The sequence below is a fragment of the Flagellimonas aurea genome (assembly GCF_017313785.1).
Lineage (GTDB): Bacteria > Bacteroidota > Bacteroidia > Flavobacteriales > Flavobacteriaceae > Flagellimonas > Flagellimonas aurea.
Map to the genome: position 1 here is coordinate 57,672 of NZ_JAFLNL010000013.1, position 56,885 is coordinate 114,556.

A 56,885-nucleotide genomic window follows, 5' to 3' on the forward strand; every position below is an offset into this window, starting at 1 on the left:
CTTTGTTCTGTGAACCAAAATTGGAGCTCTTGGAGAGTTCCTCTATTTTCTTGTCCAACTGTTTACGCCATTGATGGGTATCGTCCAGAAAAAGGATCTGGTTGATGATATGGTTTTCCCCCAATTCCAGTCCGAGACCGTCCAAGAAACCCTTGTGAAAATTGAATCCGTCCGAACTGAATTTCCCATTGGGCACACTGCTTTGCACGGTTTCACCAAAACAACCTTCATTATTCATGGCCATCACATCGAAATAATGGTCCCCAATTTCTATGGGGCCTTTTCCAAACTGGATATCCGTATCAAAACCTTGATTGTATCCATTGAAATAATCCTGGGTATGCTCCAATATTGCTTCAGGTTCCATGGGAACCATGGACACGCTTTTGGAGTTGTTGACATAGGATACCGCATCGTTCACCGAAGTAATAAATTCCGCTACCTGCACATCCAGTTTACGGTGAAGACCATTCTCCACTTTTCGAAAGGGATTGACATATTTGGTGGCATTAATGGCCTTGTCAAGCGGAAGTACAAAGAAGAGATAACTCTGATGGTCCAAATGCTCCCTACCTACAAAATAATCATGGGTAGCCTTTGCCAGAAAGGTATCCCTTGGAAGGTTCCTAGCATCATAACCTTTCTTTTGATACCTATCCTGCTTATGGATAATAGCACCCACGGGCAAGGATTTAAAGGCTTGGAACCACATCCCGTGCAGTTCCTCAAAATTCGTTTCAGAAAGAGAGTATATAAACAGTGACCATCGGAACGGTTTTATGCCGTCCCTTGTCCGAGAAAATAGTGCGAGCTTAACTTTCGGGAATATTGGTAAGAAAATAAAAGTTATAAGGCAAAATTCAAGCGTTGGTACCTGATGTGATTTATAATGGTTTCAAAAGCGCTCCTTGGGAACCCAATGGTTGCCCTTACCATGCATATAGACAAGTTTAAGAATTTTGGCCCAAGAGCACACTGTTCATTAATTTGTTTATAACACACCGTCGACAAAGCCCCTACCCCATTGACTTTCTTCCTGGAAAAAACTAACTTCACTACATGGTAAACATCGGTGTTCACAATTCACTTGAAATATCAAAATAGCTCATGAACACCGATGTTTACCATGTGGAAAATTTGCCTAGTGCTGTTGGTCAAGACCAACAGCACTAGGTTTACACCCTCCATCTTTTGTGATTTTCACTCTTGTCTCCCCAAAAATTTATTCGTCACATTTTTTTACTAAATTTGTGACGGAAAATAAGTGACAAAATGCCCATACCCACTGAAAAACTTATAAAAAATTCAATTTCGAACCATAAGCGTGGAAAAATTTTTTTCCCGAAAAACTTTTCCAAATTCGGTACATCTGAAGCGATAAGGCAAGCATTGAAAAGGTTAGAGGACAAAGGTTTTTTGATCCGATTGGCCCAAGGCATTTATCTATATCCCAAAGAACACAAGCTACTTGGGACGTTATATCCGTCTTTGGAAGAAATTGCCAAAGCAATCTCTAAAAGGGATAAGGCCAGAATTATTCCCACTGGGATTCAGGCACTCAACCAACTGGGGCTTTCCACACAGGTACCTTTGAATTTAGTTTACTTAACGGACGGAACTTCCCGTACCATATCCGTTGGGGAAAATACAATAAAGTTTAAAAAGGCTTCCCCTAAAATTCTAGCCGTCAAGAGTGAGACCAATATCCTTATCATGCAAGCCCTGCGCCAATTGGGCAAACACAATATAGATGACAAAACCTTGGAAAAAATAAATATGATACTCCAAAAGGTTGACAGAGAATCAATAGTTCATGATATGAAACTAGCTCCTGTTTGGATTTCTGAAATTATGCAAAATTCACTATCAAAAAGGGAACCGACATGAAGGAATGGTTTGATTTATCCGAACAGGACAGAAGAGAAGTGATTGTTCAAACAAGTATTTTAAAAGGCCTTTCACAGGCGGCCATAGAAAAGGATTGGTGGGTGGTCGCTGTCCTTCGCACCCTATTCGAAACCAAATATTCAAACCACCTGGTTTTCAAAGGAGGTACATCCTTGAGCAAAGCATGGAGACTTATTGAGCGCTTTTCGGAGGACATAGATCTGGGTATGGATAAATCCTTTTTTGAATTTGAGGGAGATCTTTCCCGAAAACAGGTTAAAAAACTTAGAAAGGCATCATGCAAGTTTGTGAGCGAGATACTGCCGCAAGATTTAGAGGATAAGCTTCATGAAATGGGCATCAAGGATTTTACCATCCATGTCCGCGATTTTGAAGAATCAGATACTGATCCCTTGGCCATTGAAATCCGCTATAAGTCATTGGTCGACAAGGTTCCCTATTTAGAACCAAGAATACTGGTTGAAATAAGCTCCAGGTCACTTCGGGGACCCTTTGAAAATAGAGAAGTTATATCGTTTATTGGGGAAATGTACAGAGGCCTATCCTTTGCTGATAAAGCCGTTAATATACCCACAGTTTTGCCTCAACGCACATTTTTGGAAAAACTGTTCCTATTGCATGAGGAATTTCAGAAACCAAAAGAACGGGGACCAATAAGAGGTCATCGAATGACAAGGCATTTATATGATGTATCCAGAATGATGGATACAGGATTTGGGGAATCGGCAATAAAGGACAAAGCATTGTACGACAAAATTGTGGCACACCGAGAAGTATATGCACGAATATCTTGGATCGATTATTCAAAGCATGGTTATGAAACTTTGAATTTCATTCCACCTGAAGAAGTTATGGCGGAATGGGAAGAAGATTATGCGGAGATGAAAGAGAGCATGTTCTATGGTAAAACGGAAAGCTTTAAAGATTTAATCAACAAGCTGACCGGCTTGAGAGATAGGTTTAATTCAGCCTAGTTCATTTTGATTCCAATTGTTCTCAAATAGCCCAGAAACAGGACTCAAATGTTAAAGTAGCGTTGAAGTAGAGTCCCTTTCCGCGACAGCTGACTTTTGACCCCTTGAAACTAAGTGTCCTGTCTTATATGTTGAAGTCGAACTGCATTCGATATTGCGCATAAAACAACCCGAAAATCAGCAAAAACTGCTTTCCTAAAAAGGTATTCTAAATAGAAATAACAATACCCCTACAGCTCTACCGTACAATTCTCAAATTGGGAACCCCACTGTTATCTTGAATTTTATGGCTGCTCTCATCCAATATGTTTTTCAATTGGGCCATGTCCTTACTGATTTTCTTTTCCACCACCCTTGCATACTTTTGGGTCGTGGAAAGCTTGGTATGCCCCAAGAGCTTGGAAACGGTCTCTATGGGTACGTCGTTCATAAGGGTGATTGTTGTTGCAAAGGTATGTCTGGCCACATGGAACGTTAGGTGCTTATCAATATTTGCCCTTTGTGCAATGATCTTTAGGTATTGGTTCACCTTTTGATTTGAGTACACAGGAAGAACAATATCTTCATTTTTGGGAAAATCCGCATACTTCTCCAAGATTTTCTTGGCTTTGGTCAATAGGGGGACCTTGACTTCGGTCTTGGTCTTTTGGCGCTTTACATCGATCCATAGTTCCCCATCGATGCCGGATACGATACCGTTGGGTTTGAGAAGTTTGATCTCAATGTAGCTCAGTCCAGTATAGCATGCAAAAAGGAAAATATCGCGGACCAGTTCCATCCCCTTTTCCTCGAATTTCAATTGGCCCAGTGCCAAGATTTCCTCCTCTTCCAGAAAAGCACTGTCATAATCCTCCATTTTCACTTTATAGAGGTTGAAGGGATTCTTGGGGATGCAATCAAATTTATAGGCCATGGTCACCAATTTCTTGAACCGTAGCATATGTTTCATGATGCCATTGTTGTTCAATGTTTGGAACGACTTGATGGGTTCGCAGTTCCGCAGGAAGTTTTCAAATTCAATCAAAAAGGCATAGTTAATGGAGGCCAACCCAATATCGGGCACCCGATATTTTTTGGCAATGAAACGTTTCAGGTAGGTCTCTGTAGAAGAATAGTTCTTGACTGTCCCTTTGGCCAGTTTGGGCAACTCATAGGTTCGGTTATACTCCAAAAGGTCCAATAGGGTGAGCATCACCTTGTCCTTCCCCAGATATCTAAGCTTGATGGATTGTGCCGTTATAAAGTTGCTCTCCGCACAGAGTTGTCGATGGCATTCCAGTAATTTTGCCCGGACGTCGTCCAAATATTTGTTGACAACAACGGATTCACTGGCCCTATGGTCCATTTTTCCCAAAATAGGACACCATCGTTCTTCAAAAGTTGATCGATGGACACTGAGATCTGCATTTTTTCCTTTACATCTGATTCGGACATAAATTGGAAAACGTCCATCTTTTTTTCTTCCTGATTTTTTCAGCCAAAAACTGATACTGAAGGCGTTAGAGGTATTCATGTGTTCTCGCTTTAAGTTAAACTTTGGATTAAGCGAAAGTCAAATCACACGAAAAATCAATTACGGAAGTACAATTTAGGGAATTTTTCCCGACAAAAATAGGACACTCTATAGGACATCCTCATCGATGGTTTCAGATGGAAATAAAAAAAACCAGAAAAAATTAATTTTCTGGTTTTCAATTAATTAAGGTTTTACTTAGTGTCATAAAACCATGGTTCGTCGGGATGACTGAATCATCAACGAAATCTTATATTGTTGAAAATCATTGTTTTAACACTGCTATTCCAAAGCGAATCCCGTTAAGAACACGGTAAGCAAAAAACAACTTTTGAACACAAATTTTATGTGTTTAATTATCATCAAAAATAAACATAAAATCCGTAGACCTGACAATAGTCACCGATTTTGTCTAAAATCTTTGAGCCAAATCCAGCAAGCACAAAAACAGCAGAATTGCTAGAGCAATCTTTATCAAAGCTTCACTTTTATTCATTTTTGTCTTTAACGTTATCCAAAATATCATCATCAATTTCACTTATCAACTCAAATTCATTTGAAATATGAGTATCAAAAAAGTCGTCTTGTAACCTTGATAAATACGAATCACTAATAATATCTTGTTCTAAGTAGTCTTCAAAATCAGGACGCTTTTCAAGAATTGGCTCGTTATCAATTTTCAACTTTGAACGAATCACCTTAAAAAACTTGATTTCGCTGTATTCGACTTTTTCGTCTGCTTTGATGGTGTCTATTGCAACTTCAATCAATTTCAATTCATTTTCTTCTGATAATTCAGTAGCCGTAAGTTCATTGAAATAACCTTTTAAAAATTGATGACCGTCTTTATTGATCGCAAGTAACAAAGTGTCCAATTCGGCATTGATGTCTATTTCTCCGAAGGTTTTACGTTCCTTTTGCAGTTGCTTAATAAGTTTGACCTCACGTTTGTCAATATCGCCATCACAAGCCATACAAGAAAATGCAGTCCTGAGCAATAGTTTATTGAAATGTAATGTTTCCATATCTAATTGTTTTTAAAACCGATTCTAGGTCGGTCGTTAGTATTATCTGATAACCCTTCCATTTTCGCTCTTATAGCGATATAACTTTGCAATTCTTTAAGGTTTATTGAAGGCTTATTCTTCCTAATGGTTTCAAGTAAAATTTCCTTTGAAATCCTTGATTTCATTTTCAAAGCTCTTCTTGAAGCTTCATCACATATAAATTTGATGTCGCTTGAAACATAGTTTTCAGTTGCTTTTGCAAGTTCAGCGTAATCTAAACCTACTTCTCTAGGTCGTTTTTCCAAGTACAGTTTAAGCATTAACTCTCGAGCTTCAAGGTCAGGTGGTGGTAGATAAGCTACTTTATCTAAACGACCTGCTCTCAAAATCGCTGGGTCGATTGAATTAGGTCTGTTTGTTGCTCCGATAATAAAAATGCCATCATCTCCACAATTATTCATCTGGGCTAAAAATTCATTTACTGCACTTGTATTCATATGATTTACATTCGAGTTATCACGATTCGGAACAACTGCATCCAACTCGTCAATGAAAATTATACTTGGTGCGTTTTCACGAGCTTCATCAAATAGGGTTTTGATTTTTTCCTGCGATTCGTTTACATACTTACTCTGAATATCAGATGGCTTTAACTGGTAGAAGTTAAACCCGATTTCTTCTGCCATTCTTTCAGCAAAGAAGGTTTTACCACAACCTGGTGGACCGTAAAGCAACATGCCATTAGGAATAGTTATCCCATATTCTGCATAACGTTCTTTTTCATTTAAAGCATCAATGACATCTAATTGAATGGTGTTTTTTAATTCTTGCATTCCTGCAATTGCAGAAAATCCTTTTCCTTTTTTTATTTCCTTTAGTTTGGGTTTAGAAGTTTCTTGTGGTGTTGAAAGTTGTTTTACTTCTAATTCTCCATTCATTGCCTTAATAAACTCCTTGACACTTTTAAAACGGTTTTCGGCATTTGGTTGTAATGCTTTACTAATTATACTTTGGACCTGTTTGTCTGAAATGTTGGAGAATTTTAGAGGTTTTTTCCTTTCTCCAATAACAGCATCTTCCAACTTTAGGGAATCTGCTTTGTATTTTGAAATTTCAACGAACCAAGGAGGTAACCCTTCTAACAAGTGATAATATAATGCGCCAACCGAAAACACATCACTTTGAACTGAAAATACTTTATTGAAGGATTCATTCGCTTGATAAAATAGATTTAAACCTTCCTTTAAAAAGTCCTTGTTTGATTGGCTTAAAAATCGAGAATATCCAAAGTCAATGATTCTAGGAATCGCAACATTCCCTGATAAATCCAACATCACATTCAAGTTTGTGATGTCGTTGTGTATAATTGGATTTTGAAGAGAATGCAAATAGTTCAATCCATTTAAAACACCTGAAATAATCTCTTTAGCTTCATACGGGTTAATGGTTTGTTCCCTTTTTATTTTGTCCGCCAAGGTTTCCCCACTGATGAAATCAAGAATGGCATAAGCATATTTTTGACCATCCAAAATTAGTTCGCCACCATCACAGTATTTAACTAAATTTGGATGCTTGATTTTCCTTAAAACCTGAATCTCTAAAACATCACCCTTTTCATCAAATTGAGTTCGGTCTAATTTAGAGTAAACAAATAGCTTCAATAATTTGGTTTTTCCTTCTTGGTCTTTTACACGATACGTTTCAGCATAACTTCCTTTTTTAAGAAAAAAAGTCACCCTGTATTTGGAATCAATTGATTGACCTTTGGATAGTATGTGACTATGATTATTCATTTAAAACGCTTCATCTGGGTTACTAGGTCGAGTACTGAAGTTTCCATTTTCTTGTAAAATCAGCTCATACTCAAGAATATTATTGCTCAAAAATTGAGGGTCATCCTTTCCAAAACTTTCGTTGGTAATAAAGCCACCTTTCATTTCACCACCTTTCATTTCTTTTGCGGGGTTCCAACCTTTACCGTAGTAAAAAAATGTTTGGTAGGTTCCATTTGGAAATGAGAACGTAAAACTGCTACCTGAATTAATGTAGGCGTGTCTAACAACTTTATCATTCTTTTTTATCGTAACTATCACATCTGAGTTACTCGTTCTTACTTTTATTTGTGAGCAGCCATAATCATTACAAGTTGAATTGGCACCATAGTAGCGGGAATATGGCGTAGCTCCTGTGCTCAATGAATTGTTGAAATACTTATCATAGATGGCTTGTTCTTTTCTTTCTTTTTCAAGACGTTCTTCTCTGGCAATACGCTCTTGATCTATTTGAAATGCACGTTCAGCTTCTTCTGCTTTTCGCTTTTCTTCCAATTCAATTCTTTGCTGTTCTTCTTTTGCTAAACGCTGTTTTCTTTCTGCATCACTCTCACAGGAAGAAATAATTATAGCTAAAGAAAAGAGCGGTATAAGAAATTTAGTTCTTGATCTCATATTCTAATTTTTATCCAACCAATACATCTCTATCATCACTTGGCTTTTCATCTTCTGGCAATAAATCAATTAATGAGATAACCACAGGATGCAATTCATCTGCATCTGGATTTTCGCCAATAATTTGCAAACCTTTATTTAAAAGTGTTCGTGCTCTACCACTGTCTTTCCAATGGAATGAACCGAAATTATCATTGTGATGCCTGATAAATGCGATTAGCTGATAAACTCGAGTCAATTGGAAAAAGAAGCTTCCGATTTCTTCCAACAAAACATTTCCGAGTTTTACATCTTTTGCCCGAATAACTTCATCCAATTGCGAACGGAACTGATTGACAACTTGCGTAGTTTTTTCATTCCCTAAATCGCTATTTACTTTTTCTAGGCGATAAAACTCTTCTTTTAAAGTTTCTTCCAATTTTGGCCACTCGGTGGTGTCGTTCAGTTCATCAATTGTTTTTAATGACTTTCTCAAATTGGTTAAAACTTCTTGTTTGCCGTCAACATCATTTTTGTTATTCTCAAACGCCTTTTCAATTTTATCTAACTCGGCTTCAATCTTTTGTAATTGACCGTTATCAGAGTTACCATCTTGTTTTAATTCAGCAATACTTCCTTTTGCTTTTCTGATTTCATTTGCTAACCAAGACGTTTCGATTGATGTTTTAGTGCTGTCAACTTCGATATCGGTTGAATAATCCAAATATGGAAAGTATGCTGTAACTGTTATTTTTTCTGACCTATCAATATTAATTGTCAAATCCACATCACTGTTTTCAGGAAGAAGAGAAGGTAAATCTGCTCCGCTTATTTTAATATCAGTAACGTGTTCATTGTAGATTGCTCTTGTTCCTTCAGAAGCGTGTTCGCCTTCGTAAACTGGGATTTTGATGAAATCAGAATCCATCCCTGGACGAATTTGCTTTTGGGTCTTTAATCCGTTTCTAGTTCCAACTGCTGGTATAGACTGGTTCTTTTCTAAACCTTTGATTGTTTTGAATCGAACTTTGCCTGTGGTTTTATCTTTTAGCTCAATACCGACATTGTAGGGTAATGTTGCACTTCCAATTTTAGAGCCTTGAATGACACTGAAACTTGATGGCTCACTTTCTAAAATATTTCCTTTGTCGTCAAACAGAACCACTTCAAAAACATTGGTTTTTCCTTCATTGAGATGAATTTCTACAACTTCACCAATCGTATTAATTTCAACTTTTCCGCTTGACCAAGCTTTGTCGCCTCTGGTAACTTCTGCAAATACTTTTTCAGGAATCTCTCCTTCTGTTTTGTCAGCTAAAATCTTGATAGGGACAAATTCTTCGGTTTCCACTGTTGATGATTCATTGGCTATTTCCAATTGAATCTTTGTTTTGTCTCTGGTTTGCTCTCTTACTTCTTCTGAAACATCCACCGTTGATGCATATAAGGCTGCACCTTTTGAAACGACCGTCATTGGATCGGCACTTGTGTCAGGTTTGCAGATTTGTTCTTCCAACATTTTTCTCAAAACTGGTGAAAACGTTGGGCCACCAACAAGAATTAAAGAATCTAAAGAAGAACCTTTAAGATTGTTTCTTTCCAACAGACTTAAACTAACATCAATTGCTTTTTGGAAAACTGGCGAAACCGCTTTGGCAATGTCATTTTGGGTTACGGTAATGTCCAATTCAAACTCTTCGCCTTCATCATCTTCTCCGGGAATATCTCCTAAATCAGACAAGATATTATGTGTATCGTTGAATGAAAGCTTAATTTTAGTTTCTTCTGCATAAAATTTCATTGCATTACGCAGAATTTGCTTTTTTGTATCATCCGCCAAAATGGAATCAATCATGAAGTTTTCTTGGATGAAGGGTAAGTGGAAACGCCGGACATAGTATACCACATTCGCCGGGCCAAAGTGAGCATAGCTGGCCGGTGAAAGTGAGCCACCTGCGCCGGACGAAAGTGAGCCACTTTTGGACCTGATCTGTCTGTAATGTGCCAAAGGTCTTTTTTTGTGAAAAAGGACCATGGCGAACAAGCAGATAGACATGCGAAAAATAAAACGGATATTCAAGCTCCACACCTCGGGTGTGAGCAAACGGCGGATAAGCCAGCAGTTGGGCATCTCCCGCAACACGGTGACCAAGTACATCGATTTCTTCAAACGTTACCGCCTGACGCCCTATGAGGTGGAGAAGATGACCCTGGAGGAACTGCACGGCCTCTTCAAGGCCGACCAAAGGCCAAAGAGCCCAAAACTGGTGGAGCTACAGCGATACTTTCCCTACTTTGACAAGGAAATAAGAAAGACCGGGGTCACCCGACAGTTGCTCTGGGAGGAGTATTATGCCAAACATCCCGACGGGTTCAGGCTCTCACAGTTCAAGTATTGGTACGCGGAATGGCAAAAGGAGGCCTCCCCCGTGATGCGGATGGAGCACAAGGCCGGCGACAAGCTTTTCATCGATTTTACGGGCAAGAAGCTCACCATTGTCGACAGAGACACCGGTGAGCTAAAGGAACTGGAAGTGTTCGTCTGCATATTGGGCAGCAGCCAGTATACCTACGTGGAGGCCTGTGCCAGCCAGAAGCTCGAGGACTTCATCCGCTGCACCGAGAACGCACTGTGGTTCTACGGCGGAGTGCCTAGGGCACTGGTGCCCGACAACCTTAAGTCGGCCGTTACCAAGAGCAGTCGCTATGAACCAAAGGTCAACGAGGTGTTCGCCGACTTTGCCGAGCATTACGAAACGGCTGTCCTTCCCACGCGCACCTACAGGCCAAGGGACAAGGCCATAGTGGAGAACGCCGTGCGCATCATTTACACAAGGGTGTTCGCGCCCTTACGGAACGAGACCTTCCACAGTGTGGCCGATATCAATACCGCGATCCGGGAACTGTTGGAAAAGCACAACGACATTTCCTTCAGGGGAAGGGAATACTTCCGACGTTCACTGTTCCTCGAGGTAGAAAGCCGGGAACTGATGCCCCTGCCCGAAAAACGCTATGAGATAAAACGGTACGCCCAGGCCACCGTGCACAAGAACAGCCATATCTATCTTGGCAGGGACAAGCATTATTACAGCGTACACTACAGGCATATCGGCAAACAGGTAAAGCTCGTCTATACCGACAGTATGGTCGAGGTCTACCATAAACATGAAAGGCTGGCCGTGCACCAAAGGAACAGGAAGCGTTACGGCTATACCACCCTGGCCGGGCACATGCCCTCCCACCACCGCTTCGTCAGCGAATGGAGCAGCGAAAGGTTCATCGCTTGGGCCGGCAACATAGGGGAAAGCTGCCAAGGCTACATCATTGCCATATTGGACAAGAAACAGCATCCGGAACAATCCTATAAATCCTGTCTTGGCGTACTTCACCTTGCTAAGAAATATGGCAGGACCGTCTTGACAACGCCTGTAGAAGGGCAACGGAATATGGTGCATATAATTACAATATGGTCGAGCGCATCCTAAAAAAGGGCTGGGACAAGCTTGATGAGGACACCGATGACAATCTGGAAATGCCCGAGCACCAGAACATAAGGGGCGGAAAATATTATGAATGAGAACACTTAAATACCACATATGAACGAAAGGACAATACAACAGATGAAGGAGCTCAGGCTCCATGGCATGCACAGGGCATTTGAAACGACCTTGGGGCCCAACGGTATGGGCACCGACTATACCAATGACGAGATCATTGCATACCTCGTGCAATGCGAGTGGGACGACCGCCACAACCGCAGGATAGAGCGACTGACCAGATCGGCGCGCTTTAGGTACACAGCCGTTATGGAGGCGGTGGACTACAGGCCTTCCAGACAATTGGACAAGAACCAGGTACAACGGATCGGCAACTGCGGTTTTATCAAAAAGAAGGAGAATGTCCTCATTACCGGGAGCACCGGGGTCGGCAAGAGCTATCTGGCCTCCGCCATCGGCCACCAGGCCTGTTCCATGGGAAAAAAGGTCATGTACTTCAACACCGCCAAGCTCTTTACCATGCTCAAGACCTCAAAAGCGGACGGTTCCTATCCAAAACAGATAGGCAAGCTTGAAAAACAGGACCTACTGATACTTGATGACTTCGGGCTAAAGCCACTGGACAACATCAACAGGCATGCGCTCATGGAAATCATCGAGGATCGTCACGGACAGAGATCGACCATAATTGCATCACAATTGCCCGTATCAAAATGGCACGACATCATCGGGGAGAGAACACTGGCCGACGCCATACTCGACCGTTTGGTGCATACAGCACACAGAATCGACATAAAAGGTGAATCAATGAGAAGAAAATTGAAAAATAAAAACTAAGTTTAACCCACGGACAGGTCAAATCCAAGCAGTTGATTTACACTGCTCACTTTAATCCGGCGCGGGTGGCTCAGTTTACCCGGCTCATCCACCCACAGAATAAAACAGTGCAATTGGAGCATCAAATTTTTGAAGTTAATAATGGCCTCGAATGTTTGGTGGTAGATATAGATAACGAGCTTGTGGGCTATACCACATTTATGAAACAGTACAGTACCTGGGATGCCAGCTATTATGTTTATATGGACTGTTTGTTTTTGCAGCAAGACTTCCGTGGTTCTGGCATTGGAAAGCTATTGATGAGCGAAGTACGAAAATATGCTGAACAAAATAATTGTCGGCAGATTCAGTGGCAGACTCCCGATATTAACATGGGCGCCATAAAGTTCTACAAACGGTTAAAATCAATAGAATGGATACACAAGGTAAGGTTTAGTTGGACACCATGGTAATATCCTTTTTTAGCATTATCAAACAATAAGCTTCAGCCGATAACTAGAAGTACATTTTTTCAAAAAAAATTCGGATAGCCTGATGTTTTATTTTTATCAACTGGTTTGGCGGAGTTGTCTTCGGCAAACCAGTTTAAAGGCACCCGACACATAAAAACAAAACCTTTTTGGACCGGCGTTTGCACTTGGATTGGTAACAATTGCTAAAGCAATCTGTATTCTCCTTCATGGCTATCCACTACAAACCTTTACCACATTATAAAAAGGACAAATCGTTACACACTTAAAAGACACGATAGTCCTTCTCCCCTATTGATTAATTTTTTATTTTTTGTTCGACTCACTGAACAAGAAAATGGTTCATTTAGAGCTGTAAAAACCAAAGCCTTCAATCACATAAAGATGAAAACAAAAAGTCTTTGAACGATAACATTTTTAAATCAAATAATCCTCGAATATATCCATATGGTAGGTCATAAGTTAATTTTAAGCAGGTTGCAATTTAGGTTTGTTCATGCTTCCATGGTATAAGAACTTCTCCTGTTTCGTAATTGATATTCCTGGCTAAGCCCGCCGTCCCTCCTTTTTTGGGTGGCAAAACAACAACATCCCTTCCTGTAGCCGGCATAAAGCCAGACCCCTCCCCTCGGAGGGGTTTCTTTTTTATACGGCTTCCACAGCAAGGGATATTGTATCCCATGTAGCATCAAAAAAAGGTGACAGCGATGGCGCTACTGGAAGTAAATCAAATACCACAAAACATGAAATCGTACACATCCCATTTATCGGAAGCAGCACAAAACCATCAAAAAAAGGAAGACGCTCCAGATACCATAAGTAAATCAGTTGCCTGCGCCCTTTCTTTTAATGCTGCTGGGAATGTGGTTGGGTCTGTCAATCTAGAGTTCAATTATTTTCTAACCGCCCGATTTGGGCATAAATCCTTTCAATCATGAGCAATTTCAGAAATCATGTACAGTTAATCGGAAATGTGGGGGAAGACCCCAAGATCACCCTCCTCGATGGAGGACGTAAAGTGGCACGTTTTCCCATGGCCACCAATGAGTACTACACCAACAACCAAGGGGAAAAAATCCAGAACACCGACTGGCACCAGGTCGTGGCCTGGGGCAAGACCGCCGATATCCTCGAAAAGTATACCGCCAAGGGCAGTGAGATCGGCGTGCAAGGGAAAATCAAGACCCGTTCCTATACCACGGAGGACGGCAACCAGCGCTATGTGACAGAAATCGTGGCCGATGAAGTGCTGCTATTGGGCTCCAAAACTGCCCAAGAGGACAGCGAACCAAAGACCCCTAGGTCCAAGACCGCCAAAAAGGATGCCTAGCACCCAAGGGGTGCCCCTAGGGCATCCCTTCTTTTCTTTTTTGTTCAATTCAAATTCAATTCCCATGGAAACAAACATCCAACACCTCAAAGAACAGCTAAGCCAGTTTTGCGGCTCTCAGCAGATTTTCACACTTCCCCTCTGCCGAACACGGTACACCGAGGGTATGCGATTCCTCGCCCAGACCGCCAATGCCTTTTGGCTGCTGACGGACGCTTCCGTGATGGGCAAGAGCCTTAGGAACAAAAGCCGATTTATCACCATCGACTTTAAACGATATTCCCCAACAGAAGTGGAGACCCACGGCCATGATGCCGTGATCACCTATACCGATGGCAATGGTATCGCACTTGCCAAACAGCAATACCATTTCACGGATTTTCCCTTGGAACAGATCCGCCTTTTTTTTGTGGACAATACCCTGCTATTGCCCTCCGAATACTAAAATGGTCGAGGGGATGCACCAATAACCCTTAGCACATCCCCTCTATCATTTTTCGAAACACTTAAAATCCAGAAAAATGACATTCAAAGTTAACGAAATAAAAATCAGTTACCGGGAACATACCAAAATGGCCGATACGCCACAATTGACCTCTTCACGGGATGTGGCCGCACTGTTGCACGCCAATTGGGATGCCGATACCCTAGCCCTCAAAGAATCCTTCAAGATCCTTTTGCTCAACAATTCCAATCGGGTCAAGGGTACCTATCAGGTATCCGATGGGGGTATCACAGGTACCGTGGTAGATCTGCGCATCCTCTTTGCCGTAGTGCTCAAGACCTTGAGCGTGGCCATCATCCTTGCCCATAACCACCCCTCGGGAAACCTCAAACCCAGCCAGCCCGATAAACAACTGACCCAAAAGATCAAACGTGCAGCTCAACTATTCGATATCAAAGTGCTCGATCATCTGATCATTGTGCCCAATGGGGACTACTTCAGTTTTGCGGACAATGGATTAATCTGATGAAAAAGGATTCTTAGCCTAACTTCCACCCCTTAAAAGAAAAAGCCACCCTAAGGGGTGGCTAAAATTCTTTAAAAGTCAACGAATCATTAAAAGGATGATATCAGTACTCTTTGTATAAAGTCATTCGCATTAATGAATGCAAATTTATTTCTAAATTTTTCAACAGAGATTCGCTCTATCAACTTTCCGAAATACTCATTGGCAAATGAATTGGTTATTACGTTAACGCCCTCAAAATCGAAAATAATCTTATCGATTTGGTCAATGTCCAATAAAACGTCGTCACGCAGTCTGGCCGCCAAATCTCTGGTGCCCAAACTGGAGCCGATTTCTGAAAATCTGATTGTCTTTGTGTTTTCGGTTACCATTTCCACAATGCAAATGTAAGGTGTTTTGTTTAATTAAAACATTTAGTACAAGTTACTAAATTATTCTTTGTCCGAGAACATCTTCTCAAATAGATGCTCTTTATAATCATAATGCTCTCCTGTGAATTGCTTGTAATCCACTTCAATGTTCGTATTTATTCTTAAATAGACACAAGTTCCTTGCCAAAATGGTATTTGGGTTACTTCCGTACTGTGCTCATTCACGTCCAACTTTGAGTTTCCACTGAAAATACTCATCCAACCCTGGTTCAATTCGATAAAACGTGAAGTGGCGTATAGCCCATGTCCTTGGCCCTTTCCACTGGTTACACCCTTTTCCACACATTTTATCAAAGCCTGTTCCTCCGTAAAGTCATATACCTCGTTCAAAGATGCACATATGCCCATTCCGTAATCACATACAATTAACCGTAAAGCGTTCATATTTGGAAAATATTGCCCTACAACCCATCCTTGGCCAACATTCGAATGTAATAGCACGTTGTCCAATATCTCATTAAAGCAATAGTCCAAACTGGCAAAAACGTTGTCATCAATTGGGACATTGGCCTTGACTACTCCCATCAATTCCTCCAGTACTTCAATTTGGTTCTCACTGGTATATTGCTGAATAGAAACGAAACTATTGGGTTTTTTATTCCTTAGACTATGGGGAATATTTACTTCCAGATGTTTAAAAAAACCCATTTGACTTAAATACTCCAACCCTCCTGAATTTTTTGAAAACCGAATTCTCCCAGTAACAGTAATCCCTAAACTCTCAAGATACTTCATGGCACAAAGTACGAGTAACGAATAATCAGGGTATATAAAATTCAACCCCCTAAAATCAATTAAAATCTTAGCGCCTGGATTTGATTTAAAATATTCTACCATCGCAGTACATCGCTCCAAAACCGCTTCATGACTGCTAAGGTCATTGTCTATCCTTAAAACAAAATCATCCATGCCAGCGAAATTATAAAAATTGTGAAACAAAATAAGTCAGACTCATTTGATTCAATGCAACCATCGGAAATAACAGCCGATTGTAAACATAACCCACGAAGGTAAACACACAATTTCCAACACTGAAAGAAATCCATTTCTCCTGAACAATCCCTGCAAATTCCATAATTCCGTACCCCTCAACTTCTTAAAATTTTGTCCTCTTTTCGTTCAATTGCGAACACAAAATACCTTGATCAAACGATGGATTTTGTGCTGCGCACAGAAAGGAAGAGCAAGAGGGCAACACGGCCAGCCGGTGTTGCATGCATTAACCTTCAAATAACCCACTGTTTTACAGTGGTTTATTATTCAAAAAGCTTTTAAACAAAGGTCTTTGGAGGCTCCGATTTGCGGCAAATGCCCCCGAAACCCCTATAAACAGGCACGGATTTGCGGCAAATTCAAATCAAAAACAACCATGGGAACTGAAAGTTTTAGTAACATACGCTTCAAAAAGGACACCGCAAAACGGTTCCAGTCCTTCTCGCGCATGTACTATAAAACCCATACCCTGGCACTGGCCGGGATGCTCGATTTCTTCAAATACAATGAAATCTCCCCTCACGAAAATCTGGGCAAGCGCATGGGGCTGATTATGGACTTCCTCCAAAAGTTCCGTGACTTTACCGCCAAACGCAACAACGCCACCATAGCCATCATCAAGGACCTCGAAAAGCATGGTATCATGCCCACCAAGGCGATGATGGAACTGCTCTTTGAAGGAGGGCCAACCTCCTCGTCTCAAAAGTCTGGTGATATTCCTGAGGCTGAATTAATCATTCCCGAGATCCAAGGCCTGGACCTTGATACCGAATTTGCCCTGCTCGAAGAACGCAAACAACGCCAACTATTGGAGCAAGAGCTGGCCCAGCTTAAAACCCTGATCAACGAGCAGCTCCTTAATCGGGTCAAGGTTATACGACCAGCACTCGGTTCGCCCCGCCTTCAATTGGAGATGACCCTTTCCGAATGGAAAGCCGTTGAACAACAATTTAAAACACCATAGCTATGTACATCACCATCACACGACAACATCTCGGCGAGACCTTTTCCCAAAGTGCAGCAGACTTTGTGGACTATCTGGAAAAGGAAAACAAGGCACTTGCCCCCGAACAACAGGAACCTTTTTTTAACCAGCAACAAGACCACATCGATCCCAAGACTGTGGTCCAGGAAATCGATGCAAATACCGACCGCCTCAAACAAAGCGAGCCCAAGTTCTACTCTCTGACCATCAATCCTAGTCAGCGGGAACTCGCCGCCATCCAAAATGACCCCGAAAAGCTTAAAGCCTATGTCCGGGAAGTCATGAAGGATTATGCAGCTTCCTTCTACCGCAAGGAGCCCGTTCAAGTGGAGCAGTTGAAGTATTTTGCCAAAATCGAAAAGGAACGGACCTATTCCGGACGGGACCGTGAAATCCGGGAAAACCGCCCCTACAAAGCACAAATCGCAAAACTCCAAAACGACCTAGCCAAGGTCAAACGTGGCGCCCTGCAAGGGAATCCCAAGCACATCCAACAGGATATCAATCGGCTCTACAAACAGATGCCACATAAATTGGATGGAAAGCCCATCACAGAGGGGATGCAAAAACCGGGTTCCCAAACGCACGTACACATCGTGATGAGCCGCAAGGATGTCACCAACACCTACAGTTTGTCCCCCGGAAGCAGTTATCGGGAATCCGAGGCCAAGCTCCATGGACAGACCGTGAAACGGGGATTCCGAAGGGATGAGTTTTTCGAGAAGGCTGAAAAGACCTTTGACCGGATGTTCAAATACAACCGGAACTATGTGGAATCCTACAATGCCCGAAAGACCTTGGACAAAGACCCCAAGGCCTATTTTTCTAAAATCATGGGGTTACCCGCCTCCAAAAGGGCTGTTGCCTTCAAATTACTGTCCAAGACCGGGGCCAAAATACCCTTGCCCAACATTCCGACCAGTAAGGTGGCCATCGCCCGAAAGACCCTGGCCCGCCTGCAAAAGGCCGCTGCCCTAGTCCGAAAGGCCAGTTCCATTGAAATCTGACCCCTATGTCTTTGGAATTACTTAATCATCTAGATGCATTTTTTACCAGCTATTGGTGGCTGCTTTTCCTTCCTTTGGGATTGGGCATGCTACTCTTTCAATATGTCCACCGATGTGGTGTTCTGATGGTATTAGGGCTGTTTCTATTGGAAGGGGCCTTATTTGTTTATTTCTTGGGATGGGGCATTATAGTACCCTTACTGTTGTACGCACTACTTCCTTCCCTCTTCCTGAACATGCTTATCGGGCTTTTGCTGCATTTACGGGAAGAGGAAGATGCGATACCCCCGAAATACCAAGCCAGGCTGCCACTGCGCAGCGGCTCCCTCACCCTTAAAAACATACGGCGGGGGATTTCCATTATTGGTTCTGCAGGAAGTGGGAAAACGGAATCCGTGGTCTATGGCTTGTTAATGCACTTTCAGAAACATAGCTTTTGCGGGGTCATCCATGACTACAAACACTTTGAGATCACCGAACTGGCCTATCCCCTCTTCCATGACCAAGGCATTCCTTTTCATATCGTGTCCTTCGATACCATCCACAAACGGGTGAATCCCATTGCGCCCCGTTACCTGCCCGATGAGGAAAGTGTGAACGAGGTCTCCCGGGTCCTACTGGAAAACCTTCTTGAACAACGAGAGTCGGTGGCCCAGGGTTCCTCCAAGTTCTTCAACGATGCTGTCGAGGGACTGCTGGGAGGATTGGTCTGGATGCTTCGCACCCATCATCCCAAATACTGTACTCTCCCCCATCTTATCGCGGTATACCAACTATTGGAGCCTGAACATCTCATCCAATGGCTGAGCCAAGATCTCGTGGCCAAAGCCATGGCCGATGCCTTTATCGCAGGCAAAGACTCCGAACGCCAGACCGCAGGGGTACTTTCCACGCTGGCCAATGCCCTCAAGAAAATATCGACCCAACGGATATTCATGGCCCTCTCTGCGGATGAAGTGGACTTGGATATCAATAATCCCAAAAACCCTGCCGTCCTATCCATCGTCAACCATCCCAAATTTGAAACGGCCTATTCCCCCATCATCGCCACCATTCTGCATACCGTTATCAAACAGATGAGCCTTCGGGGGCAACGTTCGTCCTTTGTTTTGATGGAAGAGGCCCCGACCATTCGGTTGCTCAATATGCACCGTATTCCGGCCACCCTCCGCAGCTATGACATCACCACCGTCTATGTGATGCAGGACAAGGCCCAGAACGATATGATGTATGGCGATAAGGCCAGTAGGGCCATACTCTCCAACCTGTCCTATCAGTTTTTTGGGAAGGCCAATGATCCTGACACCGCCTACTATTATGAACGCTTTTTCGAATTGGTTAAAAAACCCATACGGAGCGTGAGCAAGAAAGCGGATTTTATGGCGTCCGATACCCGCATCACCAATATTGAACGGGAAGTGGGTAAGGTCCGATCTGAGGAGTTCTTTCGGTTGAAACAAGGAGAGTTCATCGCCTTTTCCGATGGGAAGGACAGAAAGGTACGGTTTCCGCTGCCAAGGGCAGCACGCGATTTGCCAAAGCCCAATCACCCTTCAAACAGCCCTGAAATTGCCGCCAATTTTCAGCGGATACATTTGGAGGTGAAGGGGTTGTTTCAAAAGCAATGATAAAATACTAAATCCCCTAAAACACCATATTTTGCTCTGTTTTTATCGAATTAGGGAGTTGCACACCGGTGACAAGATGGATAAGCATTAAGGGTTTCGTTAGTTACTCAAACCGTTTTGCATTCAATTAAGGCTCTTCCTTCCTGAAATTTGGCAGTTATAAATCGGCTACTGCGCATTCACAGGTCCGTTACTAAAAGTTTAAATGAACAATTGACTATCTTTTTTTCGATTTAGTACCTTTAGACAAAAACTAAATGGAAAGGGGAAATATTATATTGTACGATGATAAGCCTAATATAGAAATACGGTTGGACAATGACACCATTTGGTTGAATCAGAGACAAATGGCAGACCTTTTTGATAAGGACAGTGATACTATAGGTCTGCACCTAAAAAACATATTCGCGACCAAGGAACTGGATAAAAAAGCAACTACCGAGAAATACTCGGTAGTTCAAAAAGAAGGTAAAAGACGGGTAAGGCGCAATGTGCTCTTTTACAATCTAGATGCCATAATTTCTGTTGGCTATCGGGTTAATTCTAAGCGAGGAACTCAATTTAGAATTTGGGCCAACAGCATTTTAAAGGATTATTTGGTAAAGGGCTATGCCGTAAATGAAAAAAGATTAGCTCAAAAAGAAGAGGAAATCCAGATACTAAAAAACGGTATATCCATATTGGGCAGAGCGCTGGAAGAAAAGTCAAAACTTGAAAACAATGAATGGCTGAAGCATTTCGCTCAGGGCCTTGAATTACTAGATGACTATGACCATGAAAACCTTGATGTTAAGGGGTTAACTAAAAGAGAAGCTGTTTTTCCAAGTATGGAGGAATATCAAGAACTTATCCGACAAATGGCTACAGCATTTGATTCTGACTTATTTGGAAAAGAGAAAGATGAAAATTTTCAAAGCTCCCTTGCTCAAATTACCAAAGGTTTTGAAACAGAAGATTTTTACCCCACTATTGAAGAAAAAGCCGCCACGCTCCTATATTTGATAACAAAGAATCACTCTTTTGTTGATGGTAATAAACGAATAGCCGCCGCTTGTTTCCTTAAATTTTTAAATGCAAACAGCATGCTCGTTTCTAAATTGGATAAACCAATCATAAGCAGTGATACCTTGGCCAGTCTAACACTGTTTATCGCTTCCAGTAAACCAGAGGAAATGCAGACGGTAAAAAGATTGGTGATTAGTGTTTTAAATAGAAACAAATAATTGCAAGTTCAAACAAACGATTGCATGACCAACAAACCAGAATCAAATGGGAACTAGAATAGTCTTATCAATAATCATACTTTCAATTTTCGGTTGTAATAAGGATAATGCAAATAACGAAACTGAGATTCATGGCACTTATAAAGGGATTTTTGAGCGGGATGATATCGTTTCAAATGTTGAGTTGACATTTTATGGCGGGACTTGGTTGGGTGAAAGTGAAAGGTCCAAATATCCTGCATTATGTAATGGTACTTATTCGATTTCAAGAAATGTTGTTTCCTTCGAGAATGCCTGTGCTTGGACAGCTGAATTTGATTGGACTCTGATATTGAGTGATGAATGGAATTATGATATTAAAGGCAATTTATTGGTTTTAACCAAGTCAAATGGAGACAAATATGAATTATCGAGACAATAAGAGGGAGTCTAATGGCCAACTTATAACCTATTAATATCGATTAATTAGTTGGGGTGACCAAGGAGTGGCCTTAACTGATGCGGTCGGATTGTTTACAAAAGTTGAAATATGAGTTATACCGCAAAACAGGTAGAAGACTTTTTTAAAAGAATTGACAACTTGGACGTCTCCCAGGAGCCCAAATTTGGTAAAATGAATGCTTGCCAAATGGTTTGTCACTGTACTGATTTTTTTAGAATGGCCATTGGGAATAAGAAAGCACATGAATATGGTACTATAAATCCGACTGAAATCCTCGAACTCTCAAGTTCAGGACAGACCGTAGCTGCACCAAAAGGCTTCGGTCAAATCGAGGGAGAAGGGACTCTTCCTACCAATTTTGAAAATGACAAAACCATCTTAAAAGAACATATTCGAGAATTTTCAAATCTGGGCAAGGATTATCAATTTGCAGAACATCCTTATTTTGGAAATATCAGTTACGATAGATGGGTTGAACTAGCTATTTATCACCTAAATCATCATTTGAAACAGTTCTCCGTTTAATTATTAGAAGAAGTTAAATCCATATAGAAGTTTAATAGAACGATGACCGAACAAGAATTTTTCAAAAATCTACAAGAAAAGACGGAAACGGTGTTTTATCAGAGTGAAATCTACACTAAAAATAAAGATAAAAATTGGTTTTATTCCATCTGTAACGGGCCCATTTTGAGGCATAAACCAATCATTTTCGGATTGAATTGGGGCGTTAGCAATGACCCGAATTATGAAGGGCACAAGGCACAGAAAACATATCCAGAAAATATTGATAAAAATACCTGGAAGTTTAAATCCCATGTGAACACCTATTTGATCAAATATTTTGGATACTCTTTTGATGAAGTCAATTACAGTAATCAATGCTTTTTTAGAACCCCAAACGAGAAATTTTTAAGTTACCAGGATTGGAGGGACTCAATAGCCCTGTTTAGGGAATATGTTGAGTATATAGACCCTCCTTATTTAATCATGTTGGGAAGACCTAGACACTTAAATAACGACGAACTTAAAGACTACAGAAAAATAGGATATTTTCCATTAGGATCAAAAAGAAGGTCTTTTGTTCGATTGGGAACCCTTTTTGATAAATACACCTTTGGCTCAGTCCCCCATAGCTCTGCTCATATCTCTCCTAACACCCATGATGAATTATGGAAAATTCTAAAAGAAAACTTGAAATAATATCCAAAATAGGTTTCCATATCCCAACTATTTCGATTTTTGTAATTTCATTTTAAATATGACTCTTTGATGAATAGGTCAGCTTCAAAATCCACAAAAAAAGAACTGGTAATTTGGATAGAATCCCTCAACGATGATTCAATTATTGCGCTATTACATTCTATAAAACTTTCCAGTGAAGGAAAGTCTGGCGACTGGTGGGATGAACTTACAGAAAGTGATCGGGTAAACATTCTCTCCGGCATAAGAGACCTTGAACAAGGACAGACAATGAACTCAAAAGAGTTTTGGAAGGAGATTGCCAATGGGTAATATTTGTGAAGTCACCTGGACAAAAAAGTCCGTTTCCAACGCATTGGAAATCAAATCACACCTTAATCGCAAGTTCGGCAAAAAGGATGACCTAGTCTGGTTTGAAAAACTTTTAAAGCAATTTGAGAAAACCGTGTTTCATTTACCAACGCTTTATCCAAAATCACATAAACTTAAATCCTTACGACGCGCTGTAATACACAAAAACATTACCATCTATTATCTGGTCGAAAAAGAAAGGATTACAGTCATTTCGATGAAGGATAATTGATAACTTTAAACAAGTGGGTAAAAAAACTAATGTGCTAATAGACGAAAACATATTGAAAACATATCACTGGAAAATAATACTATACTTGCTGGTTCTTTTATGGATATGCCTATCCATTTTAAGCTGCAGCAAGGATGAGTGCCGTGAAGAGAAAAAAGAAAATTGTGCAGTAACTTTTGAAATCAACCCCGTTTGTGGGTGCAATGGTGTTACTTACGAAAACCCATCAACAGCCGAGTGTAATGGCATCAAGGACTATACAATGGGCTCATGCAACTAGGTGTTTTGACCGTATAGTAAGCGAAGCGAGGTCTTTTTTTTTAAATAGCTGTGTGCCAAGTAATTTGTATGGATTGCCTTAGTTAGCCTATTTTTACTTGAATTAGTTTTGATTCATTGAATCGAGCACGAACCCAATCCAAATGATCAATGAAAAAAATTGTGCCTTTGATTATAATGGCTTTTATGTTGTCTAATTGCTCCGAAAATGATGGCGGTATAGACTGCGCGCTTTTTGATCCTGGCTTCCCTTCGTTGTATGTCAGACTGATCGATCAAAATGGAGATAATCTAATTGGGAACGGAACCATTGACCCGAACGAAATAATACTCCTAAAAGGATTGGGCTACAGATACAATCCGCCCAATGAATTTGCAGTTCCAGATTCCGATATCAGAAAGTTCGACAATACAATCAAGCTGTATATCCCGAATGAGTCTACTTTTCAATATATCATTAAACTGAACGAAACTGATGTTGTTACCTTGGATATTTCTGCTCAACGAAAAAATATCCCCTGCGATCTTTTTTATTATATTCCAACAGGGATATTGCAGAATAACAAAGAACTCCAAATAGAGGAAGTTTTCACCTTGGAATTTATAGCAGAAATTACAATTTAAAAATCATGTACATGGAACAATCGGTCCATTTTAATTGCGACTCGTTTGTGGTGGCGATGATAGAAACACCCCAAAATATATTCAGAGATGGTAAAAAAGCGAACTGAGCACATAATTCATGCAGATGAAGTCGAAATAGGTCCACTCCAATTGCAATTGATGCTCGGGTCCTCGTACAAAAAAGCGATTGAACTATGCGTAAACAGCATTTTTTGTAACTGTGGGTCAAAAGACAAACGTCTGGTTAATTACAAAAGCTATATCAACGACGTAAACGATGTCATTCTAAAGGGCTGGTGTAGTTCTTGTAATACCATCGCAGCAAGATATATAGAAACTGGTGAACGTGAAGGTATTGAAGCCATTGCGGATAGAATAAGACATACCAATCAAAAATAACCTTATATACTTGACCAGTAAAACGGTATGAAGATGAACATCTTACTCGTGAATCTCATTTTTATGATACCTAAAAAAGAAGATGTCTTTTTGTTGATTAGAGCCCCTAAAAATAGTAAAGGAAGGTGAAATTAACCTTATGTGTTGGTGCTGAAAAACTTCTGTAAACTACCTGCTCAATCTTATAGCCTTGAACTTCATGACTTTTGATGTTTCATATCCTATGTTTAATATATTCCCATCTATTGCATAATTCATTATAAATGCTTCCCGACTCGAGTCATAGGTCGAAGCGATGGTCTGATAAAAACGCATCCCCCACTCACTTTCGGCTACTTCGGTTCCATTCAGCGAAAGAAATGTCAAACTACCTGTACCCGAAGCATACTCCCCGAAAAAAGTGTTCCGTGCCGTTGAACCATCAAATTCATCTTCCTTAAACGTGATTCGGATAACATCACCCCTGTTAGGGGTATTTATATTTTCTCCCGTACTTTCATTGAAGTACGAAACCAACTCCCAAGAACCCATTAGCGTTACATTGGTCACCACATCATCATCACTGCATCCCAAACAGAAAAACAGCATCAGAAGTATAGCTAAATACCTGACTGACATAACAATAATTTTATAGTAATATACAATTTTAACATAGACATCCCTTCGTTAAATCATCACAATTTTTAATTCCTTATGTTTGAGTGGCCTGAATTTTATTTCTAAACCATTTGGAATAACAATCAAACAATATTTTGAGGAATCGGTAAAGTGCGGTATGTTTTATTAAATCAAATGATAAAATTGGCCGTAACTAATCATCGAAACCAACCTTGATATAGAAATGACCATGAAAAAAAAACGTGCAAACTCGGAACACTACATTTGGGGAGACAATTGCCATGGTTGGCATCTATTGAAAAATGACCGATTGAGTATCATAGAAGAGTCCATGCCGCCCAACACATCTGAGGTCAAGCATTACCATAACAAAGCTCAGCAATTCTTCTATATTCTAAAGGGTAGTGCAGTTTTTGAGTTGGACAATACAACTATGCACATTGGCGAACGGGAAGGGATACATATCGGAAGTCAAGTTATCCACCAAATTCGAAACGAGGGCAGCACAAATTTGGAATTTATTGTAATCTCAGAGCCCACATCTAAAGGTGATCGGGTAATCATAGAACAGACCAAAACCAAACAACAATCCTAAGCAAAAAAGGTCAGTTATTCCCGAACTTCTCCAACGCGGCGAGGATAGGCCCCAAAGACTTACCCTTTTCCGTGAGGGCATAATTCACCTCGGGTGGAAAGCCGTTTGTTTCACGTCTCTTGATGATGCCCTTAGACTCCATTTGCCGTAAATGGTCTGCAAGAACCTTTTTAGAAACTCTAGGCATCGATCGCCAGAGGTCGTTGAACCTGAATTCCCCATGGTAGAACAAATAATGCAAGATCATGGGTTTCCATTTTCCCGAAAGCATGGTCAACGCCTTCTTTAATCCACAATTCTCAAAATCCTTGTAGTCCATCGCGGGTTTATCCATAAAACAAAGTTACCTAAAAGTAACCTTCTTGCTCATTTATCAAGACTCAGCTAGGTTTACCAAAATAAAGATGACGTCCCTTAGATACTAATGGAGCTGAGGCGGACTTTAATGAATAAAATGTTTAAACCCTATCCTATGCACATACAGTTATGGCGCAATGCCACCATCCAGATTGCAGTCGGAAAAACCAACATACTGATCGACCCCATGCTGGGAGAAAAAGGAGCGGTCGGTCCTTTTCCCTTTACCAATGATCAACGTGAAAATCCATTGGTCCCCTTGCCCTTCTCTGAAGAGGAACTAAGAAAAAAACTGAAATGCATTGATGCCGTCTTTGTTTCGCATCTGCATCCGGACCATTGGGATGAGGCAGCCATTCGTTTAATCGAGAAGACAACCACAATCATATGCCCTGAACCTTTGGCAAAAACCATAGCTTCTTATGGCTTTCAAAATATTGATTTACTCAAAGACCAAATAATACGTGATGACATTCAGCTCCATTTGACCAATGGACAGCATGGCACCGGTGACATAGGGAAACATATGGGTCAGGTCAACGGAATCGTACTTGAGCACCTTAGTCAAAAACTTTATATCGCAGGGGATACCATATGGTGCCCTGAGGTTAAGGAAGCCATCAATAAACACCGGCCCCAACATATCATTGTGGCTGGTGGTGCAGCCACCTTTGCCATCGGAGACCCCGTCACCATGACAGGGGAAGACATCAAAGCGCTTTGTGAATACGCGCCAAAGTCATCCATTTGGATAACCCATATGGAGGCGGTAAGTCCATGCAGGGAGGATAGGACCATGCTTACTGAATATCTAAAGTCCCATGGGCTTTTAAATCAGTGCAAAATATTGGCCGATGGCGAGGAAGTAGAGTTAAATTGAACGGAGTTCTCCATTTGAAGAGGTGCCAGTGAAAAAACCATACCTTCTTCAACCTCCCCCCTCCTAAGGTTGTAGACCTATTTCATGGAAAACAACCCTATTGCACATGGCACTACCTAAAGCAGTGAGGCGGTGATTCGATTATATTATAAACGAAAAACCGAACCGCAACCGCATATGCATCGTGCAAAGAAGTGCTTTGGAAAATCGGTATCCAAGGGTTTAATGGCGCGTAAAAAGCTTCGGTTCCAATATCCTATTTGGTCCCTTGCTTTCCCATTTGGTATTAGAACCCCAAGTGGGCCTATGATACCTTTTCCCTTTCAACACCAGTTTGCGACTGCCGCTTTTTTCCTGTAGCTCTATCATTAGACGTTCCTTACCGCTCAAGGTAAACTTGGGTACCACATAAACAAAACGCTCCACATGGCCTACCTTGACAATGGAAAGCTTGTTATATCTGTAAATTGGTTCCAGAGAAAGTTTCTGATAAGAGGACTTCTTTCTTCGGTTCCCATTCACCTTGAACAGCTGGACAAAATCCACCTCAAAATCAATATCGGACCTGTTTTCAATCTCAAGAACGATATAGGTTTCCTTACCAAAATAGGACACATCACGAAGTCGAAGGACCATGCCATCCTTGCGTTTGGCCTTCATCACGGTAGTATTTCGTTCCAAAAAATAGCAGCTGGCCTTGCGATACTGAAGACTGTCCGACGGTGTAACGGTTTGGAATCTTCTTCTTTTCTTTTGGGCCATTTCATCCTTACGCTTTTCGGGCAGGACATTGCCAATAGCCTCGCTCTCATTGATAAACCTATGGCTTTCCTTTAGCTGTTTTCGATAGGCCAGATAATAGGAATAGGCCAGACCATCCTCGGTCACCACCAGCAGATTGCTGTCAGAACCTTGGTTTCCTTGCAAAAGTCCTACCCTTTCGGGAGTTTCTTTGTTATAGCCTAATCTATAATTGGAATGCCCAGTGACAGCCCGTGATATCGACTTTGGGAATATCAGGGACAAAACATGGGTGTCGTTGACATATAAAGTGTCCGCTTGGGCATTAGCCGTAGCAATTGACCAAAAAAGCACCAGTAAATATTGAAGCATTTTCATAGGATTTGATTTTCTGATTTGAGTATGAGTTGATAACCATCATGAACGGTAACACGCACGGTACGATTGGAGCGTCGGAACACCTGTTTGATGCCTCCCAATTGGGGCATGCCCGGAAGGCTGATATCCTGAACAGCATCGTCCAGCACCTCTCGTGTTGCTTCTTCGCGATAACTGTTCTCCACATAGATACCTTCTCCCCCGTCCATGGTATCGTAGGCCTTTAAACAGACAGGATGCTGGCCGATATGGTCAATGGACAGAAAGACCCGATTGGCCCGAAAGGAGACAAAGCCATAGAGCAAGGTGTTCCGCTTAAAAAGCCTACTGTTGAATACAACATCTTCCATTAACCGAAGCTCAAGACGGTTTTTGGCCCGCACCCGTTGCTCACCGTTAATTACGGCCTTAATGGCAACGGGAGGTTGAACACTATCAGGCTGAAGTATTTCAGAGCCAAAAAAAGCGGTATGGGCCTTGGAAAAATCAATGGGTTTTGGTTTTGGCTTTGGGTCGGGGTTTTCAGTTTTGATGTTACCTCTTTGTTGGGTTTTTATTTTAGGCTTTCGGTAAGTGCCCGCCCCATAATCAATACGTCCCTCCCTATAGATGCTGTCCACAATACGCCGGCGCTGTTCTTCCTGTAATTCCGGGTCGTAGGTCCCGGTGGAATCAATATACTCTTCCCCGTACAGACTGGGCTTTGTTCGTTCGCGTTCGTCCTTGATGGCGTCGACGGCCTCTAGCTTTGAGCTGAACTCTTCTGGTTCCTCTACCAGTTCCGGCACCCTTGGTTGCCTTATCTCCTCATCTTTCGAGGTTTCCCCCATCTGCAGGGCATAGAGAATAATAAACCCACAAATGCTGATAAGCAGCCCTATAAACAACAATTTGTTTCTATCCAGTTTCATCATGACACTAATTGTTTTCTGGTTCAAGTTGACGGAGGGAATCTTCAAAAAAATCGGTAATCAACAGTCCATGTGGATTGTGTGGAAAGTTCCTGTCCACTACAATAAGTTCGCCTGAGGTAACCAATTGGTAGCGGTCCGTGACCGCTCCTCGATGGACCTCAAACACCGTCCTCGCCCTAAAACGATAAGGCTCCTTGTCCAAGTCCAGTTCAATGTCCACCTGTGCAACCTCTTGCCGCAAGGAAAACTGCAACAGACGGTTATAGACCCCATCCGACTTTTTTTGTCGGTAAATAGCATCCACCGAAGCGTCCCCTAGCCACAAGGCCTTATCCAGATGGTCGCGGTAATTGCTATCATCAATACCATAAAAAAGCCGGTGGAACAGATCAATATGGGCCAAAGCCTCCACCTCCCGTTTCTCTTCTTGGCCGACCAGCTGCAATGGCAGTATCGTGCCTTCCGCATCTATCGCAAAGGCAGCGTTCAATAATTTCTCTTGATAATGGTACAGTAGTCCCATCGAAATGCCGCTTGTCAAGAGACAGAAAACGACCACGGCCAACACTATAAAACGGTTCAGGCGCAATACGTCGGTAATGTTTTTGTATACTTTTTTCATATCGGTTTGTTTTCAATAATGATTATGGATTAGGCGCCCCCAGCAAAAAGTCGGAAGGTGAAGGTGGTCGCCCGTTTATAGAGCTTGAACTTCAGCAGTACAATAAACCCTATCCCCGCCAGTTCGATCAAGGGGCCGAACAGCTCGCTGCCAAAGTCCGTTCCAAAGAGATTGGGCCAAAAATTGTCCGTGATTTCTTGATAGAGGGCATTGACAAAGACATTGACCAAAAAGAAGGCCGGGACGATCATATACACCGCTGCATACAAGCGGAAGAAGCGATAGCCCATTTCCCTGAACTTCTCAAAGACCGCCATACTAATGACCAAGGGGAAAAAGGCCTGCATCACCCCAAGGATAAAATAACGTTCGGCCAAAAAGAGCGGATAGATGAACAGATCCAACACCCAAAGCACCAAACTCCCGGCCCAAGCCAGGGTCCTTAAACCTATCAAGGGTGTGGCCAGCCATTCGTACAATAGGCCCATGGCCTTGGTGGCCGCATCCAAGAGACCTGTCTCCTCCTCGACTTCCACTTCCTGAAGGGCAAGTGGCAATAGTTCAGGTGCCGTATCCCTATATTGGCTCTCAATTGCCACTAAAATGGTGTCAAAGGCGCCCAACACTTCTGTTGAGAACAACACCACCAATACCACCGCAAAATTCCGAATCAGATCGCTAGGCGTCAGTCCCCAAGTGAGTCCTGTGCGCATCGCTCCGCCCTCATAATACTTTTTGATGATATTGACCAAAAAGAACAGTATGGCCAAGGCCTTCATCCCACCAATGGTGTAGGTGGCAAAACTGCTGTCCTTGATGGTCTGGAAGACCGCATCCACATATTCAAGTCCCATATCGTTCTAGTTTAATAGTTGGGTTTCCTGTCCTTGAACAAGGCCTGCATCTTCCGAAAGGAAATGATCATGTCATACCGTTTTTTCCGATGCTTGATATCGGCCAACATTTTTCGGGATTCCACCCGTTGGGCCTCCAATATGTCCAGCCGTTCGGCGTCGGTCATGTTTAAAAAGTCATTGCTGAGCACGTGCCCCATAAAATCCAATTGGTCCAGGGAATGTTCCATGATACCGTTGAAGGCATTTGATATAATCTCGACTTCATCGCCATGGATATAAGGGGAGTTCAAGACTTCCCTCAGATCGTCCCGGACCATCTCAAAGAGTTGTTCGTTGTTGCGGGTAATGTCCCGGACCGCTTGGTACTGCCTCACCGCATTGTTGACCTTTTCTATCTTTTCTCGTACCGCATTGAGCTGTTCCACCATCTTTAATAATTCCGCGGTCTGCTTGGCGGATTCAACCAGCTGTTTGGCCAAGGATATAAAGTTGGTATTGTCGTACACCGGCATCCCCTGGGCCGTAGCACGGCCGGGCCATAAAAGCAGGAGGGTCAGGGCCACAATGATTGAAAAGGGCACCTTCTTCATGGATTGGTTTTTAGTTGTTTTCATGTTGCAGTGTTTTCTGATGGATGAATGCTTGGATGGCCAACTCCATATTATGGGCCTTTTCATAAAGCGCCATAATGGCCCGGTTTTCGGTACCGTCGGTGAGGTAGGCGGCATAGGCCTCTGGGGGCACTTCCAAGCGGTAGATATTGCTCTCTGACCCAATCTTGATAAAGATCTCCGTGTACTTGCGTTCGCCTTTCAGGTCGTTCCTGATGGACCGGAGCTGGTTCAGGTCGTGGGCGCTCAAATTGAGGCGTTGCCGGAGCACATCATAGCCCTTTTCGTTCCGCAGGCTATAGATGACCTGGGTATTCTCCAAGATGGTGGCCGAGGTATGGTTCTCTGGCAATTGGTTGATGGACTGCAGTACAATGCCAATGGCGCCGTTCTGCTTTCTGATGGCCTGATAGTAAAACTCCACGCTCTCCAGAACATTGGGAAACTTGAGCTGTTTGGCAAATTCATCGAATAGGATGATGCCCCGCTCGCTTCGGTTTTGCCAAATGGTCCGTTGGATGGCAGACTTGATGAGCTTGAGCATCACGGACAAGACCTCACGGTTGTCCCTGACCTCGTCCAATTCGAATATGATCAGCCGCTTGTCTTCCAATCGGTGAGATCGGTCCTCCCCGACCTTAAAAAGAAAGCTGTAAATGCCATCGCCCACATACTCGGAAAGGATGTGCAAAAAATTGGTCAGGTTGAAATAACCGGGGTCAATGCCCAAGGTTTCCAATAACGTATTTTGGTGTTCTTGGATGTAGGTATACAGCCCTTCGAGCGAATGCCCCTCCTTGACCTTTTCATAATAGGAACGAAGGATTTTCTTCAGGGCCACCTGCTGTGCCTTGCCCATAGCATCGCTGGAAGCATAGAGCTCCATCAAAAAATTCGTAAGGTCCTCCAGCCACTCCGCGGCGACACCGTCGCCAGGGGTTTTATAAAAGGGATTGATGCCGAGGTCTTTACCGGGTTCGTATTTGAGGATGATGTGTTCTTCCGGATATAATTGGGCAAACTTGGCGTAACTACCGCCCAAATCGATGATAACTAAGCGGACGTCCTGCTCAAAATACTGCCGTAGGATATTATTGGCCAAAAAGGACTTGCCCTCTCCCGTAGGAGCGAATATGGCAAAGTTCCGGGCCTTGATACGATGCTTTCCCTCGTCCCATACATCCTTGACCACTGGTATGTTTTCCAGACGGTCATTGAAAATGATTCCCTTTTTATCAGAGCGATAATTCGTGGAATTGATCCATAGACAGAGTGCATGTTTTAGATCGGTGACATAAAGGTCGGTATCGCCAAAATTGGAGGAAAACAAGGGATAGCTGTTGAGTACATAATGGATACGTGACTTGCTCACTGGACTGTACGGTTGAATATCCAATTCCTTGAAACGGGCAGTGAGTTCCGACAACGATCGATCCAAACCCTTTTCACTCTTGGCCCAGCAAAGCACGTTCAATTGGCCCCTGATGATCAATGATGAATCATCTTGGTTGAGCTTGGAAAGGGTATCCGATACCCTATCATATAGCAGTTTGTTCCGAGAACCGAAATTGCTGCTCTTGGAGAGTTCCTCCAACCGTTTTTCGAGAAGTCTGCGCCATTTGTGCCGATCATCCAAATGGATGATCTGGTTGACGATATGATTTCCAGGAAAGGTAAGCCCGAACCCATCGATAAAACCTTGGTGGAACAAAAACCCATCTGCGGTATATTGTTCGTTGGGCCGACTGGTCTGCACGGTATCCCCAAAACAAGCTTCATTGTTCACGGCCATGGCCCCAAACCGATGCTCGCCGACCTGGACCCTGTCCTTTTCCAATACCATGTCCGTATCGAATCCTTCGTTAAACCCATTGAAATAGGCATCCGTATATTGGATCATAGCGGCCTGATTGAACGGCAATAGTTTGAGTTTTGGGGAATTGTTGAGATATCCAACCGCATCCCTGACCGCTTTGCCGAACTCTTCCACTTGTTCCCCAAGGGTCTGCGGTAACTTTTTGGATACTTTGGCAAAGGGATTGATCAGCGCGGAGCTATTGATGGCCCTGTTCTTGGGCCAGATAAAAAAGATCAGGGATTTATGGGAAAGGTGTTCCCTGCCCTCAAAATGGTTCCTTGTGGCCTTTGCCAAAAAGGAACTTCCGGGCAGTTGACCGGCATCATAAGATACTTTTTGGTAAATATCCTGCTTGTGGATCATAGTACCCACGGGTAAGGATTTCAAGGCTTGGAACCAGTGGCCGTGCAGCTCTTCGAAATCTGCCTCGGACAATGAATAGATTTCGGGAAGTTCTACCCGGTAAGCGTAGGCAATGTTACCATTGTTGGCCAATACCCTGTTCCGATCGATATCCACGATGGGATAGCTTTCATGAAAGTTCATCGTAGAGCTCATAGGACGATATTTTTTTATTGGAGATGATATGGGGGAATGAAACCCCTATTTGTAGCAGTCTTGGTTCTTGGACCAATTTGAGCAATGTGCCATAGAGTACTGTATTGCCAATGCCCATCAAAATGAGGAGGATTAAATTAAAGGAGAAGATGACCGCTATGAGGGAGCCCACAACGGCCATCATCTGGAGGGCAAAAAAAGCCACGGGCAATCCAAAGATCAAGGCACGGACACGGATGTTTCGATAAACACTATACTGTTTCATATCATGTTATTGTTGACTAAAAAAGTTGCTTGTGGCTTATACGACAATACCGATGAGATAGGTAAAGATGCCCACGACCGCCCCGGCAATGAGCACAAAGACGAGAACACGGGTAATCCCCTTTTTGAGGTCGGCGTTCTCCCCAAAGAAATGGCCCGCGTTGAAAAGAAAGCCTATGAGGAAGATCACGCCCAGGATGATGGGGAAAATGGCCCGGATGGTATCCGAGATATCCGCAACCGAATCCTCGATTCCCCCGATTTGGGGATAGCTGGTCTGGGAGATAAGAAGTCCAAGAGCAAGTACTACTGATTTTTTAAAGTTTTTCATGACCGTTCGTTTTTTGATGGGCCCCAACGCCATACTATGGGAATGGAACCTGTTCGTGATGATTGATTGAAATGCCCTTAGAGCTGGTTGTATCGCCCAATGGGATTTCCGATGTGGAATTTCCAGTGATATGGAGAAAAGGCTTTAAAAATCACATTTTTTAACACTTGAAGCTGTTAATTATTGAAATATTGGCACCAAAATCATCGTATCGCTGGAAATTGTTCAAACAAAAGTCTTCCACTATGAAACTATACCTGTACTCCATATCAATGTTCGTTTGCTGTTCAACAGCAATGGCGCAAAAGCCCATTGTGGTCATCGACCCCGGCCATGGAGGTCCCGATTCCGGAGCCATTGGGACAAACGGTGTTTTGGAAAAGGAAGTGGTCTTGGATATAGCCAAACAATGCCTGTTATTGAACCGGAGCCTGTTCCAGGACAGTTTGGAAATCTACCTGACCCGCTATTCCGATACCTTGGTCTCTTTGGGTACTCGCACTAGGCTGGCTAAGGCACTTGGAGCGGATGCCTTTGTGTCCATCCATTGCAACCAAGCCCCGAATGAGAATGCCCAAGGCTTTGAAATCTTTTTGTTCCATGGGCAGGTCAATCCGAAAACCACAATTATGGCCGCCAATTTGGCCGACCAGTTACAGCATCGATTGGGAATTTATGACAGGGGTGTCAAATATGACAACTTTCAGGTGTTACGGGATACCCACGGGCAATGCCCCTCCCTCCTTTTGGAAACCGGATTTATCTCAAATAATGTGGAAGCTAATTATGCCAAAAGAACGGAAAGTCAGTCCGCTATTGCCCTGGCTCTATTACAATCACTTATTAAATCCTTCTATTATGACTGAACTGTTATTGGCCATGACCAAAATATTGAGGAGGCTTTTGTCCGCATGGATAACTTTCATTATAAATGAAGTGAACCAATTTCGGAACAAAGGATAAAATCCAATGAATACTAAATGCTTGGGATGAGCTGATTTTTGGCAAGGTCTCTTTTCAGTTTAAATTTCACCGCTCTTAAAAATCAAAATGACCCTAAATAATTTATCTTTATGTCATGTGCTACTCCACCACATTACGGAAGACCAAGGAAGAAGTCGAAGAAAGGTTCAGGGCGAGACTGCAAATTGAACTAGAGTATACCCCTTACTATCATATGAACGGTTTTACCCATGGCAACTTGTATATCGTGCCCATGGAATATCCCGATGAACTGCTTCCTGCCATGTGGGGCTATGTTCCTCCCTTTGGGATGGATGACCCCGATGCATTCCATAAAAGGTACAATACCCTCAACGCTAAAAGTGAAACCGTTTTTTCCAGCAATACCTACAAGCACTCTATCCATGACAAGCGCTGTTTGATAATTGCCGATGGTTTCCATGAACCTCATCACGTCAAAAAAGTATCCTACCCCTATTTCTGCCACTACAAGGATGATTCCCTTTTCGCCTTTGCCGGTCTCTACTCTGAGCTGGATGACGACCTCTATAGCTGTACCATTATTACCATGCCGGCCAATGAACAGTTTGAGCAGATACACAACCAAAAGAAAAGGCAGCCGTTGATCTTGGACCAACACTGGGAAGAGGATTGGCTCCTCCCCGATCTGCATGAACCAGGTATCAAGGAACTTATGAAATCCGCATTTACCACCAAAGAAATCGAAGCCTATACGGTCTCACGCGATTTGTACAAAAGAGGGATCGACACCAACAATAAGCTGGCCATTGAAAAGAAGGATTATCCGGAACTCAACCAACAGGGGAGTCTGTTTTAACTTATCAACACAATTGATTATGTATTGGAATAAATCCTAATTTTGGGATTATATCCAATGAAGCATATCAAGTACAGGAATTCGGACAAAAAGGCCATCAAAATTTTGATGCGAGAAATCGGGGCGTACCGGTATGAAATCGCCTTGGAACAAATGAAGGTGGAACAGCGCCCCATTAGCATGGAAGGATTCTACCTTGAGGCCAACGATGACTGTATATTTTTATGCCACCGCTACCCTTCAGGGTACATTCTAAAGCTGATGAAGGTCGAACAGTTCGAAATGTTGCCCAGGGATGGGTGGGAACTTGTTAAGGTCTAAAAAATTAAATTTGAAATAATAAACAATTAATACAATGGATGAAAAGGATATGACCTTGTTTTTTCATAGTGTTCTTATAAACACATATGCTAAGATTAGAGAAACTGTCAAATCCAAATCAGATGTGATTTATATAGAGAAGGATTCTGAGAATGAAATTATCATCAGGCCAATTCGTGACTATCCTAATTTTCTATTTCAAATTAGTAAGCCAATTGAAAAAGGAAATAATTTAGTTTTTAGTATAACAAGGGCACCAAAGAATGCCCGGAGCAACAACAGCGAGATTCTGAATTCTGACCATAAGAATCTTGAAAGGGTTTTTAATGCGTGGATTGAATTAATCAATAAACACCTCGGTAAAAAGCCTATTCACCCAAATGAAGACAGCATAGACCAACAATACAATCAAGAGTTCTATGATTGGTTTGAAATTGTCGAGGAAGATGCTGATTCTGCCCCATTTGATATAAAACGTCAAATATTAATTGAACATTCGTTGGATATAGGCATTAAAGCTTTAATTGAGGCTGGGGTAAAAGAAGATGACCCAATTATTAATGAAGCACATTCCTTGAAATCCAAAGTAGGAATTTATTCTAAAAAGCAAGTTATTAAGGTTGGTAGGCAATTATATATTATGTTAAGAAAAAAAGGAGGTGTCTTAACGAAAAAAGTATACGACATTTGGGAAAAAGAAATGATAGCCATGGGCTTCAAAGAATTAATAAAATTCTTGGGAAATGAGGCATTGAAACTACTACCCTAAATCTCTCCTGCATCATTTCGGACCTATAAAGTTCCTGCCTTAGCTGACTGTCTTCTTTTTCAACCGCACACCTTTTGTGTAATCCATTTTAAATTTCAGTTTTAAAAGCGGGCTGCATTAAAAGTTGTTCCTTACTGGAAATACCTATTTGTTTGGCGACAGATTTCCAATCCTTGACCACTCGTATTACCTTATTGGTAATAGCATCCATTTCATCATCACTTAAGCGGAAATATTCCCCAACACTTTTTGCAAGTTCAAAGTCAAGGGCATTATCATCCATATCAATATTTAATGCCAATCCGTCCTTTTCAATGGAAGGGTTCAGATCATAAGCTGGCGACAGTTCCCAACCTTTTTCATTTAGAATAAAACCGTGGTTCCGCAGATGGTCGTCCGTATTTGAAACGGCAATATTAAAAATAATCCTTCGCCATAGCTGATGTAAATTTTCCTCTACATTGGTTCCGTAATTTTCAATCACATCGACGATATCCAAATAGCTCGGAGAGAAAGACTTTAAGGTCTCCTCCGTGTTTCCGGTCATCGTCATAGCAGATGCAAAATGGATGCGACCACCATTTTCACGGTCAAATCTTTTGGTAAGAAAGGTATGATATTGGCCAGCTATCTTTTCTAATCTTGATTCTGCCATTTCGATACCGCAGGCGGTTGCAAGTTTATACGTAAGAAATTCCCAAGCAGCCTTATCTACCGTATCTGTTTTTGAAGGAAACTTGGCAATCCATAGGTTCTTATTAGTATCCAATATATTCGCTTTGGGCCGTGCACCACCCAAGGAAGAGCCTGGTGCAATAAGTACAGCTATCCATTGGCGTATGGCGTCGTTTTGCGTATCACTTTCCAATTGATTAACCGCTTCCTGTAAATCACCAAGGGAGGACCAAGGTGGTGTTGGGTTTTGGTCATCATTGTCTAAAAATGGACCATCCCGATCGGTCTTAAAGCGTAACGCCCCCATTCGGCTTTCGTCATATACACCAAGAAGGTAATCTATTTCATAAAGTGTTTTTGCCTTCTCGTTCCGAGCTCTGGCATCCTGGGCTTCGCGACGTTTCATCAAGGTCTTTCCCCAAGTATCTGGCATGCTGTCCAAGAATATCCCAAAGTTTTCCTTATCTGCTGGAAATTGAGGTCCTGAATAAAATTCAATATCTGGGTCCAGTAATTGGTACAAACCCTTTTCCAACCATTCTTTGTTATAGGCAAAACTGAACGCTTTTTTGGCTTTTGCAAAATGAGCCGATAGGACACCGATTTCAACAGGACCATTTAATCCTATCCAATCGGCATAAACGTAAATATCAAATTTTCCCTGAGCCATTACCTAAAGTAAATCCAAATCTTGTAGTTTACGACCGAATTCATCATCCTCTGCTATTTTTGAAAAATCACTTTCGAGATTTAACACCTTAAGAACGTTGAAATAGATACCTATTGCGACAGTGGGGTCGCCTTTCTCAACACGATGCAAAGTAGCGCGATGAATACCGGCACGTTCCGCAACCTGTTCGGCAGTCAATTTTCTTCGCTTTCGCGCAAGTTTGATATTTTCCCCTATCCCATCGAATATCTTTTGATATTTAGGAAGAAGGATTGCTTTTTTAGAATTCATAACGTCGCCTATTAACGACAAATATATCATTTTTGTTGTATATAAGCGACATTTTTTGATTAAATTCTATTATGTCATTTTTTAGAATCAGAAATAGAATAACAAACCGTGGATTCGTCAACAAGGCAGTAAGAGTTGATCTTTCAACTATTTTCTATGTAGCTCATACCCCTTCATAGTCACCCCATAACAGCGGAGGTGCTAATATGGGTTTATCCATTACATTGATTTTGAAAGGGGCCAACTTAGAAATAGGGGTCTTTTGTGCTACCCTTGGAAAGTAAACCCCGCATCTGTTTATGCGGTCATACAATACTGAAGAGCTCAATAGATAATCATGTTTGGCCAACCACCCTGAGTGTGATTCATTATTGGAAAACCCCTTATACTCATTATCGCCGATTACTTCAAAAACTGTATGCTCCGTAATGTCCCTAACCTTCCTGTCCGACAATAAGGGCCTTAGGCTATTTCCATACGAAACCTCACCCAAGGTTCCGCATATCACAATCCAATCCTTGCCCTGACCGAATAAACGATTGCAGTATGAGTCTAGCCGCCTGGCCTGTTCCTTACGCTTCGCACTGTAGTCCACATCTCTGCTATCCTCCGAGCATCGTGTACTGATGATGGTCAGCTCATCCCCGGTCGGAGTCACTACGGTATATTCTGGACAGTCCATTTCAAAAAGGTCATTACCTTCTTGGTCCCGTTCATGGGCATGGGGTTGAAACCCGACGATTCGGTAGCCGTTCCTGGTCAGGATGGCATGGCCCAATCCCCGATTGTCGTTGCCTTCCGTGAACAGCCACTGCTCAAAGGCACCTCCCAATTTCGGTCCCAAATAATCCCTGTTGAAATCCGATAAGGATGCTCTGTCCTCCACTTCCTGCAATACCAAAATATCCGGATCGGCCTTCGCTATGCACTCCACTTTGGCATTTCGGTGTTTCTCATCCAAGGGATAACTTCTGAGTTCCACCCAACCGTTCCATCCGACCCGCTCTGTGGCCTTGGTCTGACGTTCCCCGCCCAAAGGTTTTACGTAAAGGTGTCCCCCTTTTCTTCGTAGGGTTAAAAAGGGTTCGGTGGCCTGTGGGCTAAAACCCATCAAAAAGGCCAATTCCCGCATACGTCCCAATTCTTGGTGCTGTTTGTTGGGGTTTTTCAAAAGGGACTGAAATTCCTCCATCCAATCCTGAAGGTTCTTGGAAGCATTTTGCCGTAAAAAGGAGAGGTCTCTGTGAAAAAGGTTTTGGATGTTCATTGTTGCTATTCTCATGATTGTCGATTTTTGATTTTATTTTTTTCAGTGTTTTTTGTTCCCCGTTTGTCCTGGGCATTTTGGTCAAAGGCCACCAAGTTGAACAGTTCCCGCATACGGCTCCGTACCCGCTTGCCATAGCGTTCCTCCAGTTCCTCGGCATTGAGGTTCGTGGTGGCATGGGTGCGGAGTCCCGATTCCAGGAACAGCTCATGCCGGGACAGTAGTATTTCCCCGATGACATTGCAATCCTTCCCAAAATGTCGCCCCATTTGTTCCACCCCGATATCATCAAAACAGAAATACCGGCCGTTGCCATAGTCTTCGATGATGCGATGGCCGACATGGTTGAACCCGAACACAATGTTCCTGGCCGGTATGACCTCATAGGGCCTATAGTGCGGCGTGATATGCCTGATCAGTTTCATCAGGGTGGTCTTGCCACAGCCCACCGGACCGGAAAGCAGGATGCCCTTATCGGGATCAATGCCCAGTTCTTGACAACTGTCCTGGTCCCGGACCATGTAATTGCACAGCTTCAACAGGACTTCATGATCCTCGGGATAGAGCCTAAAATTGCGTCCAAACAGAAGTTTCCCCTTGGCATCCATATAGGTCAGCACCTTGGAGAAATCATATTCGACCTGCTTCCCATCGAATTCTCCCAGGGAATAGACCACACCGCCTTCCGTTATCTTAGAGGGGTTGCCCATAGTCTTTTTGTGTTTCGACCATCAAAGGATCTCGGTTTCTGGACAGGATTTTGGAGGTGACGTTTGCTTTTTTTATTTCATCGGCCTTCAGCATCCAATTCTGCGCCGCTGCCTTCCAATCCACAATAGAGATTTTGCCACCAATCTTCCATCCAATGGCTTGATAGTGGTTGAAGAACCGTTGGGCCTCTTCTTTGCCACATCCATTTTCCTTAAAAAAATTGAGGACTTCCAATTGGCTTCTGGGCTGTGCTCCCAAAGAGCGTTTGTGCGTTTGTTTTGTTTTCTTATAAAAGGTGTCTGGTACACTGGTGGGACAGTAGGTCCTAAAAATGGAACGGCTCCGTTCCATGATCGTACCGCTCTTGTCCCAATTTTGGGACAGTCCAACCTTACTCGAACGTGCCGGACTATTGGAAGGGGAATAGTTGATATAGCCCATGTTATCCAGCTGTTTCATAAGGCGATGATAAGTGGACTTGGAACCGATCTTGGCCATCTTCATCAGTTCCCTGCGATTGACCGGAAATTCTTCGGGAAACCGATACATATTCCAATAAAAGAACAGGGCCAGGTAGAGGCTGATATGGCCTGGGCCTAATCGCTCGTCCCCATAGATTTCCACTAAGGCCGCATTAAGGTGCTTGATATAGTTCATACCGTACCGTCCATGGGTTCCACCTTGTTGTCCAGAATAATTTGGTCGATTTCCTCTGCGTCATAAAAAACAAGTCCCCCTACTTTGTAGCTGGGAATGATATTCCTGCTGCGCAGACTGTGCAGGGTACTTGGACTTATCTCGAATCGTTTTCGGATATCGCTTGATCGTAGCCAGTTTTTGGGTTTTGGATGGGTGTGTTCCACCATCAGTTTCTTAAACTCCTCCAAGAGATCCTCTTTGAACTCCATCAGGTCTTCCGTGGTAATGATCGTTGCCGCCATAATCTTGTGGTTTTAGGGATAGACAATGGACCTGTTCAGCCCTACGCCTTTTATCCGGGTTCGATCACAAAACTGAAAAAGCTTTTTGGAAAAAATTCCCAAGTTGGTACCAACTTGGGAAAGATTTTTTTATCATAAGATTTGTATCGATTTATCGTCATTTGGAGTTTTGGGAGGTCCAAAAAATCTTCAAAATCGCAAAAAAGGGCTGCCAAAACCCCTGAAAACCAAAATTCCCAAGTTGGTACCAACTTGGGAAAAATTAGGGAGCTATTCTTCCAGGGATTCCATCCGCTGGTTGAGCATCTCGATGAGCCTATCCAAGAAGCGTGTCCGGCTGCTCTTACGGGAACGGATATCGATAAAAGTGTGGTAATAATTGCCCAGGTCGACATTGTAGAAGTATTCGAAATGGGAGGCCATTTCCTTGATGTCCACTGTACCGCCGTTGATACATTTGCTGGTATGTAGGGCATAAAGGAGCTCGATGAGATCGGTCTTGCTCCCCGTCCAAAAAAGTTTTGATGGTTTTTCCATTGCTGTGTTCTTTGTAGGTTCCATATTGTTATTGAGGTCGTCCACTTCCTTTCTCAGGTACACGATGAGCATGTCATAGGCCATGATGGTGGCCACCGTGCCGTCCTGACAGGTGGAGAACTGGTCATCGATCAAAAAGTGGAAGGATTCCAAGGGCATGCGCAGGTCCCGGTTGCCCCGGACAAAATACTGCTCGTCCATGGACATAGCTCCGCGCCGGTAATAGTTATAGAATTCCAAGTTGTCGTTGAAGAAGGTCTGCAGTTTATCGATTTGTTGCTGTAGGTATTTTACTTGGGCCACATCCTTTCCCCGCGGGCGTTTGCTCTCAATGCTGAAGAGGCGGATGTAATAAATGAGCTTGCTAAAGATTTGGGGCTTTACGTGCTTAAAAAAATAAATCTCGTCGGCCTGCGTCTCAAAATCCTGGCCAACAATCTGCTTTTGCAGTTTTCGGATGCACCTCTCCACCAGTACAATGCCCTTCTCCGCTTTGTACAGGATGTCGCCATTCCCACTTTCCAAGGCCTCCAACTGGCCCTCAAATTCTGATAACAACTTTTGGTATTTCATGGCACTGCTCCATTATTGCTGTCCCTCCATGACCCCCAAGAGTTCCAAGATAAAGTTATCACGGGTTTGGATATACGCATATTTTTCCTGAATGATGGCACCGAGTTTCCGCTTCTCAAAGGCAGCGGTCATTCCAAAATCAACTCTTGGCATACCAAGGGCTATGGCCCGTTCAATGGTGCGATAGAGCAATTGGCGGTACGTGGCGTATTGCTCCAAGGCACCATAATCCATCCCGACAAAGGCAGGGACGTACACCTGATTCGTATTGGTGTAACAGAACATAACGCCCACTACCCTATCCGGTTCATCAGTGGGGCACATCACAATGAATTCCCATAAAGGGTTCTCGTTCATCCGATCAAAAAGCGCATCGGGGAAGGAATACGTATTGAGCCCCAAATTGCGCGACTGCACTTCACCGAACAGTTTTCTGGCCTGTTCCAACTCTACAATAGATAGTTTTGGAACCGCCCTGCAATGGACCAAGCCAAGATAGGGCTGTATATCCTTCCTGAAATGCCTCCTGTTCCTGGACGATAGCGCTCCGATATACTGTTCTATGGAAGGTGTTTCCTGTAGATCCACGGTACAGGAATCGGGCATTTGCACCCGGAGAAAGCCATGTCCGTAAAGATGACTGTTCCAATTGCTTTCCTTGGGAAAATCCCGAAGCACGGTCATTTTCGCCCCTAACTTCCGTTCCTCTTGTTCCATAAACTCCAAAAAATTGTTCATCGCCCGTTCGCCCAATGGATGCGCGCTGTCCCAATACACATGGTCTCCCTCAGTGAACAAACTGCCCATGGAAAGTATCATGGACGAAAGATGATAGGAATCCGACTTTCGTTCCTCCTCAATGGATCGGGACACCTCGGAAGGGGCCAACATATCGTCCTTCCAAAGGGAAAAGGTCAAATAGGTCATCAATACCGGATTTCCCTTGACATCCCTTATGATCACATAACGAAACGACCAATTATGTTCCTTTTTTGAATTGCCATGGAACACGGACTCCAGGAATTTCATTCCAGCCCAATCATAAACACCCTGTCCGCCCAAACAACGGTTCCATGATTCCTTATCTACCTGGTTTATGGATTCCTTGGCCTCCAAAGTCAGGTCACCCAATGGTCTGCGTTCCTCCCGTGTCTTGGGTTCCAATGTAAAGGCATGGAACACCCTTTCCGGGTTCGTCCCCGTCTCTTCCAAAGCTAGCGGAAAATGGTATGCCATGGCATCGGCCAGCCCTTTGATCTCGGCCTTTTCATTGTGCCTTGAGATGGTGATACGAACCCCGGTGTTCTTGACCGGAACCGCTGGAAAGATGCCCAGGTTTACATAAAAACCCTCCCCCATCAGGCGGTTGACAAAATTATAGCCCGTTTTGGGCATTCCCGTCCCAATGTAAAATACCGGGGATTCGTTCCGGTCTATCAAGGGAAGCTCTGTAGCGGAGAGGCATGCATTAAAATAATCGATACGTTCCCGCAATTCTTGCTGAAGCTCATATATCTCTGGGGAAAGATGGATCTTGGCCGATGCAATGGCCGCACCGACTGAAGCGGGTTCCAATTGGGCCGAAAAGGTCAGGGGACCACCAAAAGTTTTGATCTTGTCGTACATCCCGGCATTGGAACAGGCCAACACGGCCCCGCTGGCCCCAAAGGTCTTGCTCAACGTACCGAACAGGAGCACATTCTCGGGCAACTCCCCCAATTGGTCCAAGACATAACCTGTACCCTTCTCCCCCACCCAACTCATCCCGTGCACATCATCAAAATAAAAATGCAATTGGGGATATTTTTCGGACAGGTCCATCAACTCCTTTACCGGGGCATAGTCCCCGTACATGGAATAGATCCCATCGGCCATATACCAGATGTGCCGCTTGGAATTCCGGTACTTCTTGATCTTGTCCTCCAGCATCTCCAAATTGTTGTGCCGTATCATTTCGATGGGAACGCTCCGTGTCTTGAGCATTTTGGCCGCGTTCTGGACGCTCCAGTGGACCTGATGGTCCAGCACGATCACGTCATCATCGTCCACGGCACTGGGGATGACCCCCAAATGGCCCAAGGTGCTGTTCTTGGTGATGATAATGGGATGCCCGTACATTTCACGGATATAATCTTCCAACTCTTTGTAAAGCGGATTGGAAATATAGGACTTGGAAAGTGGAAACTGGGTTCCGTATTTATCAATGGCCTCCTTGGCGGCCTCTTTTAATCGGACATCCTGTTCCAGCCCCAAATAGCCTGTGGTCCCAAAATGGAACATATCCTTACCGCCCACCCGGATGGTACGCCCCGAAAAGGATTCTCCCCCGGCATAGAGGTGCAGCACCCCGGCCTGTTTTGCATCGGTGAACACTTCATGGACGGTGTTCAAAAAATTGTGGTGTTTGATCTTTGCCATATCGTTTGGTTTAAATTGTCCTAAAAAGTAATGGCAATTGTCAGATTAAATGGTATGCTCAAATCATTTACTCCGTTTCAATCAAGTATTATTCCGTTTCAGTCAAGTCAAATACCTTTAATTTGGCACAGTGTTCCCCATGTTACGATACCAAAAAAAGTATTTTTGTAAATTCAGGGTTTTTACCAGTTTTTGCCACATGAAAAGATCACATGAAAACAAATACGCTGTTTATCTGATGACCGAAGCGTTGATGCACATCATTTATAAAAAAGACCTATGTATCGACCTCAGGGCCGCCCAACTCATTGTCCAAGATAGGATGAAGCTACAAAATGGAAGGGAAATGCCCCTGCTCTGCGACATCCGTGAGGTACGGAGGGTCAATAAGCCGGCACGGGACTATTTGGCCTTGGAAGGGTCACAATGGATAACCGCCTTGGCCTTTTTGATCGATCCCCCTGTGACGGATGTGATCAGCAGCATATACTTGGGCACCCATGCACAAACGATCCCCACCCGGTCCTTTACCAAAAAATCCGAGGCCCTGGCCTTTTTAAAGAAACATGGCCAGCAATGAAATCACCGACCATCCAAACGTTCCACTATTTAAAAACTGACAACCATGCCGAACACTGATGATTTTAGGGTAAAGCGCATCCAAAAGATGCTCCTGGAAATGGCCAAGGGCAACTTCTTCTATTCCCTTGAGCCTTCCGATAAAAATGACAATATCGCCTCTTTGGTGGTCATGCTGAACATGGTCAATGAGGAAATAGCGGCAGCCTTTATCCATCAGGGTTTTGCCAATGCGCACAACACTCCGCAATGTATCATACAACTGTCCCTGATCTTGGACGCCAAAGGTCAAATTGAATTGGTCACCAACGGAACCTGCTCCCTGTTGTCCTATATGCCCAAAGACCTTATCGGAAAACAAATCACCGAACTCATGACCGAAAACTCCCAAAGGACTTGGTCAAAAAAAATGATCAAACATTTGAAACGGGACCGATCGGAAACGGTACTGTTCCTGGAATTTATTACGAACGATGGTCTTTTGCTGGCCAAGGATTGTCAAATATCGGTCTACCAGGCCTTGGATGGTAGCGGTCAGAAAATCGTGTTGAACTCCGTTTTCTTTTCCAAAGGGGAACCCTTTGAAACGGGACTTCCCAAAAATAAACTCAAAGTGACCAAGGGCATCAAGGAGCATAAGGTCACCTTGACCCCCGAGGACATCCAAATGATTCGGGAGGTCCATGACACGATCCTCAACAATTTGGACAAGGATCTTCCCCTGCTCAAGGACCTTGCCCTCCATATGGGGACCAATGAATACAAGCTGAAGTATGGTTTCAAACAGATCTATGGCACCACCATCTTCCGTTTCCTGACCCAGGAACGTCTTAGAAAATCAAAGACCCTGATCCAACACAGCAACCTTTCCCTCAAGGAGATTGCCCATATGAACGGTTTCAAGAGCGCCGCCCATTTCTCCAGGGCCTTTCGGGACAAATACGGCAAAACCCCAACCGCATTAAGGGGGTAACCCCTTTAAAATGTGTAAATTACTCCGTTTGAATCAAGGAATGCTCCGTTTCAAGTAAATCAGACTCCCGAACTTTGTCATATCAATCCAAATGATATGCAGCGTTCAAAAAAAATATGGTTTTGGCTCCCCTATGCGATCAGTATACTCTGCGCCATTCTCTTCATCTATGCCGCTACAAGCAAACTTTGGGATTTCCAACAGTTCAAGGTAGAGTTGGGACAGTCCCCTGTATTGACGGCATATGCGGAATGGGTCGCTTGGTCAGTACCACTCACGGAATATGCGCTTTCAGTGCTATTGCTAATCGATACCACTCGACAGAAGGCGCTCTTTGGATTTTTGGGCTTGATGACCATGTTTACCACCTACATTGTCATTGTCCTCAATTTCAGTGATTATGTGCCCTGTTCCTGTGGTGGTGTGCTGGAAAACATGGGGTGGACGGAACATCTGGTATTCAATTTGTTTTTTGTAGCATTGGCCATCATTGCCATTCTACAGTTGGAATCCCGATCAGTCAATAAATCCAATCTATCATGACCATAAACACCGTTTATATAAAACTCATGGGAACCCTTTGTTTGGGAATTGGTTTAGTAGTCATTGTTTTTCTTACCGCCGAAAAAGCCGTGCACCGTAACAATGCCTTTACCCGAAGATATCCGCCACATCCACTCAATAGGCTTTATGAACTTAACTTGGGTTTCAATTCATACTATGTTGCCGGGTTTGAGGGGGATGATTTCTATTTGGGAAACCATACGGCCCCGAAACATCTTCTCAAAATAAACTTGGTAACCAAGGATACATCCCATGTGAAAATTGGTTTCCAGACCAAAAATCTCCCCTTCCGAAATCTTCGTACTGCCCTGTACCCGCCCTACTTTTTTATCATGGACGGCACATCGCCCTTTATACTCCGAGGAGAAATCGGAAAGTGGACGGCCAAACTTTGGGTACAGAATGCTGGATACTTTCTAAAAGCCGTGCCCATTGACTCCAACAAGGTCTATCTCAGTACTGTTAGCACAGCTCTCAACAGGACCGTTCTCGGTTTGTTGAAAATAAAAGATAAGCCACAGCTTGAACTGAATCCAGACTTGTTGACCCCACAAATCGACGGCATATTCGACTCGGATGGCACCTTATTCTTCGATGGTGGCTCAAATACCCTCGGCTACGCCTACCTGTACCGGAATGAACTGCTCATTATGAACACGGAACTGAATCTCATCAAAAGACTGAAAACCATCGACACCATCACCACGGCCCAAATCCATATCGCCAGTGACAGCATTGACCATATATCCCAACTGAAAGCTCCTCCATTGGTGGTAAATAAAACCGCGGCATTTTATGGAGACCTTGCCCTGGTCCATTCACCACGTTTGGGAAAGAACGAACCTGCACATATGCTCCAAGAAGCCTCCATCATCGATGTGTACAATTGGCGCAAGGAAACCTATGAATTCAGTTTTTATATCCATAACACAGAAAACGGTAGTGTCAAAAAATTCCATCTGTACGACAAATGGTTGGTCGCCTTAATGGGCAAGACGATTTCCGTGTATCAATTGAACCCAGCATTCTTTGCACCTCCATCATTCAAAACAAAATAAAAATCTACTGGCCAGTAGTGGGGATAAGACCGAAAACCCCTAACAGAGTAGGTCGTTAATTTAAATACGTTGAAATATGAACACACGTAAATTGAAATTTTTGATTCCGGTCATGGCCATCGGACTGGCCATTACAGCAAGTGCATTTACCTCCATGGAAAAGTCCCATGTTGGTGAAAACAGCTTGATCGTAGGGTATGTATATGATTCGCCTGCAAACCCATGTGACCAAAAATTGGTGGATTGTAACGAAACAGGGGAAAACCTTTGCTATAGCGAAGGACAGCCTGTTTTTAAAATGGAGGGAACTTCCTGTATCACACAGTTGAGAAGGGACTAATTCCGTAAGTAAAGGAGCCGATTCGGCTCCTTTATTGTTTATGGTCCTAATGTTCGGCCCGTAATGCTTTGTCCATCTCTAGTAGACATAGTTTTAGATGCGCCTTTGTTATCTCATCCCCTACTCTTTTTAAAGCTTTCATTAGCTGCTTTTGAAGCCCGTCCAGTTCTGCCAGAAAAAGACTTTTTGAATAATCGCTGTACAGATAGGTGTTTTCCCTGGCGTTGGGCCTATCGTATCTGAGCTCTTCCAAAATCGCACTGACCATTGACTTTACATAGGCCCTTTGCAATTTTTGCCTTCGCTCAGCTATCGGGAGGCGATTCCCATTCAATTCCTTGAACAAATCCCTTCGCAGTTGCGCCAAGAGCCTCTTGGATAGTCCTTTATGGGTGTTTCTTTCCGTTTGCTCCAACCGTTTCATACGAAAGGGATTGAGGGTTTCGGACAATAATGTCAATTGTTTTTCCAACAGCACATCCTCATTGGTCGTATGATATAGGCGATCTGAAAATTCAGGTGCTGCCAACCAATCCGGCACTTCAAAGGCATGTTCGCCTAAAAATACCATAGCATCCATTTGACCATTGCCGTCAACGGATTTGTAAACACCACCCTCTTGCGCCGCCGATTTAAGTTGGATGTCATAGCCCCCGATCAACGACATCACAAAGGCCATTTCATGGTACCATAGTTCCAGTGACTTTTCATATAACCGTTCCATATGCATCGAATTGCCCCTGCCCTCATATACATGGGGCAAAAGTTCCATGACCCGTTCCAAGTTCTTTAGCCCCAGAGTTGCTGTCCGAATGGGATCGTTATTGTCAACCACCTCATTGGTGTTCCCAGGACCTATTGGCTTGTACTGGTCTAGGTTGAACCGATACCAAGGCACGGTATCCTGTACCGAAAGGATACGCTCCAGTTCCGGAAGTTCTTCAAATGGGCCATTGGTACCAGGTATTGGCATATAGCCCCATTGGATCTGGTGGGAATCCATAGGTCCTACTTTTTGTATCAAGAGTGATGGCGGAATACTGTCCTCAGGTTGTGCAATGAAATTATGCCGTGCATAGGTCATGGCACTGGGGGTATGTCCCATAGTTTTTAGCCATTCCTTATCACGCATTTTTTCAAAAGGATAGGCAAACTCCCCAAAATTCCCATCGCGCAATCCAAAGGCATGGCCAGCTTCGTGCGCGGTCACGGATTGGATCAATTCGCCGAGCAGATCATCAGGAAATGGGTAGTGTTGTGCTCGATCATCCAATGGGGCACATCGGACGAAATAATTGTCCGAAAGGCTTTGATAGGAACTGGCCAGCACGATATCGGCTTTGAGGATTTCCCCACTTCGAAAATCAACATAAGTGTCCACTGTAGAGCTGGCCCTGTCCTCTGCTCCTCTGATACCTGAATATGCCTCCCAAAGGATCATGGAACGTCCCATACTGTGCCTGGGACCTTCCGTGACATCCTTTGCCAGTTCCTTGACTTCTATAGCGTTGGTGAAACCAGCAGCTTCAAAGGCCGGTAACCATTCCATAATCCCTGACGTGATATAAGGCTTCCATGTATCCGGCACCTTGGGTCCAAAATAAAAGGTAATGGGCTTGATGGGGTCGCTGGGATAGGAAGCGCTGTCCCTTCTTGTCAAGCGCCAACGGGAAATGCTTCCCGAAAGATGGCCTCCCTCCTTGATATCCTCCACAAAATACCCCATACGTGAGTCGTACAATCGGGGTCTCATCGGCTCAGGTAAACGGAAAAAACTGAAATCCGCAATGATGGTCTTTCGATGGCCGTTCCTAGCAACGGTTCTTTTGGTCTGTACGATGGTCTCTCCTTCCAGATTGAAAACGTTTTCCACAAAGCCCGCTCCGGGCACTGCCGTCTCTTCCACAAAATTCCGGTACCATTTGATCTGAGCACTTAAAAAGAGCTCAGTGGCATCTACCCTATATCCATCTTCCAAACGGTCTTGACCGACAATGGGAAAACGTCCCAAAATCAATTCCTCGATTTTGTAATCTTGGTTGACGGGAATCGTTGTGCCGACCAAGGACTGAACTCGGGGAACCTTTAAAATCAAATGCTCCCGCTGTTTGGACCAAACAACCTGTTGATACCCCGTTCCATGGCGCACAAAAAGCAGGGGCTCGTCCAACAGTTCGGTCGGTACTACCAGAAACACCTGATTATTTTCCAATTGGGCATGGATGCCATTGTTGGCCTGCCCCATGACAGGACAGGCCGCTAATTCAAAAAACAATGAAAACAAAAATGGGAGTAAGCCCATACTCTTCATAGCCTTTATAGGCCAATATTTTATATGCATATCAATAGCCATCATTCTGGGGTTTCAGCTCTGGGTTGGCCAAGAGTTCGGATTCGGGCAACGGCAGCAGGACATCGGTAGCTTGCCAATCCGGTTTGATGGGCTGTAGTACCTGGGTCGCCCTTTCCGTCCGTTTCAAATCAAAAAATCGGTGGCCGAGTTCCGTGAAAAGTTCATGTTGCCGTTCCTCCCAGATGGCCTCTAGTAGTATATTGGCATCGGATGCCCCCAAGGGAGCGAGGTCGGCCCTTTCCCGGATAGCGTTCAGATACATCAGGCCTTGGGTTGTATTCCCGGTCTGGGTGGCTGCCTCTGCCGCTATCAGGTAAATTTCCGCAAGACGCAACATGACCGATCTTTCCAAGGTCTGTTCGGTATTGGAAGCCTGTTTGTACTTGAACGGAAAATACCAGGTTGTCCCAGCATCCTCCACTCCATTTATCCACGAGGAAAATCGGGCATCCCCGGCTTCGAAACTATTGATCAATGTCTCGGACAATACCGTATCGGGGTTCGGTATATCTACCCTGAACGTGAATCCCTCATAGGTATTGGTGCCCTCAAGCTCCGTATCCAAATGCCAGAGGGTTTCCGTACTCCCGATCAGGAACACGTTGTCCAAATCGGTTTCCAGGAAATAGCCGCTTTGATTGATTACGTATTCCGCTTCGGCCAAGGCGCTTTCACTATCCCCTTGATACAGGAACACCCGGGCCAATAGTGCGGATGCCGCCCAATGGTTTGCCCTTGCTTTCTCAGGATTACCGGACAGTGTAGGGAGGGACTCCTTCGCCGATGTGAGATCTTCAATCAGTTTTTGATATACCTGTTCCACTTCCAGTCGAGCTATTTCTGAATTTACCCTGTAATCGGTACCCGTGATATAGGGAACAGGACCAAAAAGATGCATCAGGTAGAAGTGAGCATAGGCTCTCAAGAACTTCGCTTCTCCCATAAATTGGGATTTTTCTTCCATGGAAAGCTCTGTGGATGCATCAACCCCCTCCATGATCCTATTGGCCTCATAGATCATGGAATACCCTGTATCCCAATACCCTTTGACCGTATTGTCCGAGGGCAAAACATTGTTGTTGGCATATACTTGTACATTGGGGAGGTCGATGGCATTCAGGGTAAGTTCATCGGCATAATGTCCCATAAGATAGGTGATACCAGAACTACGCCCCGTTGAAAAAGCGTTTTCACGCAATTGGCTATAGATGCGACCTAGGGCCGCTTCAACGGTAGCAGGGTCTTGGAAAACGATTTCCCCAGTTATTTGGTCCTTGGGCAAATCAACATCCACAAAATCCTCACAGGAGCCGAGGGCCAAGAACAAAAGTGCCAAGGTCAAGTACCCTGCTTGTAATACTTTTCGAAAAGAAATATTAAGTGTTTTCATTTTTTTCTGATTAAAAGGTTAGTTGTGTGCCAATACTTACCATCCGCAAAGGAGGTACTGTTTGATTGCTCCTCGTCTCTGGGTCAAGCCCCAAATAATCCGTCCATGTCCAAAGGTTTTGGCCCCTTAGAAAAACCTGGCAACCAAAACCCTTTTGCTTTACATTGGAAACTTCATAGGAGACCGAAAGGGTCTTCAATCGGATAAAGGAAGCATCTGAAACCGCTCCATCGCTCTGTTGGTAATTGAAGTGGCCGATCAACGGGTCAATGGACTGGCCAATGGAAAACCGTTGGACATCGGAAACATCCCCGACTTGTTGCCATCGGTTCATCACTTCCCTCGGTTGGTTGTTCCTACTGCCCGGGATACTGGCATCCCTCCAGTAGTTCCAGCCCAATTGCTTGCTGAACTGAAACAACACATCAAAGGTGAACTTCCCGACCATGATACTGTTGTTGAGTCCGCCATAATACTCTGGGTCGAGGTTGCGAATGACCTCACGGTCGTCATTGGATGCAATGGCCCCATCCCCGTTGAAGTCTTCAAATTCGTGGATGCCGGTTTCAGGGTCCACACCGAGGTTGCGGTACAGTTTGAGGATATTGAGTGGTTCCCCGATGACCAAGCTATTGGCAAAGGTGGAACCTTCCAGGTTCGGAAAGGATACGAGCCTGTTTTTGGGGATGGTCAGATTAAAGGAAGTGGTCCAACGAAAATCCCTTCCTTTTATATTGACCGATTGCCACTCAAATTCAAGTCCCTTGTTCTCCACCGTTGCGTTCAAATTCCCGTTGATGGAGGAAAAACCCGTGGTACCGGGGAGGGGAATGCCCACCAACTGATTGGAGGAACGGTTGCGGTAGTAATTCCCACTTAGCATAATACGATCGTTCCAAAAGCCCAGCTCCAATCCAAATTCCAATTTTTTATTGCTCTCCCAACTGAAATTGGGATTGAACAATCGTGTTGGTAACAGCACGGGGTTATTTTGGTATTGGGTACCACCAAAGGAATAGGTGTCCAGATATTGGTAGTCCCCTATCTGGTCGTTTCCAGAAGTTCCATAGCTCGCTCTCAGTTTCCCAAAGCTCAAAAATGACTGGCCGTTCTTAAAAAGCTCTTCCTCGGAGAAAAGCCAAGCTGCGCCTATGGCCCCAAAATTGGCGAAGCGCTTCTCCGGGCCAAATCGACTGGAACCATCCCTTCGCCCTGTGAGATTCAAGAAATAACGGCCCTTGTAGTTCAAATTCAAACGGCCAAAGACCGCATGATAGCGATACTCTTGTTCTAGGTCCGCCAAAATGGAAACGTCAGAGGCCGCGGACAAACTTTCTATCAAACTGTTGGAACTAAAACCTGTGGCACGTTGTGATACCCGTGAACTCCTTTGCTCTTGAAAGGAAAGTCCTGTCAATATATCCAGTTGCAGACTTCCGAATTGGTGTTTCCACTGCAATTGTGGTTCCGCGATATACGAGGATCTCTTTCCTGTATTGTGTATGGCCAGCGAAAACTCACTCCCGACCCCAAAAGCGGGATTGTAAATAGTGGACGGAACAGTCCGTAATTCCGATAGGTGGTTCTCGATATATCCCAGGTTCGTCCTGAAATCCAATCCATCCATTATACGATAGGTGATACCAGCATTGCTGATCAATGTGGTGGCCGACGAGCGGTATTCGCTTTCCAAATGCCTCAGGGGGTTGTTCCAAGTGGAGTCCTCCCAGTTCAGTTCCCCATTTTCATCATAGAGGGACGGTGCATTTGGAGGCAATAACAAGGCCTCCACCACCAGCGAACTGCCGTTTGGCAAATCGTTTTCTTCTGAAATGAAATTGGTCGATAGGTTTAAGGATAATCGGCCGTTCTCCGAGCGATGGTTCAAATTGGCCAGCCCCGAAACCTTGGTGTTCCCAAAATCCCCTGGGAAAACGTCAGTTTGGTCAAAATAGCTGCCATTGAGCAAAAACTGTGTTTGCTCCGAACCTCCCGAAACCGACCCTTGCACGTTGGTCATATACGAGGTATTTCCAAACAGTTCCCTTTGCCAGTCCGTATTTCTATCTTGATCCCACGTTCCGTTCACATCATAGGCATTGGAAGGAATGGGTTCGATGCCATCATTTGCATAGGCCTCCCTGCGCATTTCCAGGTACTCGTCTGTTGATAAAAGGTCTAGATAATTGGACACCGACCCCATACCTGTGGAAACATTAAACGTTACCTGGGTAACCCCTGCCCTACCTTTTTTGGTGGTGATCAATACCACCCCGTTGGCACCACGAGACCCATATATGGCCGTGGCATCCGCATCCTTTAGAATTTCGATGCTCTCGATATCATTGGGGTTGATATTGTTCAAAGGGCTCACTCCTCGCCCGGGTATGGGTATTGATGCCTGCTGTTCCCCCAGACTTGATGAGGAAAAAGGAACACCATCTATCACATACAAGGGTTCATTGCCCCCGCTACGGATACTGTTCTGTCCTCGTATCTGGATGCTGAAATTGGTGCCGGGAAGCCCCGAGGTCTGGACAACAGATGCCCCGGACACCCTACCTTGTAGGGCTGCCAAGGGGTTGGAAACGGGCTGTTTCTCGATGTCCCCAGAGGAAACCTTTTCGATGCTTCCCGTACGCTCCCGTTCGGAAACGGTATAATAGCCCGCATTGAGTACTACTTCCCCTAATTGGGTGACGTCTTCCTCCAATTTGATGTTAACTGTTTTTCTTCCTTTGATAGGAACGCTCAGTGGTTTGAAACCAATAATCGAAATGTACAAGGTATCGTCAGGATTGGCTTGTATGGTAAAGGAACCATCGATATCGGTGATAGTGCCCCGTTGAGTATCCACCACCTGAACACTTACCCCGACCAAGGGGTTTCCGTCAGAGTCAGTTACGGTGCCGGCAACAGTAGCTTGGGGAGGTGGGGCCATTGCGGCCTCCAAGGTTTGTGATGGCCACAGGGCCAACAGCATGTTAATCGCTAGGAACAGGGAAAATCTGTTCGCTTTTATCCATTGTATCTTCATAATTTTGAGTTGTTTGATTTTAACCGTTAGTTAGAATTGAATCTTGCCTCTGGACAATTGCTACCCTGTCCGGAGGTTTTTTGTTTGCACTGCCCCCGAAGTCCCGACAATGTCGTAACTTACCTTAGGGCATTTAGGTTCGGGCATAGGCCATCCTGTCCAAGAAACAAGTGCTCTTGGAAATGGGATTCCTAATGGAACAAGACTATGATTTCGTGATTGGGCCGGTTGCCCGAAAAATGTATGCGTCAGTTATGGGTCAGAAGAGTAATTGCAAACCGAAAATTAAGTAGCGTAATACCCATAACTCTAGTCCTTGGTTATACGGGATTCTTGGGCTTTTTCTTGAAAAGGATGTCGAACACCGAGTGACAGGCCCCAAAAATGAAACAAAAACAAGGTGTGAACCCCACAGAAAAAAGTTGCCAAATGTTTCCCATAACCCAATTGGTTGGGCGACACCCCGAAAGGACCAAAGAAACCAAACGCTAAGAAAAAGTTGCAATGAACCATTACACCAAAAAAAGGCGCGGGACTCAACTTATCTAAATAGAGGTACTGGTGATACCGTGCAACGATAAGAGAGCCCACGCCCGGGTCGTGAGCCATCTGCTTATTGTCCTGTTGCAAAAATTACCAGTTTTCTATTTAAGGACTCTAAGCGAAAGCTTCAAATATTGTCTATACGAAGAATCGCAAATGTATGTATTCAGAGTCAAATATAACGAAATATAAAAATGTAATCCAAATGGCTTACATATTTTTTTACAATTAAATGAAAATTGCAATATGGGTAAGCTAAAACCAGAAGATATTGCATTGAATAATAAAATTGCGCATAGAATCAAGGAATTGCGCATAAAGGCTGACCCTAATCAAAAACGGTTTGCAGAAAACAATGATTTGGAAAGGCAAACTTTAAACAGGTGGGAAAGTGTTAATGACAACCGAGGAGTTTCAATACACACAATCAGTAAATTTTGCAGAATGGTTAATATAAGCCTAAAAGAATTTTTTGCTTCAGACTCATTTAAGAATCAATAATTCTAATTTCCTCGAACTAATTCCCTTTCTCATTTTTAAATTCCTTACAAAAATTCACATTTTCCTTTTTTAGAAAATTCTTACATTTAGGCTCGTCTCCACCAGTACTTTACTGAACAATAAAAGACTGTGCTTTGGTGGAAACGCCGGACATAGTATACCACCCTCGCTGGGTTAAAGTGACCATAGCTGGCCGGACGAAAGTGACCCACCTTCGCCGGGTCAAAGTGGACCACCTTTAGATTAGATCTATCTGTAA

General features: G+C 43.6%; 60 protein-coding genes (1 of these 60 only partly in view). 31 read left to right on the plus strand and 29 right to left on the minus strand.

Annotated elements, in window-relative coordinates:
* Positions 1–850, minus strand: partial view of a TraG family conjugative transposon ATPase gene (locus J0656_RS17745; protein WP_207036384.1) — the 5' portion only. It extends 1,547 nt beyond the left edge of the window; only the first 850 of its 2,397 coding nucleotides appear in the window; its start codon is at positions 848–850; its stop codon lies off the left edge, out of view.
* A 422-nt stretch (positions 851–1,272) separates the two neighbouring features.
* Between J0656_RS17745 and J0656_RS17750 the strand changes: the two genes are divergently transcribed.
* Both J0656_RS17750 and J0656_RS17755 read left to right on the plus strand, forming a co-directional pair.
* Positions 1,273–1,887, plus strand: a complete 615-nt coding sequence (locus J0656_RS17750) for a DUF6088 family protein (RefSeq protein ID WP_067036133.1) — start codon at positions 1,273–1,275, stop codon at positions 1,885–1,887.
* Positions 1,884–2,882, plus strand: a complete 999-nt coding sequence (locus tag J0656_RS17755) for a nucleotidyl transferase AbiEii/AbiGii toxin family protein (RefSeq protein ID WP_067036131.1) — start codon at positions 1,884–1,886, stop codon at positions 2,880–2,882. Before J0656_RS17750 ends, J0656_RS17755 begins: the two co-directional genes overlap by 4 nt.
* Before the next feature lie 238 nt (positions 2,883–3,120).
* Here the strand turns inward: J0656_RS17755 and J0656_RS17760 are convergent, their stop codons facing one another.
* From J0656_RS17760 to J0656_RS17780, 5 genes are all read right to left on the minus strand, one after another.
* Complete coding sequence (locus tag J0656_RS17760; protein WP_207036276.1) at positions 3,121–4,395, minus strand: site-specific integrase; 1,275 nt, start codon at positions 4,393–4,395, stop codon at positions 3,121–3,123.
* Between the two features lie 488 nt (positions 4,396–4,883).
* On the minus strand, positions 4,884–5,420 hold the full coding sequence (locus tag J0656_RS17765; RefSeq protein WP_207036278.1) for a hypothetical protein: 537 nt from the start codon (positions 5,418–5,420) through the stop codon (positions 4,884–4,886).
* A 2-nt stretch (positions 5,421–5,422) separates the two neighbouring features.
* Positions 5,423–7,195, minus strand: coding sequence for an AAA family ATPase (locus J0656_RS17770; protein ID WP_207036280.1), 1,773 nt, complete (start codon positions 7,193–7,195; stop codon positions 5,423–5,425).
* Entirely contained in the window at positions 7,196–7,849 is a 654-nt protein-coding gene (locus J0656_RS17775; RefSeq protein WP_207036282.1) for a hypothetical protein, read from the minus strand.
* 10 nt (positions 7,850–7,859) lie between these two features.
* Positions 7,860–9,836 carry an Hsp70 family protein gene (locus tag J0656_RS17780; RefSeq protein WP_237688987.1) on the minus strand — a complete coding sequence of 659 codons (1,977 nt, stop codon included), beginning with the start codon at positions 9,834–9,836 and terminating at the stop codon, positions 7,860–7,862.
* A gap of 25 nt (positions 9,837–9,861) precedes the next feature.
* On the opposite strand from J0656_RS17780, the gene istA reads away from it, so the two are divergent.
* The 7 genes from istA to J0656_RS17815 all read left to right on the plus strand — a co-directional run bounded on the left by istA (position 9,862) and on the right by J0656_RS17815 (position 14,933).
* Positions 9,862–11,313, plus strand: a complete 1,452-nt coding sequence (istA, locus tag J0656_RS17785) for an IS21 family transposase (RefSeq protein WP_225604909.1) — start codon at positions 9,862–9,864, stop codon at positions 11,311–11,313.
* A gap of 111 nt (positions 11,314–11,424) precedes the next feature.
* The gene (gene istB, locus J0656_RS17790) at positions 11,425–12,162 is read left to right on the plus strand and encodes an IS21-like element helper ATPase IstB (RefSeq protein WP_207036285.1); all 738 of its coding nucleotides are present in this window, start codon (positions 11,425–11,427) and stop codon (positions 12,160–12,162) included.
* Positions 12,163–12,194: 32 nt separating this feature from the next.
* Complete coding sequence (locus J0656_RS17795; protein WP_207036287.1) at positions 12,195–12,614, plus strand: GNAT family N-acetyltransferase; 420 nt, start codon at positions 12,195–12,197, stop codon at positions 12,612–12,614.
* 761 nt (positions 12,615–13,375) lie between these two features.
* Entirely contained in the window at positions 13,376–13,570 is a 195-nt protein-coding gene (locus J0656_RS17800; RefSeq protein ID WP_207036289.1) for a hypothetical protein, read from the plus strand.
* The gene (locus J0656_RS17805; protein WP_207036291.1) at positions 13,567–13,962 is read left to right on the plus strand and encodes a single-stranded DNA-binding protein; all 396 of its coding nucleotides are present in this window, start codon (positions 13,567–13,569) and stop codon (positions 13,960–13,962) included. Before J0656_RS17800 ends, J0656_RS17805 begins: the two co-directional genes overlap by 4 nt.
* Positions 13,963–14,026: 64 nt before the next feature.
* Positions 14,027–14,407 (plus strand): DUF6876 family protein, encoded by a 381-nt coding sequence (locus J0656_RS17810; protein ID WP_207036293.1) that lies wholly within the window; start codon positions 14,027–14,029, stop codon positions 14,405–14,407.
* 76 nt (positions 14,408–14,483) lie between these two features.
* Positions 14,484–14,933 carry a JAB domain-containing protein gene (locus tag J0656_RS17815; RefSeq protein WP_207036295.1) on the plus strand — a complete coding sequence of 150 codons (450 nt, stop codon included), beginning with the start codon at positions 14,484–14,486 and terminating at the stop codon, positions 14,931–14,933.
* An 89-nt stretch (positions 14,934–15,022) separates the two neighbouring features.
* On the opposite strand, the gene J0656_RS17820 is transcribed toward J0656_RS17815, so the two are convergent.
* Both J0656_RS17820 and J0656_RS17825 read right to left on the minus strand, forming a co-directional pair.
* Positions 15,023–15,304, minus strand: coding sequence for an STAS-like domain-containing protein (locus tag J0656_RS17820; RefSeq protein ID WP_237688988.1), 282 nt, complete (start codon positions 15,302–15,304; stop codon positions 15,023–15,025).
* A gap of 60 nt (positions 15,305–15,364) precedes the next feature.
* Complete coding sequence (locus J0656_RS17825) at positions 15,365–16,273, minus strand: hypothetical protein (protein WP_207036299.1); 909 nt, start codon at positions 16,271–16,273, stop codon at positions 15,365–15,367.
* 460 nt (positions 16,274–16,733) lie between these two features.
* Between J0656_RS17825 and J0656_RS17830 the strand changes: the two genes are divergently transcribed.
* The 10 genes from J0656_RS17830 (at position 16,734) to J0656_RS17875 (ending at position 24,730) form a co-directional block, all read left to right on the plus strand.
* Complete coding sequence (locus J0656_RS17830) at positions 16,734–17,321, plus strand: BfmA/BtgA family mobilization protein (protein WP_207036301.1); 588 nt, start codon at positions 16,734–16,736, stop codon at positions 17,319–17,321.
* 2 nt (positions 17,322–17,323) lie between these two features.
* Positions 17,324–18,349: a MobB family relaxase gene (mobB, locus tag J0656_RS17835; protein WP_207036304.1), complete on the plus strand. Its 1,026-nt coding sequence runs from the start codon at positions 17,324–17,326 to the stop codon at positions 18,347–18,349.
* Positions 18,350–18,354: 5 nt separating this feature from the next.
* On the plus strand, positions 18,355–19,977 hold the full coding sequence (locus J0656_RS17840) for a type IV secretory system conjugative DNA transfer family protein (RefSeq protein ID WP_225604911.1): 1,623 nt from the start codon (positions 18,355–18,357) through the stop codon (positions 19,975–19,977).
* 257 nt (positions 19,978–20,234) lie between these two features.
* A complete protein-coding gene (gene rhuM, locus J0656_RS17845) occupies positions 20,235–21,200 on the plus strand; it encodes a virulence RhuM family protein/type II toxin-antitoxin system death-on-curing family toxin (protein WP_207036306.1) in 966 nt (321 codons plus the stop codon).
* 46 nt (positions 21,201–21,246) lie between these two features.
* On the plus strand, positions 21,247–21,621 hold the full coding sequence (locus J0656_RS17850) for a hypothetical protein (RefSeq protein ID WP_207036308.1): 375 nt from the start codon (positions 21,247–21,249) through the stop codon (positions 21,619–21,621).
* 108 nt (positions 21,622–21,729) lie between these two features.
* Positions 21,730–22,167 (plus strand): DUF1569 domain-containing protein, encoded by a 438-nt coding sequence (locus J0656_RS17855; RefSeq protein WP_207036310.1) that lies wholly within the window; start codon positions 21,730–21,732, stop codon positions 22,165–22,167.
* Between the two features lie 42 nt (positions 22,168–22,209).
* Entirely contained in the window at positions 22,210–22,845 is a 636-nt protein-coding gene (locus J0656_RS17860) for a hypothetical protein (RefSeq protein WP_207036312.1), read from the plus strand.
* 69 nt (positions 22,846–22,914) lie between these two features.
* Positions 22,915–23,157: a hypothetical protein gene (locus tag J0656_RS17865; protein ID WP_207036314.1), complete on the plus strand. Its 243-nt coding sequence runs from the start codon at positions 22,915–22,917 to the stop codon at positions 23,155–23,157.
* 700 nt (positions 23,158–23,857) lie between these two features.
* Positions 23,858–24,331 carry a hypothetical protein gene (locus J0656_RS17870; RefSeq protein ID WP_207036317.1) on the plus strand — a complete coding sequence of 158 codons (474 nt, stop codon included), beginning with the start codon at positions 23,858–23,860 and terminating at the stop codon, positions 24,329–24,331.
* Between the two features lie 87 nt (positions 24,332–24,418).
* Positions 24,419–24,730, plus strand: coding sequence for a hypothetical protein (locus J0656_RS17875; RefSeq protein WP_207036319.1), 312 nt, complete (start codon positions 24,419–24,421; stop codon positions 24,728–24,730).
* A gap of 168 nt (positions 24,731–24,898) precedes the next feature.
* Here the strand turns inward: J0656_RS17875 and J0656_RS17880 are convergent, their stop codons facing one another.
* On the minus strand, positions 24,899–25,348 hold the full coding sequence (locus J0656_RS17880) for an META domain-containing protein (RefSeq protein ID WP_207036320.1): 450 nt from the start codon (positions 25,346–25,348) through the stop codon (positions 24,899–24,901).
* A gap of 229 nt (positions 25,349–25,577) precedes the next feature.
* Between J0656_RS17880 and J0656_RS17885 the strand changes: the two genes are divergently transcribed.
* Positions 25,578–25,943, plus strand: a complete 366-nt coding sequence (locus J0656_RS17885) for a cupin domain-containing protein (protein ID WP_207036322.1) — start codon at positions 25,578–25,580, stop codon at positions 25,941–25,943.
* Between the two features lie 10 nt (positions 25,944–25,953).
* Here J0656_RS17885 and J0656_RS17890 read toward each other — a convergent pair whose 3' ends face one another.
* The gene (locus tag J0656_RS17890; RefSeq protein ID WP_225604914.1) at positions 25,954–26,277 is read right to left on the minus strand and encodes a winged helix-turn-helix transcriptional regulator; all 324 of its coding nucleotides are present in this window, start codon (positions 26,275–26,277) and stop codon (positions 25,954–25,956) included.
* 138 nt (positions 26,278–26,415) lie between these two features.
* On the opposite strand from J0656_RS17890, the gene J0656_RS17895 reads away from it, so the two are divergent.
* Positions 26,416–27,180, plus strand: coding sequence for an MBL fold metallo-hydrolase (locus J0656_RS17895; protein ID WP_207036324.1), 765 nt, complete (start codon positions 26,416–26,418; stop codon positions 27,178–27,180).
* A gap of 222 nt (positions 27,181–27,402) precedes the next feature.
* On the opposite strand, the gene J0656_RS17900 is transcribed toward J0656_RS17895, so the two are convergent.
* The 8 genes from J0656_RS17900 to J0656_RS20240 are packed head-to-tail and all read right to left on the minus strand — an operon-like array spanning position 27,403 to position 34,314.
* Positions 27,403–28,293: a DUF4138 domain-containing protein gene (locus tag J0656_RS17900; RefSeq protein ID WP_207036326.1), complete on the minus strand. Its 891-nt coding sequence runs from the start codon at positions 28,291–28,293 to the stop codon at positions 27,403–27,405.
* A gap of 2 nt (positions 28,294–28,295) precedes the next feature.
* A complete protein-coding gene (gene traM, locus J0656_RS17905) occupies positions 28,296–29,213 on the minus strand; it encodes a conjugative transposon protein TraM (RefSeq protein ID WP_207036328.1) in 918 nt (305 codons plus the stop codon).
* Between the two features lie 4 nt (positions 29,214–29,217).
* Positions 29,218–29,835: a conjugal transfer protein TraK gene (locus tag J0656_RS17910; protein WP_207036329.1), complete on the minus strand. Its 618-nt coding sequence runs from the start codon at positions 29,833–29,835 to the stop codon at positions 29,218–29,220.
* 29 nt (positions 29,836–29,864) lie between these two features.
* Positions 29,865–30,689, minus strand: coding sequence for a hypothetical protein (locus J0656_RS17915; protein WP_207036330.1), 825 nt, complete (start codon positions 30,687–30,689; stop codon positions 29,865–29,867).
* Positions 30,690–30,700: 11 nt separating this feature from the next.
* Complete coding sequence (locus tag J0656_RS17920) at positions 30,701–31,306, minus strand: coiled-coil domain-containing protein (protein ID WP_225604915.1); 606 nt, start codon at positions 31,304–31,306, stop codon at positions 30,701–30,703.
* Positions 31,293–33,719 carry a TraG family conjugative transposon ATPase gene (locus J0656_RS17925; protein ID WP_225604916.1) on the minus strand — a complete coding sequence of 809 codons (2,427 nt, stop codon included), beginning with the start codon at positions 33,717–33,719 and terminating at the stop codon, positions 31,293–31,295. The genes J0656_RS17920 and J0656_RS17925 overlap by 14 nt, the downstream gene beginning before the upstream one ends.
* A complete protein-coding gene (locus J0656_RS17930) occupies positions 33,694–33,984 on the minus strand; it encodes a hypothetical protein (RefSeq protein WP_207036332.1) in 291 nt (96 codons plus the stop codon). The genes J0656_RS17925 and J0656_RS17930 overlap by 26 nt, the downstream gene beginning before the upstream one ends.
* A 36-nt stretch (positions 33,985–34,020) precedes the next feature.
* The gene (locus tag J0656_RS20240; RefSeq protein WP_225605852.1) at positions 34,021–34,314 is read right to left on the minus strand and encodes a hypothetical protein; all 294 of its coding nucleotides are present in this window, start codon (positions 34,312–34,314) and stop codon (positions 34,021–34,023) included.
* 245 nt (positions 34,315–34,559) lie between these two features.
* Between J0656_RS20240 and J0656_RS17940 the strand changes: the two genes are divergently transcribed.
* From J0656_RS17940 to J0656_RS17955, 4 genes are all read left to right on the plus strand, one after another.
* Complete coding sequence (locus tag J0656_RS17940; protein ID WP_207036336.1) at positions 34,560–35,180, plus strand: N-acetylmuramoyl-L-alanine amidase family protein; 621 nt, start codon at positions 34,560–34,562, stop codon at positions 35,178–35,180.
* A 212-nt stretch (positions 35,181–35,392) separates the two neighbouring features.
* Positions 35,393–36,115 carry an SOS response-associated peptidase gene (locus J0656_RS17945; RefSeq protein ID WP_207036338.1) on the plus strand — a complete coding sequence of 241 codons (723 nt, stop codon included), beginning with the start codon at positions 35,393–35,395 and terminating at the stop codon, positions 36,113–36,115.
* Between the two features lie 57 nt (positions 36,116–36,172).
* Positions 36,173–36,436: a hypothetical protein gene (locus J0656_RS17950; protein WP_207036339.1), complete on the plus strand. Its 264-nt coding sequence runs from the start codon at positions 36,173–36,175 to the stop codon at positions 36,434–36,436.
* A gap of 34 nt (positions 36,437–36,470) precedes the next feature.
* On the plus strand, positions 36,471–37,205 hold the full coding sequence (locus tag J0656_RS17955) for a hypothetical protein (RefSeq protein ID WP_207036341.1): 735 nt from the start codon (positions 36,471–36,473) through the stop codon (positions 37,203–37,205).
* 88 nt (positions 37,206–37,293) lie between these two features.
* On the opposite strand, the gene J0656_RS17960 is transcribed toward J0656_RS17955, so the two are convergent.
* From J0656_RS17960 to J0656_RS17995, 8 genes are all read right to left on the minus strand, one after another.
* Positions 37,294–38,550, minus strand: a complete 1,257-nt coding sequence (locus J0656_RS17960) for a type II toxin-antitoxin system HipA family toxin (protein WP_207036343.1) — start codon at positions 38,548–38,550, stop codon at positions 37,294–37,296.
* 3 nt (positions 38,551–38,553) lie between these two features.
* Entirely contained in the window at positions 38,554–38,841 is a 288-nt protein-coding gene (locus tag J0656_RS17965) for a helix-turn-helix domain-containing protein (protein WP_119606336.1), read from the minus strand.
* Positions 38,842–39,004: 163 nt separating this feature from the next.
* Positions 39,005–40,123 (minus strand): exonuclease/endonuclease/phosphatase family protein, encoded by a 1,119-nt coding sequence (locus J0656_RS17970; RefSeq protein ID WP_207036346.1) that lies wholly within the window; start codon positions 40,121–40,123, stop codon positions 39,005–39,007.
* Positions 40,120–40,818: a P-loop NTPase family protein gene (locus J0656_RS17975; protein ID WP_207036348.1), complete on the minus strand. Its 699-nt coding sequence runs from the start codon at positions 40,816–40,818 to the stop codon at positions 40,120–40,122. Before J0656_RS17975 ends, J0656_RS17970 begins: the two co-directional genes overlap by 4 nt.
* Entirely contained in the window at positions 40,802–41,476 is a 675-nt protein-coding gene (locus J0656_RS17980) for a hypothetical protein (protein ID WP_207036351.1), read from the minus strand. Before J0656_RS17980 ends, J0656_RS17975 begins: the two co-directional genes overlap by 17 nt.
* Positions 41,473–41,760, minus strand: a complete 288-nt coding sequence (locus J0656_RS17985) for a helix-turn-helix domain-containing protein (RefSeq protein WP_207036353.1) — start codon at positions 41,758–41,760, stop codon at positions 41,473–41,475. Before J0656_RS17985 ends, J0656_RS17980 begins: the two co-directional genes overlap by 4 nt.
* Positions 41,761–42,030: 270 nt before the next feature.
* Positions 42,031–42,870, minus strand: a complete 840-nt coding sequence (locus tag J0656_RS17990; protein WP_207036355.1) for an RteC domain-containing protein — start codon at positions 42,868–42,870, stop codon at positions 42,031–42,033.
* Between the two features lie 12 nt (positions 42,871–42,882).
* The gene (locus J0656_RS17995; protein ID WP_207036357.1) at positions 42,883–45,288 is read right to left on the minus strand and encodes an aminotransferase class I/II-fold pyridoxal phosphate-dependent enzyme; all 2,406 of its coding nucleotides are present in this window, start codon (positions 45,286–45,288) and stop codon (positions 42,883–42,885) included.
* Positions 45,289–45,487: 199 nt separating this feature from the next.
* Here J0656_RS17995 and J0656_RS18000 point away from each other — a divergent pair, with 199 nt between their 5' ends.
* The 5 genes from J0656_RS18000 (at position 45,488) to J0656_RS18020 (ending at position 48,802) form a co-directional block, all read left to right on the plus strand.
* A complete protein-coding gene (locus J0656_RS18000; RefSeq protein ID WP_207036359.1) occupies positions 45,488–45,868 on the plus strand; it encodes a DUF7793 family protein in 381 nt (126 codons plus the stop codon).
* Between the two features lie 45 nt (positions 45,869–45,913).
* The gene (locus J0656_RS18005; RefSeq protein WP_207036361.1) at positions 45,914–46,840 is read left to right on the plus strand and encodes a helix-turn-helix domain-containing protein; all 927 of its coding nucleotides are present in this window, start codon (positions 45,914–45,916) and stop codon (positions 46,838–46,840) included.
* A gap of 96 nt (positions 46,841–46,936) precedes the next feature.
* Complete coding sequence (locus tag J0656_RS18010; protein ID WP_207036363.1) at positions 46,937–47,383, plus strand: MauE/DoxX family redox-associated membrane protein; 447 nt, start codon at positions 46,937–46,939, stop codon at positions 47,381–47,383.
* Positions 47,380–48,462 carry a hypothetical protein gene (locus tag J0656_RS18015; protein WP_207036372.1) on the plus strand — a complete coding sequence of 361 codons (1,083 nt, stop codon included), beginning with the start codon at positions 47,380–47,382 and terminating at the stop codon, positions 48,460–48,462. Before J0656_RS18010 ends, J0656_RS18015 begins: the two co-directional genes overlap by 4 nt.
* Positions 48,463–48,538: 76 nt before the next feature.
* A complete protein-coding gene (locus J0656_RS18020) occupies positions 48,539–48,802 on the plus strand; it encodes a DUF6520 family protein (protein WP_207036374.1) in 264 nt (87 codons plus the stop codon).
* A 46-nt stretch (positions 48,803–48,848) separates the two neighbouring features.
* Here J0656_RS18020 and J0656_RS18025 read toward each other — a convergent pair whose 3' ends face one another.
* The 3 genes from J0656_RS18025 to J0656_RS18035 are packed head-to-tail and all read right to left on the minus strand — an operon-like array spanning position 48,849 to position 55,582.
* The gene (locus J0656_RS18025; protein WP_207036376.1) at positions 48,849–51,158 is read right to left on the minus strand and encodes a zinc-dependent metalloprotease; all 2,310 of its coding nucleotides are present in this window, start codon (positions 51,156–51,158) and stop codon (positions 48,849–48,851) included.
* Positions 51,145–52,545, minus strand: coding sequence for a RagB/SusD family nutrient uptake outer membrane protein (locus tag J0656_RS18030; protein ID WP_207036378.1), 1,401 nt, complete (start codon positions 52,543–52,545; stop codon positions 51,145–51,147). The genes J0656_RS18025 and J0656_RS18030 overlap by 14 nt, the downstream gene beginning before the upstream one ends.
* A gap of 10 nt (positions 52,546–52,555) precedes the next feature.
* Positions 52,556–55,582: a SusC/RagA family TonB-linked outer membrane protein gene (locus tag J0656_RS18035; protein WP_207036380.1), complete on the minus strand. Its 3,027-nt coding sequence runs from the start codon at positions 55,580–55,582 to the stop codon at positions 52,556–52,558.
* Between the two features lie 789 nt (positions 55,583–56,371).
* Between J0656_RS18035 and J0656_RS18040 the strand changes: the two genes are divergently transcribed.
* A complete protein-coding gene (locus J0656_RS18040; protein WP_207036382.1) occupies positions 56,372–56,626 on the plus strand; it encodes a helix-turn-helix transcriptional regulator in 255 nt (84 codons plus the stop codon).
* Positions 56,627–56,885: the final 259 nt, after the last annotated feature.

Excerpts from the sequence above, each read along its gene's own strand:
- J0656_RS18015 (WP_207036372.1), top strand. The coding sequence starts at position 47,380 with ATGACCATAAACACCGTTTATATAAAACTCATGGGAACCCTTTGTTTG.
- mobB (WP_207036304.1), top strand. The coding sequence starts at position 17,324 with ATGTACATCACCATCACACGACAACATCTCGGCGAGACCTTTTCCCAA.
- J0656_RS18035 (WP_207036380.1), bottom strand. The coding sequence starts at position 55,582 with ATGAAGATACAATGGATAAAAGCGAACAGATTTTCCCTGTTCCTAGCG.
- istA (WP_225604909.1), top strand. The coding sequence starts at position 9,862 with ATGGCGAACAAGCAGATAGACATGCGAAAAATAAAACGGATATTCAAG.
- J0656_RS17930 (WP_207036332.1), bottom strand. The coding sequence starts at position 33,984 with ATGAAACAGTATAGTGTTTATCGAAACATCCGTGTCCGTGCCTTGATC.
- J0656_RS17915 (WP_207036330.1), bottom strand. The coding sequence starts at position 30,689 with ATGGGACTTGAATATGTGGATGCGGTCTTCCAGACCATCAAGGACAGC.
- J0656_RS17750 (WP_067036133.1), top strand. The coding sequence starts at position 1,273 with ATGCCCATACCCACTGAAAAACTTATAAAAAATTCAATTTCGAACCAT.
- J0656_RS17855 (WP_207036310.1), top strand. The coding sequence starts at position 21,730 with ATGAGTTATACCGCAAAACAGGTAGAAGACTTTTTTAAAAGAATTGAC.
- J0656_RS17890 (WP_225604914.1), bottom strand. The coding sequence starts at position 26,277 with ATGGATAAACCCGCGATGGACTACAAGGATTTTGAGAATTGTGGATTA.
- istB (WP_207036285.1), top strand. The coding sequence starts at position 11,425 with ATGAACGAAAGGACAATACAACAGATGAAGGAGCTCAGGCTCCATGGC.
- J0656_RS17825 (WP_207036299.1), bottom strand. The coding sequence starts at position 16,273 with ATGGATGATTTTGTTTTAAGGATAGACAATGACCTTAGCAGTCATGAA.
- J0656_RS17910 (WP_207036329.1), bottom strand. The coding sequence starts at position 29,835 with ATGAAAAAAGTATACAAAAACATTACCGACGTATTGCGCCTGAACCGT.
- J0656_RS17820 (WP_237688988.1), bottom strand. The coding sequence starts at position 15,304 with ATGGTAACCGAAAACACAAAGACAATCAGATTTTCAGAAATCGGCTCC.
- J0656_RS17990 (WP_207036355.1), bottom strand. The coding sequence starts at position 42,870 with ATGAAATACCAAAAGTTGTTATCAGAATTTGAGGGCCAGTTGGAGGCC.
- J0656_RS17805 (WP_207036291.1), top strand. The coding sequence starts at position 13,567 with ATGAGCAATTTCAGAAATCATGTACAGTTAATCGGAAATGTGGGGGAA.
- J0656_RS17885 (WP_207036322.1), top strand. The coding sequence starts at position 25,578 with ATGAAAAAAAAACGTGCAAACTCGGAACACTACATTTGGGGAGACAAT.
- J0656_RS17865 (WP_207036314.1), top strand. The coding sequence starts at position 22,915 with ATGAATAGGTCAGCTTCAAAATCCACAAAAAAAGAACTGGTAATTTGG.
- J0656_RS17965 (WP_119606336.1), bottom strand. The coding sequence starts at position 38,841 with ATGAATTCTAAAAAAGCAATCCTTCTTCCTAAATATCAAAAGATATTC.
- J0656_RS17940 (WP_207036336.1), top strand. The coding sequence starts at position 34,560 with ATGAAACTATACCTGTACTCCATATCAATGTTCGTTTGCTGTTCAACA.
- J0656_RS17810 (WP_207036293.1), top strand. The coding sequence starts at position 14,027 with ATGGAAACAAACATCCAACACCTCAAAGAACAGCTAAGCCAGTTTTGC.
- J0656_RS17770 (WP_207036280.1), bottom strand. The coding sequence starts at position 7,195 with ATGAATAATCATAGTCACATACTATCCAAAGGTCAATCAATTGATTCC.
- J0656_RS17985 (WP_207036353.1), bottom strand. The coding sequence starts at position 41,760 with ATGGCGGCAACGATCATTACCACGGAAGACCTGATGGAGTTCAAAGAG.
- J0656_RS17920 (WP_225604915.1), bottom strand. The coding sequence starts at position 31,306 with ATGAAAACAACTAAAAACCAATCCATGAAGAAGGTGCCCTTTTCAATC.
- J0656_RS18030 (WP_207036378.1), bottom strand. The coding sequence starts at position 52,545 with ATGAAAACACTTAATATTTCTTTTCGAAAAGTATTACAAGCAGGGTAC.
- J0656_RS17960 (WP_207036343.1), bottom strand. The coding sequence starts at position 38,550 with ATGGCTCAGGGAAAATTTGATATTTACGTTTATGCCGATTGGATAGGA.
- J0656_RS17840 (WP_225604911.1), top strand. The coding sequence starts at position 18,355 with ATGTCTTTGGAATTACTTAATCATCTAGATGCATTTTTTACCAGCTAT.
- J0656_RS17830 (WP_207036301.1), top strand. The coding sequence starts at position 16,734 with ATGGGAACTGAAAGTTTTAGTAACATACGCTTCAAAAAGGACACCGCA.
- J0656_RS17765 (WP_207036278.1), bottom strand. The coding sequence starts at position 5,420 with ATGGAAACATTACATTTCAATAAACTATTGCTCAGGACTGCATTTTCT.
- J0656_RS18005 (WP_207036361.1), top strand. The coding sequence starts at position 45,914 with ATGCCGAACACTGATGATTTTAGGGTAAAGCGCATCCAAAAGATGCTC.
- J0656_RS17760 (WP_207036276.1), bottom strand. The coding sequence starts at position 4,395 with ATGAATACCTCTAACGCCTTCAGTATCAGTTTTTGGCTGAAAAAATCA.
- J0656_RS17800 (WP_207036289.1), top strand. The coding sequence starts at position 13,376 with ATGAAATCGTACACATCCCATTTATCGGAAGCAGCACAAAACCATCAA.
- J0656_RS17970 (WP_207036346.1), bottom strand. The coding sequence starts at position 40,123 with ATGAGAATAGCAACAATGAACATCCAAAACCTTTTTCACAGAGACCTC.
- J0656_RS17880 (WP_207036320.1), bottom strand. The coding sequence starts at position 25,348 with ATGTCAGTCAGGTATTTAGCTATACTTCTGATGCTGTTTTTCTGTTTG.
- J0656_RS17860 (WP_207036312.1), top strand. The coding sequence starts at position 22,210 with ATGACCGAACAAGAATTTTTCAAAAATCTACAAGAAAAGACGGAAACG.
- J0656_RS17775 (WP_207036282.1), bottom strand. The coding sequence starts at position 7,849 with ATGAGATCAAGAACTAAATTTCTTATACCGCTCTTTTCTTTAGCTATA.
- J0656_RS17975 (WP_207036348.1), bottom strand. The coding sequence starts at position 40,818 with ATGGGCAACCCCTCTAAGATAACGGAAGGCGGTGTGGTCTATTCCCTG.
- J0656_RS20240 (WP_225605852.1), bottom strand. The coding sequence starts at position 34,314 with ATGAAAAACTTTAAAAAATCAGTAGTACTTGCTCTTGGACTTCTTATC.
- J0656_RS18000 (WP_207036359.1), top strand. The coding sequence starts at position 45,488 with ATGAAAAGATCACATGAAAACAAATACGCTGTTTATCTGATGACCGAA.
- J0656_RS17995 (WP_207036357.1), bottom strand. The coding sequence starts at position 45,288 with ATGGCAAAGATCAAACACCACAATTTTTTGAACACCGTCCATGAAGTG.
- J0656_RS17945 (WP_207036338.1), top strand. The coding sequence starts at position 35,393 with ATGTGCTACTCCACCACATTACGGAAGACCAAGGAAGAAGTCGAAGAA.
- J0656_RS17900 (WP_207036326.1), bottom strand. The coding sequence starts at position 28,293 with ATGCTTCAATATTTACTGGTGCTTTTTTGGTCAATTGCTACGGCTAAT.
- J0656_RS17875 (WP_207036319.1), top strand. The coding sequence starts at position 24,419 with ATGGTAAAAAAGCGAACTGAGCACATAATTCATGCAGATGAAGTCGAA.
- J0656_RS18020 (WP_207036374.1), top strand. The coding sequence starts at position 48,539 with ATGAACACACGTAAATTGAAATTTTTGATTCCGGTCATGGCCATCGGA.
- traM (WP_207036328.1), bottom strand. The coding sequence starts at position 29,213 with ATGATGAAACTGGATAGAAACAAATTGTTGTTTATAGGGCTGCTTATC.
- J0656_RS17870 (WP_207036317.1), top strand. The coding sequence starts at position 23,858 with ATGAAAAAAATTGTGCCTTTGATTATAATGGCTTTTATGTTGTCTAAT.
- J0656_RS18025 (WP_207036376.1), bottom strand. The coding sequence starts at position 51,158 with ATGATGGCTATTGATATGCATATAAAATATTGGCCTATAAAGGCTATG.
- J0656_RS17955 (WP_207036341.1), top strand. The coding sequence starts at position 36,471 with ATGGATGAAAAGGATATGACCTTGTTTTTTCATAGTGTTCTTATAAAC.
- J0656_RS17850 (WP_207036308.1), top strand. The coding sequence starts at position 21,247 with ATGGGAACTAGAATAGTCTTATCAATAATCATACTTTCAATTTTCGGT.
- J0656_RS17815 (WP_207036295.1), top strand. The coding sequence starts at position 14,484 with ATGACATTCAAAGTTAACGAAATAAAAATCAGTTACCGGGAACATACC.
- J0656_RS17925 (WP_225604916.1), bottom strand. The coding sequence starts at position 33,719 with ATGAGCTCTACGATGAACTTTCATGAAAGCTATCCCATCGTGGATATC.
- J0656_RS17980 (WP_207036351.1), bottom strand. The coding sequence starts at position 41,476 with ATGAACTATATCAAGCACCTTAATGCGGCCTTAGTGGAAATCTATGGG.
- J0656_RS18040 (WP_207036382.1), top strand. The coding sequence starts at position 56,372 with ATGGGTAAGCTAAAACCAGAAGATATTGCATTGAATAATAAAATTGCG.
- J0656_RS17755 (WP_067036131.1), top strand. The coding sequence starts at position 1,884 with ATGAAGGAATGGTTTGATTTATCCGAACAGGACAGAAGAGAAGTGATT.
- J0656_RS17950 (WP_207036339.1), top strand. The coding sequence starts at position 36,173 with ATGAAGCATATCAAGTACAGGAATTCGGACAAAAAGGCCATCAAAATT.
- rhuM (WP_207036306.1), top strand. The coding sequence starts at position 20,235 with ATGGAAAGGGGAAATATTATATTGTACGATGATAAGCCTAATATAGAA.
- J0656_RS17895 (WP_207036324.1), top strand. The coding sequence starts at position 26,416 with ATGCACATACAGTTATGGCGCAATGCCACCATCCAGATTGCAGTCGGA.
- J0656_RS18010 (WP_207036363.1), top strand. The coding sequence starts at position 46,937 with ATGCAGCGTTCAAAAAAAATATGGTTTTGGCTCCCCTATGCGATCAGT.